Genomic DNA, 55851 nt, shown 5'->3' with positions numbered 1-55851 from the left:
TGATCGGGCGGGCAGCTGGACATGCCAAAGTAAGGCAGTGGTCGGGCTGGGCTTGCGAATGATCTGCCTAGATAGCGCTGCGGTGCTGGCGACGTATCTGCGTGGCGGGCAACAGCGCGGACTGCTTTATGCTGGCTTTATGACATGGGGAGCTGGCTTCGCTTGCGATCTGGCTGGGACCCGAAGGTGCCTTGCTGGATGGCTTGCTGCTGGCGGCCTGTTCATCTGGCTTGCTGCAGTTGAGACCTTTTTATCCTTTGATCCGAAAGGCGTCAACGAGAAAATTCAACAAAATCAAATACTTGACTATTGTTATCGGGATTAAGTTCCTGACTTTTGGAGTCAGATTTGAGTTGCAAGGAAAAATCCTTGCAACTCAATAGCGTGAGGTCAGTTTCAAAAACGGATTGCCGTTAGTCGAGGTGGGCCCGAACGACGCGGAGCATATTGCCGCCCGCGATCTTGCGAATTTGTGTCTCGCTCAGGCCCTCATCGAGCATCGCCTGAGTAAGCGCGGCAAGCTCTGAGGTGTCGAAAGCCGTCTTAACCGATCCATCAAAGTCAGAACCAAGCGCGACATGATTCTCGCCGACCACCTCAATTGCACTGCGTATCGCCTTCGCAACGCCTGCGGGGGAGGTGTCACAAACCGCGTTCGCCCAGTAGCCGATTCCAATCACACCACCGGTCGCGGCGATGTCGCGCATCAGATCATCAGGCAGGTTGCGTTTGACCGGACAAGCCTTGTGGATACCGGTATGCGACAGCACCAAGGGGACGTCGGTCATGGCAATCACATCACGCACCACCTGCGGACTTGAATGCGCAACATCAAGGATCAGCCCTTGCTCAACGGTGGCGGTGACAACGGCACGACCAAAGTCAGTGAGGCCATGATCCCCTGTCCCATGCAAAGAACCCCCAAGCGCATTGTCAAAGAAATGCTGCAGCGCGATCAGCCTGTATCCCGCATCCACCAGCCCCTGCAGCTTATCGAGATCGCCCTCGAGCGGGTGAGCCCCTTCGATGCCAAGCAGACCGCCGACCACGTCCTCACCTGCGCGTTTCAGGTCCAGCAGGGCATCCAGATCGGCTTCGGTGCGGATAATCCTCAGGCGCCCGTCGGACCGTTCCTGAAATCGATGCAGCTTCTTTGCTTGATGTAGTGCTCGTTCATAAAGGGAGGTCCATGTGGGGACGGGCCAAAGCTGCCCAATCGCAAGCAGGGTGATGTTGTCCCGCGCGTCGGCCTCATTTTGGTGAATATTCTGTCCTGCCGGCGATTTGGTCACGGCGGTGAAGACCTGCAGCGTGACGTTGCCCTCAATGAGGCGGGGAATATCCATCTGCCCGCGCGTATTGCGCTTGGTGAGGTCGCGTTTCCACAGCAGCGGATCTGCGCGCAGATCACCAATCACCAGACTGTCGTGCAGGGTGCGTGCGGCGTCGCTGACGGCGTAGGGGGCATGCTCAATAACCGGATTGCGCTGCTTGTCGAGGTAGGCAGGCGCGAACACAAAAAACGCAACGATGCCCAAAGCGCTGATAATCAACAGCCGTCTGAACCATCTCGCAAGAGTTGCCATTGATAAGATCCTCATGAGGGTTTTAAGGACAGGCTACGACAAGAAATCGCAAGTTCAACCCTATGCGTCATTACAGATGTATTGCGCGATGTTTGCTGAGGCGCGGTTATATGGCTACTGTGAGCGCAAACACTGTAAGGTTGGGATCGTGGGAGGCCTAAAATGACGAAACCTGTGCGCTGGGGCATTCTGGGTGCGGCAAAGTTCGCACGTGAACATATGGGCCCGGCTATTCATGCCGCCAATGGGGCGGAGCTTGCGGCGCTTGCGACCTCCAGTGCGGAGAAGGCGGCTCCGTTTCAGGCCTTTGCGCCGGGAATTGCAGTCCACCAGAGTTATGAGGCGCTCCTGGCGGATCCCTCAATCGATGCGGTTTACATCCCGCTCCCCAATCACCTGCATGTGGAATGGGCGCTCAAGGCCATGCAGGCGGGAAAACATGTTCTGGTGGAAAAGCCAGCCGCGCTGCGCGAAGCGGAGTTCGATCAGCTGATTGCAGCGCGAGATGAGGCGGGCGTGCTGGCGGCAGAGGCCTATATGATTGTGCACCACCCACAGTGGCAACGCGCGCGAGAACTGGTGCAATCCGGGGCGCTTGGGCAGGTCAAACATGTCTCAGGTAAATTCTCTTTCGATAACCGGGCCGATGTCGACAACATTCGCAACCGACCAGAAACCGGGGGCGGTGCGCTGCGAGACATTGGCGTTTATGTCTTTGGATCAACGCGATTTGTGACAGGTGAAGAGCCGCAAGAGATCAGCGCGCAGATTGAATGGGAAAACGGTGTTGATGTGCTGTCAAACGTGCAGGCAAAGTTCCCGAGCTTCCTTTACACCGCCTATGTGAGCACCCGTCTTCAGCCTTATCAAGAGATGGCGTTTCACGGAGACAAAGGGGTGTTGCGCCTGACCGCACCGTTTAATCCCCGCGTCTTTGGCGAGGCACGACTGGAGTTACATCAGTCGTCCCATGCGGGAGGTTCTGGACGGATGAGCGAGGAGCGTTTCCCGGTGGCAGACCATTACAAGCTGCAGGTGGAAGCCTTCGGGCACAGTTTGCGCGAAGGTGTGGCCTACCCATGCCCGCTGGAGTTCTCGCGCGGAACCCAGGCGATGATCGACGGTGTGTTCAAGGTTGCAACGGATCTTTGATCGGCGGGCGAATCGCACCAGTTTATCTCTGTAACCGGTCTCCTGCGGGAGGCCGGTGCTAACATCTTACTCCGAGATACGTGAGGGTGGCTTAAATGGCGGGTGGCTGGGCAAAAGATGGCGCAGTGAGTGAGCAGATTGAGGCATCAATTTCGGATGAGCTTGCACGGCTTAAGTCCCGCCCGGCATTGCAAGGCGAGAGCCTCACACATTGTGCAGATTGCGAAGAAGAAATTCCTGTGGCCCGGCAACGTGCGATACCGGGTGTGAAACTCTGTATCGAGTGCCAGCAGGAACGCGATGGCACGTTGAAAGCCCGTGGTGGGCTCAACAGGCGCGGCAGCAAAGACAGCCAGTTGAAATAAGGATAAGAGGTGGTTTCAGGCCCTTGCCAGTGGCAGGCGCATCACGTGTTGCGGGCCCGCTAACCCACCTTCATAGAGCTCGCCCGTGTCGACAAAACCGGCCCCAAGGTAGCTTCGGACTGCGATTGGATTGCGCAGATTTACGGTCATAACCAAGGCTTGTGCTGCGGGGTACAATTTGCGCAATGCAGCCGGTAACGCTTGCAAGGTGGCTTTACCCAGACCGAGTCCTTGTTGGCGATGGTCAATCATGAAGGCCCTCAGCCCCAGATCCCCCTCGCGCGCGAAGCTGTAGGTGCGCGGAAACTTCAGATCTATTTTGAAGAACCCAACGGCTTTGTTCGCTGCGAGTATCGCATAGAGGTCGAGGTCTTCCTCAGCCGCAGCGAAAGCCATATCGACTGTGCCGCAATAGACGATCTGTTCAGGGGCGACCTCGATATGGCGGACCAGATCATGGTCGGACTGGCTCAGCCGCAAGAAGTTTATGTTCGATTCTACTGCCATACTGACGCAAAGATGCATAAAAAACGCCCGCCGTCACGACGCGGCGGGCGTTTCCAGGCGCGAGAAGCGGATTGTCGCGCTCCTCTCGAAGTGGGGGAGGTGTTAGTCCTCCATCGCTTCCAGCTCGTCAATGAGGCCGGAGATCATCGACAGACCCTTGTCCCAGAATTTGGGATCGGAGGCGTCCAGACCAAAGGGCGCTAGCAGCTCTTTGTGGTGCTTGGAGCCACCCGCTTTCAGCAGGTCGAAATACTTGTCCTCAAACCCCTCGGCGCCTTCGGCGTAGACCGAGTAGAGTGCATTCACCAAGCCGTCGCCAAAGGCATAGGCATAGACGTAGAAAGGCGAATGCACAAAATGCGGGATATAGGCCCAGAAGGTCTCGTAGCCCTCCATGAAGTCAAAGCCTTCGCCCAGAGATTCCGCCTGAACGCTCATCCACAGGGCGTTGATGTCCTCGGGTGTGAGTTCGCCCTCGGCACGGGCGGCGTGCAGTTTGCACTCGAAGTCATAAAAGGCGATCTGCCGCACAACCGTGTTGATCATGTCCTCGACCTTGCCGGCGAGCAGCACCTTGCGCTCTTCCTTGGTCTTGGCCTTCTCCAGCATCTTGCGGAAAGTCAGCATCTCGCCAAAGACAGACGCGGTTTCCGCCAGCGTCAGCGGCGTGGAGGACAGCATCTCGCCCTGATCCGCGGCCAGCACCTGATGCACGCCGTGGCCCAGCTCATGCGCCAATGTCATCACGTCGCGCGGCTTGCCGAGGTAGTTCAGCATCACATAGGGGTGCACATTGGTGACGGTCGGATGGGCAAAGGCACCGGGGGCCTTGCCGGGTTTCACGCCCGCGTCGATCCAGCCCTTGTCAAAGAAGGGCTGTGCCAGCTCGCCCATGCGCGGGTCAAAGGCCTCGTAGGCCTCCATCACCGTGGCGCGGGCCTCGTCCCAGTCGACAATGCGGGTGGTTTCCATCGGCAAGGGCGCGTTGCGGTCCCAGACCTGCATGCGGTCCAGACCAAGCCATTTGCGCTTCAGCTCGTAATAGCGGTGGCTGAGTTTTGGGTAGGCGGCCACGACAGCCTCGCGCAGGGCCTCGACCACCTCGGGTTCGACGTCGTTCGAGAGATGGCGGCCCATCTGCGGGCTGGGCATGCCGCGCCAGCGGTCGATGATCTCTTTTTCCTTGGCTTGCGTGTTGTGCACGCGGGCAAAGATCTTGATGTTGTCGGCAAAGACGCGGGCGAGTTCGCGCGCCGCTGCCTCACGCTTGCTGCGGTCCTGTTCGGTCAGGAAGTTGAGCGTCGCCTCGATGCCCAGCTCCTCACCGTCGATTTCAAACGTGAGGCCGGCGATGGTCTCGTCAAAGAGTTTTTCCCAGGCGTCGCCGACGATGCCGAGGTCATGCATGAAGCGTTCCAGCTCGTCCGAGAGCTGATAGGGCTTCATCGCGCGGATGCGGTCGAACACCGGCTTGTAGCGGGCGAGATCGGCATTGGCAGCAAACAGCGCGTCCAGGGTCGCATCCTCGATCCGGTTGATCTCCAGCGTGAAGAACACCAGCGGGGTGGTGAAGACGGTGACCTTTTCCTGAACGTCGGACAGGAATTTAGCACGATCGGCATCGGTGGTCAGTTGGTAGTAGCGCAGGCCCGCATAGGACATGATGCGACCGGCGATATTGTTGATTTCCTCATTGCGATGCACGCAGGTTAACAAGCCATCGGCGTCGAGATCGGCGAGCTTTCCCTCATAATCCGCGGCAAAACCTGCACACTCTTTTTGAAGCCAATCGAGATCGCGGGACAATTCCGGCGCATCTTCGCCTGCGTAAAGATCGCTCAGGTCCCATTCCGGCAATTTGCCAAGATCTCCAGATCCGGAAGAGGCATTGGCGTCGCGTACGGGGAAGGGGAGTTGGAACATAGGACCTCCGTCTGGTGGCTGAATGGGCGTGCAAGCGGCCTAAGAGAACGCCGCGGTAGCCCGTGTATCGGTTCCTCAAACACTTAGGTCCCAGAACCCGGAGGCACAAGCGCAGAGCGGGTGGGTTGCGTAGAAACCTCTGAGAGGTGTTTCGCTTCGGGCTTTGCCCGAAACGACCAGCGCCGCGCACCCTGTGGGTGCGCGGCGCTGGTCGTCTGTTCAGATCTTTCACCCGCTTACAGCGGATTTATGTCATTGAGTTAATTTATGTTCCTTAAAGTGGGTGGCAATGGCATCGCAGACACGGGTTCGGATGTGAAGTTGTTCCATCAGAATTTCATGCTGTGCCTCAGGGACCAGATCCAATGTCCCCGATGGCCAGCGCGTCATTCGATCATGCACGGCTTCGGTGGAGACGATTTGCTCGTTTTCGCCCAAGAACGTAACACAGGGCACATTGGGAGAGGGTTTTTCGCGCAAGGCGGCGCATTCAATCATCGCCTGTGCCAACCACTGGACTGTGGGGCCTCCCAAAACGAGATCCGGTTTTTTCGCCATCTGTAGCTGTAAAAACGCGTACATATCCGCGTCTGTGGTCAGCGTGTTGCCTTCAAACGGGGTGACTTGAACGTATTGTTCGATGGTGGTTGTGGGGACCAGCTTTTCACTGAGCCCAAACGCCGCCCCAAATCGCGCCAGCAAACGGGCTGCAGGACGCAACGCGAAGGGAATGCGAATGCCCCACATGGGCGCAGTAAAGGCGCAGGCTGCGACCGGCAGCCCCTCGTATAGCGCGCGCAGACCAATGGCGCCGCCCATGGAATGGCCAATCAGATACCAAGGCTGTGGCAGATCAAGCGTTCTGGCATGATCCATCAGCGCGGCGACATCTTGCTGGAAATCATCAAAATGATCGACATGGCCAAGCCGTCGATCTGCCAGCGCGCGGTCAGCCAGCCCCTGTCCGCGCCAGTCCACTGCCAGCACGGCAAAGCCACGCTCGGTCATCTCTGATGCAAAGGGGCCGTATTTTTCAATATATTCGGTGCGGCCGGGAAACATCAAGATTGTGCCGAGTGCCTCACCTGTTGGTCGCCAATGGCCTGCACGAATACGCTGGCCATCGCGGGTGGCCAGCCAATGGGCCTCGCCACCATCCGGGCCGCGCGCGATCTCAGTGAAAAACGGCGCGGGGGAGGTCTCTGCCATTGGCTGATCCTTCATTGTCGTCAGGCCAGCGCTTGTGCCAACTGCATTGCGACGCCCATGTCACCGTCAATGGTCAACTTGCCGCCCATAAAGGCCGCAGTCGGGTTGAGTTCGCCGGAGAGGATCTCCTGAAAGGTCTCTGCATCTGCAGTCATGGTGACCTCTGCCTCTTCGTCCCCGACGCGCGCGCCATTGGCGTCAAGAATGATGGAACCCATCCCGGTGATTTCGAACTTGGCAGAGCTTTCAAAGCCGCCGTCCATCTTCTCGTTCAGCGTTGCGGCTGCCTGTTCCAGAGTGTCGCTCATAACTGTCTTTCCTGTGTAGGGGTCCGTGCCTGCGCACAAAACCGTGAATCCTGTGGTCCGGGCACTGGTAATTCGGCCCTGTGCCGTTACCCTTTGCACTATGGGCAGAACTTGCACGAATCTCAAAGCTATCGTGGCGGCAATCTCTTTGGTCGTCATCCCCTGTTTGCCTTCAATTTTGGCGGCGCAGTCAGGGGCGAACCTCTCTGCGTTGAGCGAGGCGCAGCTTTTGGAACGTCTCGAGGACGCCGACCCGACAGACGCAGCAGCTGTGGAGCGGGAATTACAGGCCCTTTGGAGCAAGAGCGGTTCTGCTGCCATGGATCTTTTGTTGCGCCGGGGGCGCGATGCGATGGAACGGCAGGATTGGCCGGCGGCGATTGAGCATCTGACTGCGCTTACGGATCATGCGCCCGATTTTGCAGAGGGCTGGTCCGAGCGGGCACGTGCTTTTTTCCACGCAGAGCTGTTTGGCCCCGCCGTTGCCGATCTGGAGCGTGCCTTGGCCTTGAACCCAAACGACTACAACGCCATCTTCGGTCTTGGGCAGGTGTTTGAGTTCTTTGGAGATCCAGAGCGCGCTTATGCTGCTTACGAGCGGGCCAAGGCTATACATCCGTATCATGAGGAAGTAACCAAGGCTCTGGATCGTCTGTCCACAGTGGTGGGCGGGCAGGCACTTTAACGAGGTCTGCAAACGGGTGATCCCTGATTTTATTCCCTGATGTCAGGCCGTTGAGTCGCATCCAGGCGCGTGGAGATTGATGCAATGACTTCTGCATCCCGGGTTGTGGCCGTCCTTGGCCCGACCAATACAGGCAAGACCCACTACGCCATTGACCGTATGCTTGGATATCGGACCGGGATCATGGGTTTCCCGCTGCGTCTGCTTGCGCGTGAAGTTTACGATAAAATCGTAAAGCTACGTGGCCCTTCGGTCGTGGCATTGGTGACCGGCGAGGAACGTATCGTGCCGCCACGCGCGCAGTATTGGATCTGCACGGTGGAAGCGATGCCAGAGGGTATGGGCTGTGATTTCCTCGCGATTGACGAAATCCAGCTTTGTGCTGACCCTGAGCGTGGTCATGTCTTTACCGACCGTCTGCTACGGTCCCGCGGTTTGAAAGAGACGCTGTTTCTGGGCGCGGATACCATGCGCGGGCCGATTTCAGCGCTGGTGCCGGGTGTCGAGTTCGTGCGCCGCGAACGGATGTCGGAGCTGGTCTATGCAGGATCAAAAAAGATCTCCCGCATGCCACCGAGAACGGCCATTGTGGGTTTCAGCGTCGATAGTGTTTATGCCATCGCCGAGTTGATCCGCCGTCAGAAAGGCGGCGCTGCGGTGGTGATGGGCGCACTGTCGCCCCGCACACGAAACGCGCAGGTGGCGCTCTATCAAAACGGCGAGGTGGATTACCTCGTGGCGACGGATGCAATCGGCATGGGGTTGAACCTCGATGTGGATCACGTTGCATTTTCGTCGACCTCAAAGTTTGATGGCCGCAGGATGCGCCCGCTTGCGCCTAACGAGCTGGCACAGATTGCAGGTCGTGCGGGCCGAGGAATGAGCCATGGCAGCTTTGGCGTCACGGGTGATGCACGTCCGCTTGACGAGGGCGTTGCGCAGGCGATCATGGATCATCGCTTTACGCCACTGCAAAAACTGAATTGGCGCTCTGCGGATCTGCGGTTTGGCACGATTGAGGCACTGATTGCCTCGCTCGAATCAAGTCCCAATCATGAAGTACTGATCAAGGCGCGTGAGGCCGACGATCTGATGGCGCTCAAATCGCTGGCGCAGGATGCGGCAATTCGCGACAGGGCCAGTGATGCGGCAACGGTACGTCTTTTGTGGGATGTCTGCCGCATACCCGACTTCCGCGGCATCAGCCATGCAGAGCATTCCTCACTGCTCAGCGGGATATTTGGTTATCTGCAGGACGGTGGAGTGGTGCCGGATGAGTGGTTCTCTCGCCAAATTCGGCGACTTGACCGTACGGAAGGTGATATTGACACATTGTCGAAACGCTTGGCGTTTATCCGCACATGGACCTATGTCGCGCAGCGAAACGGTTGGTTGCGTGACGAAAGTCATTGGCGGGAGGAGACCCGCACTGTAGAAGACAGGTTGTCTGACGCCTTGCATGAGCGTCTTACGCAACGATTTGTGGACCGGCGCACATCAGTTTTGTTGCGGCGGCTCAAACAGAAGGAGGCCCTTTTGGCCGAAGTAAATGACCAGGGTGAAGTCACCGTCGAAGGCGAATTCGTCGGTAAGCTTGAAGGCTTCCGGTTCTCGCCGGACAAAACCGCGCAGGGCGCAGAAGCCAAGGCGCTGAAATCGGCGTCCTTGCAAGCGCTCGCTCCGCAGTATCATCTGCGCGCGGACCGGTTCTACAACGCACCCGATACTGAAATTGATTACACCGATCAGGGCGGCCTGATGTGGGGTGAGCATGCGGTCGGCAAACTTGTTGCTGGTGCGGATGCGCTTTCTCCGCAGATCGAGGTTTTTGTCGATGAGACTGCAGGGCCAGATGTGGCCCAAAAGGTCGAACGCCGTCTGCAACATTTCATCTCTCGCAAGATTCAGGCGCTGTTTGAGCCTCTGATCAACCTGCAAAAAGATGAGGCACTGACCGGGCTTGCTCGTGGCTTTGCCTTCCGCATGGTTGAAGGGCTGGGCATTCTGCCCCGTGCCGGCGTTGCGCAGGAAGTGAAAGATCTGGACCAGGACGCCCGTGGCGCGCTGCGCAAACACGGCATTCGATTCGGTCAGTTCACCATCTTCATGCCGCTGTTGCTGAAACCTGCACCGACTCGCCTGCGTTTGCTGTTGTGGTCGCTTGCAAATGGTCTGCAGGAATTCCCAGAGGCACCGCCTCCGGGGCTGGTCACCGTGCCCTCCATGCCGGATGCGCCCGAAGGCTATGACACGATGGCAGGCTATCGTTCGGCAGGCCAACGCATGATCCGTATCGACATGCTGGAGCGTCTGGCTGATCTGCTGCGCAACGAAGACAGCCGTGGGGGCTTTGAGGCCAAACCCGATATGCTGTCGATCACCGGTATGACGCTGGAGCAGTTCTCTGATCTGATGCAGGGCCTTGGCTACCGCGCCGAAAAGGGCGAACGGGTTAAGGTCAAAGCTGTTGATGAGGTCGTGAAGGATGGCGGCACCCCTGCAGCGGACCAACCGGTTATGGATGCAGCTGCTGAGGCTGAAAACACCCCAGCGGCAGCGCCTGTCGAGGGTGCTGCGGCAGATGCACCGGCTGATGTTCCCGCAGGCACTGCAGAGATCGCCGATGAAGGTGTTGCACCCGTTGCAGCAGAACCTTCTGACGCCGATGTCGCTGAGCCGATTGCCGAGACCGCTGAGACGGAAACCCCTGTGGGTGAGGCCGCAGACGCTGCTGTGGAGGAACCTGAGATTGAGGTGTTCTACACCTTCACTTGGGGGCGCAATAACCGTCAGGGCAACAACGCACGCGGTCAACGCCGTGGTGAGGGCCGTGGCGCTAAAGCGGATGGCGCTGGGCGGGGTAAGCCGCGTAGCGGGGGCAAACCGCAAGGCAAACCCGGCGGCAAAAAAGGCGGTCGCCCGGATCGCGGTGGCGACAAGGGCGGCAAAACCTATTCTGCGCGCCCGCCCAAGAAGGAAAAGCAGATCGATCCCGATAATCCCTTTGCGGCAGCTCTTATGGGGCTGAAGCAGGGCGATTGATCTCGCGATGAGCGATCACGCGGACAAGATGCGGGTCGACAAATGGCTGTGGCATGCGCGGTTTTTCAAAACCCGCTCGCTGGCAGCCAAACAAGTCGGCGCCGGTCATGTCCGCGTAAATGGCTCCAAGGCCTCAAAGCCCTCTCAGAACGTCGCTGTTGGTGACGTTCTGACCTTCTCTCAGGGGCATCAGGTGCGCGTCGTACGCGTCCTTGCGCTCTCTGAACGGCGCGGACCTGCGCCCGAAGCCCAGACATTGTACTTCGATATGACAGAGAAGCAGGACAAACCGCCTGCCAATCCGAAATACGAAGGAAAAGGTCGCCCGGATAAGAAAGAGCGCAGGGCGCTTGGTCTTACTCGTGTCTGGGAGGGGCATTGACGGCTTGAAGCCGTTGCTCTTGTGGATTAGCTAATCGCCCAGACACTTGAAACGGGATCCAAGCCAAGATGACCTACGTCGTTACGGACAATTGTATTGCTTGCAAGTACACCGATTGCGTCGAGGTATGCCCGGTTGACTGTTTCTACGAGGGTGAGAACACACTGGTGATCCACCCCGATGAATGCATCGACTGTGGCGTATGCGAGCCGGAATGCCCCGCCGACGCGATTCGTCCGGATACTGAGCCGGATATGGATCAATGGGTGGAGTTTAACCGCAAGTATGCCGAACTCTGGCCGGTCATCGTATCCAAAAAGGATCCGATGCCGGGATATGAGGAGCGTGACGGCGAAGAGGGCAAACTGGAGAAGTATTTCTCCGAAGCCCCGGGTGAGGGCGGCTAAGCTCTGCCATGTCGCGCGATATAATTGCGCGAATTCGACGTGAAACGCCGCGCTAGGCCTCACAATGACGTGCTCTCCGCCTTTCGGAGGGCGCGTTTTTATGCTATATTCTATCGATGAAATGAAACACGTAGAATACCGCCTGCCGTGATGACCCACGCTAAGATGGGTCTCTTGGTGGGTTTTCTGCGCCGAACCGACACCCGGCGGGCATAGTTTATGTTCCGCGAGGGTCCTCTTTGGCGTAGCCAAAACGGCATGATTGCCGTGTCATCGCGAGGAAAGACCTGTATGACCAAATCGAAGAAGCTCGAGTTCCGCCCCAACGATTTCATTGTCTATCCGGCCCATGGGGTTGGACAGATCATCTCGATTGAGGAGCAGGAAGTGGCCGGCTACAAGCTGGAGCTATTCGTGATCACCTTTGAAAAAGACAAGATGACCCTGCGGGTTCCGACTCACAAGGCTGTCGACATTGGCATGCGCTCGTTGTCGTCCCCTGATGTTATCAATCAGGCGATGAAGACGCTGAAGGGCAAGGCCAAGGTCAAGCGTGCCATGTGGTCCCGCCGGGCGCAGGAATACGAACAGAAGATCAACTCTGGCGATCTGATCTCCATCGCAGAAGTGGTGCGTGACCTGCACCGCACCGATGATCAGCGCGAGCAGAGCTACTCTGAGCGTCAGCTTTATGAAGCAGCGCTCGAGCGTCTGACCCGTGAGGTTGCAGCCGTATCTGGTGGTGATGAGATCGCTGCCGCAAAGCAGGTGGACGAGGTTCTGACGTCCCGCGCGGCCTGATCTCTGAGGGCTGAAATTTCGAAAGGCCGCCTGATAAGGGCGGCCTTTTTCATTGCGTCAGATCAATGCGAGGAACATCAGCCCCAGTGCGATTTCGCTCAGTTGTTGTGTGGTGCCCAAGACATCTCCGGTCTGGCCTCCAATCTTGGCCATGGCGAGCCTGCGCAGGCCAATCAGCAGGGGAACCAAAATCAGTGCCGCTCCCAAAATCGCCCAGCCCATGCAAAGCACACCCAACAGCAGAGCAATGAGAATGCCAAAGGTCGTTGCGGTTAGGCTGGGGCGACCGACCGTATGTGCCAACCCGCTGCCGCGCGCATTGGGCATACGCGCCATCATCACCGGCATTGCAGCACGGCTAAGCGCCGCAAGCGCAACTGGGGCCCAGATTGCTCCAGCGCTAAACAATGCTGCAAGAATGCTCCAGCGCAGCCCAAGCCCGAGGATCAGTGCCAACACGCCATAGGTGCCGATCTGGCTATCCTTCATGATCTCCAGCCGTCGTGCAGGCTCGAAACCTCCCCAAAACCCATCAGCGGTATCTGCTAGCCCATCTTCGTGCATGGCTCCGGTCAGCGTCACTTGCGCCGCAAGGGTTAAACCCGCCGCAATCACCGGGGGCCACCACATCAATGCCAATGCTGCGGTGATCACTGCCAACAGGCCCACAACCGCGCCGGCCAATGGAAAGGCCCAGACCGCGCGCGACTGCCGTGCAAAAGAGGCTTTGGGCAGATGTGGTAAGGGCAGACGGGTCAACAGAACCAAGGCCAGCAGTAAATCGATTGCTTTGAAGTCGTTTTTTCGCATGTCGATGCCTCTGGCAGGGCTTCTCGGCACGGGGCGAGAGCGGTAAACAGGTCTGACACCGCTTTACCTGTGCGGTGCGGTGCGACGCAACGAGGCTTTTGATGCTGCCAGACCTGAATACACTTTCCGATTTTCGCAATGCCCTCGCGCAGGCGCCTGCCGCGGATGCTGCAGCTCGTTCTGCCTGCGAGGCCCGCAACGGTCAACTAACGAAGCCGCCCGGCGCGTTGGGGCAATTGGAAGAGATCGCGATTTGGTACGGAAGTTGGCGCAAGACGGATCGCCCAGAAATCAAAACCCCGCAAGTAATTGTATTTGCAGGGAATCACGGCGTGACAGCGCGTGGGGTTTCAGCTTTTCCGCCCGAGGTCACCGTGCAGATGGTTGCCAATTTCAAGGCAGGTGGTGCGGCGATCAACCAGCTGGCGCGGCTTGCCGGCGCACGGATGGATGTGCATGCGTTGGACTTGGAACGTCCGACTGCTGATTTCACGCGTGAGCCCGCGATGAGCGAGGAAGAACTTCTTCAAGCGTTGCAAACAGGGTGGTCAGCTGTGCATTCCGACACTGACCTGCTGGTTGTCGGCGAAATGGGCATCGGTAACACCACATCTGCTGCGGCAATCTGCAATGCTCTGTACGGCGGTGTGGCTAGCGACTGGACGGGACGAGGCACCGGAGTAGGGGATGAAGCACTCTCGTTGAAAACACAGGTGGTCGCTGAGGCTGTGGCGCTTCATGACAGTCGCGACGGTCTGGACGTTTTGTGCTGCCTTGGCGGTCGGGAGGTCGCAGCAATGGCCGGAGCGATTGCCGCCGCGCGCATCCGGCGCATCCCGGTGATCCTTGATGGCTTCATTTGCTGTGCTGCGGCCGCGTGTCTTGCTGAGATCTCGGATCACGCATTAGATCATGCAATTGCAGGCCATCAGAGCGCGGAGGGCGGTCATCAGGCGTTGCTTTCACGGCTGGGAAAATCGCCGCTCTTGTCGCTGGGGTTGCGCCTTGGAGAAGGGTCGGGGGCCGCTTTGGCCATTCAGGTCCTGAAGGGGGCGCTGGCGTGCCACAGCGGCATGGCGACCTTCGCCGAAGCTGGCGTTTCAGACGGCTGACCCGCCGGGACGGGGCAGCCAATGCGCAGTAGGTTTACGCGGACCGTTTGACGTGCTCTTCGGCCAGAGACAACAGCGCTGTTTCCAGATCCTTTTCCAATTCCTTGGCGCGTTTGATATAGGCCGGGTTTTCGCTTGCGGGCGTGCCCGGTATCCAATGCGCCGCCAACTCGCGCACCGTGTGGCGGTCGTGCGCATAAAATGTCTGCTCGGCTTGGGCCGCCTCATACTCGCTGAGGCCAATGTTCTCTAACACGTAGCGGCCAGCCCGCAGGGAGCTGTCGAACATCTCACGCACGATGTCATTGGCACCAGCCTTATAAAGCGCGAACACATGATTCCGATCGTAGGCGCGCGCGACAATGTGGATGTTGGGGTAGTTGCGGCGTGCATATGCCACCAGTTTCGTTGCGTTTTCCTGATCGTCCAAAGCAACAACCAGTACCTTTGCTTTGCTGATCCCCGCAGCTTTTAGCAGTTCAGGGCGCGTGGGGTCGCCGAGGAAACTCTTGACCCCAAACCGGCGCATCAATTGGACGGCTTTCATATCACTGTCGAGAAGAACGGTCTTGAACCCGCTTGCGTTCACAAGGCGATGCACGATCTGCCCAAAGCGCCCGATCCCCGCGATGATGACAGTGCCTTCCTCATCAATCTCGTCGGGTGTGTGTTCGACCTGGGCCTCTTTCATCCGCTTGGACAGTACTTCATATAGGATGAACAGCAGCGGCGTGATCAGCATTGTGAGAGCGATCACCAAGAGCAGTTTCTCCGACAGATCGGGAGTCACAACATTGAGTTGCAACGAGAAAGCCAGCAACACAAAGCCAAATTCTCCGGCCTGCGCAAGGCCAAGAGTAAAGAGCCAATGGTTGCGCCGTTTCAGGCCAAAGGCTTTGCCCACAAAGTAGAGCACCGTCCCTTTTGCGAGTATAACCAAAAGGGCGAGACCAATTACATCGCCCGGCTCTGCGAGGAACAGCTTGTAGTTGATGCCGGCACCCACGGTGATGAAAAAGAGCCCTAAGAGCAGCCCTTTAAAGGGTTCAAGGTCACTTTCCAGTTCGTGGCGGAATTCGCTGTTGGCCAAAACCACGCCTGCAAGAAACGCGCCAAGAGCGGGAGACAGGCCAACCAACGTCATCAAGAACGAAATCCCAACAACGATCAGCAACGCCAGTGCAGTGTACATTTCGCGCAGGTTTGACGCGTGGATGAAGCGAAAGACGGGGCGTGTCAGATATACGCCTGCGAGGATCACAAAGGCGACCGCACCGATTGTCATCAGCGTTACGGCCCAGCCGGGCAGCCCTTCGACAAGGGACAAGGAGTGATGCGCTGCGTCTTGCGCGTCATCCGTTCTCACGATTGAGCCATCTTCCGACAAAGACATCGCATGCGGTGCTGCCAAAAGGGGCAGGAGGGCAAGGATCGGAATCACCGCGATGTCTTGTGTGAGCAGAACAGAGAATGTCGCTCTGCCGCCGCCGGTACGGGTCAGCCCCTTCTCAGAAAGAGTTTGCAAGACGATTGCAGTGGAGGACAGCGACAACGCGAGCCCTACCGCCAGGCCCACCTGCCAACTATGGCCGAAGAATATTGCCGCTGCCGCGAGTAAGGCGGTCGAAGCGGTAATTTGAAGGCCACCCAAGCCAATCAAATGGTGTCGCATCGCCCAAAGCGCGCGTGGTTCAAGCTCCAGACCGATGAGAAATAGCATCATCACCACGCCGAATTCGGCAAAATGCTGCAGTTCCTCGGCTTCGGACCCTACGAGCCCCAAGATCGGTCCAATGATTATGCCAGCAGCGAGGTAGCCGAGGACGGATCCCAGCCCTAGGCGAGCGGCGATGGGGACGGCGATGACCGCTGCGGCGAGATAAATCGATGCCTGTGAGAGAAAACTATCCATGGGAGAATATTGCCAGCTTTTGAAGGGTTGGCAACGAGATAGGTCGTCTTGAGGCTCTGTGCTTGGATGATGCGTTAATTTTCGCCAGCGTGACAGAACTGCCTCAGTGTGCGCGGGCTGTCTGCCTGTCCAGGTGGGCATGTCGTCATGACACGCCCACCTGACTGAGGCTTTTATTCGCCTTCGAGAGAGCGGATTTCTTCACCGAGCTTTGCGATATGCTCCAGCCGTTCGGAAATGCGTTCCTGAAATGCACCAAGTTGATCAATGATGTCAGACAGGGTCTCTCCGGAGGAGGGCAGGCGGGCGCTTTCGATTTTACATAGGACGCGCGTCGAACTGAGACCAAGGAAATGTCGATGCATCACCTGACAGGCGTTAATGATCCGCACCGCCTCAATATCAACCTCAGCCATGCCTTTTTGCGCAAAGCTGGCCTGTTGTTTGACCAGTTCCGCGAGCCGACGGCGCTCGTCTTCCATATCCACATCACCGAGATCGCGGCGTTCAGTTTGCAATTGTGAGTCGCATTCCATGAGGATGCGGGTCATGCCTGCGATAAAGAGGCTGGAGTTCACCGAGTGCTTAACCGTGGCGAAGTTGGTGTTCTCCCCCATCACATTGCGCTCGAACCAATCCGACATTTCCCGCGACATGGCGCCGTAGTTTTGCGAAAGAACAGTGACGGGGCCGCCCGACGGTTCAATACGCGATGCAATGACACGCAGGTTGTGCGGAATCGTGTGCATGGCTTCAAAATCTTTGACGAGGCCATGGGTTTCATCCAGGAGTTTTTCCGCATTGCGCAGCATGTCTCGCAGTTCGGAAATCTGAGGATCTACCTTGCGACCGAGACCTTCGTCCCGTGCAATGAGTTCTTCGGCCAAGGCATGGGAGGCAAAATGCTGATAGTCGTCAAAGCCTTTCTCGTGAACCCAGTCGATCATGATCTGACTGCTTTCTTCCGGTGAAAGTCCGCCTTCTTTTTCAGCTTTTACAATTTTGGCATAGAGCGCCTGAATTTCCGTAAAGAGCTTGCTGCTTGGTTTGATGCGAGCGGAAAGATAACCACCTTCGCAGGGTACAACCGTCGCAAAAACCCAGTAATATAGCCCATCTTTGGATCTGTTTTTGACGTAGGCACCGATCGTCCGACCGGATTTCAGCGTCTCCCAAAACAGGTGGAATAGCCCTTTTGGCGTATCACCGTGGCGCACAAGTTTGTGCGGTGCGCCAAGGATTTCGTCCCATTCATAGTGGGCCACCCTCTGAAACACATAGTTACATGCCAGAATAATCCCACGCTCATCGGTGCGGGAGAAGAAAACCTCGTTCAACTCGAAAGGGGCGGCTCCGCTGCTGGGGCGGGCTTCAATGCGGCGGTCGACAAAAGACACGAGGGCGATTCCATCTGATGATTTGTTTGCACTCAAGATAGTGTTGCAGTGGTTCACACATCCTTAAACTGGAAGAGGACTATCGCCTTTTAACTGTGCCATCACGATTTGACTGTGGACGCGTCCAACCGCTGGATGGGGTAAAATGATTTCGTGCAATAGCGTATTTAACTCCTGCAAATCATGGCAGTAGACCCGTAAAAGATAATCCGCTTCGCCTGTCATGGTCCAAGCAGAGGTGATTTCTGCACGGCTTGCCACCAGCCGCGCAAAGCTCGCGGCATTATCGGGGCCATGGCTGTGCAGATGCACTTGCACAAAACACTGTACCGCGAGACCCAGTTTGCCGGGGTCAAGGCGGGCGACGTAGCTTTGAATATAGCCTTCTGTCTCTAGTCGTTGTCGCCGCCGACCTGCCTGACTGGGCGAGAGGTTCAGTGCCTCGCCCAACTCCTGAGCGGTCGCTTGAGCGCTTTTCTGCAAGAGCGCGAGTAATTTAATATCAGTTCCGTCCAGCATGCGCGGTTCCCCCATACAACCAGAAAACTATGCGTGAAATACGCGCAATATGAAAGTTGGCGTGGTGATTTTGCGCAAATTATGCGTCCCAGATGCGTTAGACTTGGAGAAACGCAGCAAGCAACTCAGGAGTTACGCATGGGACCTTTCCCTCACGACGCCCCTAAATCGGTCATCAGCGACGAAAACCCCGCAGGCACCGATGGTTTTGAATTTGTAGAGTTTGCCAGTCCGAACCCGGAAGAGCTGCGCGAACTGTTTGCAAAAATGGGCTACGAGTTGGTGGGACGCCACAAGACGAAGCCGGGGATCGAGCTGTGGCAGCAAGGTGATATTACCTACATCCTGAACGCGGAGAAGGGCTCCTTTGCGGAGAAATTTGTCGAGCTTCATGGCCCTTGCGCACCTTCAATGGGCTGGCGCGTTGTGGATGCAAAAAAGGCTTTTGATCACGCGGTGGCCAAAGGCGCAGAACCTTATGACGGTGATGACAAGACCATGGATGTGCCTGCGATTAAAGGCATCGGTGGCTCGCTTATCTACTTCATCGACCAGTATTACGAGACCTCGCCCTATAACGAAGAATTCGAATGGCTAAAGCAGTCCAAGCCGCGCGGTGTGGGTTTTTATTACCTCGATCACCTGACCCACAACGTATTTAAGGGGAATATGGACAAGTGGTTCCATTTCTATGGTGAGTTGTTCAACTTCAAAGAAATTCGTTTCTTTGACATTCAGGGCAAGTTCACTGGTCTGTTCAGCCGTGCGTTGACCTCACCCTGTGGTCGTATCCGCATTCCGATCAACGAGGATCGCGGCGAGACTGGCCAGATCGTGGCCTATCTGAAGAAATACAATGGTGAGGGTATCCAGCATATCGCGGTGGGTGCACGCGACATCTATGATGCAACCGACGATATTTCCGAACGCGGCATTCAATTCATGCCAGCGCCGCCCGAAACCTATTACGACATGAGCCATGATCGCGTGACAGGTCACGAAGAGCCGCTGGATCGCATGAAGAAACACGGCATCCTTATCGATGGTGAGGGCGTCTTGGACGGTGGCGAGACACGCATTCTGTTGCAGATTTTCTCCAAGACCGTGATCGGGCCAATCTTCTTTGAGTTTATTCAACGCAAAGGTGACGATGGCTTTGGTGAGGGCAACTTCAAAGCGCTGTTTGAATCGATCGAGCAGGAGCAGATCAACAATGGTGAGATCGCTGCGGCTGAATGACCATAACATGACATCTGCCGTCGGTCCCCGTAGTGACTAACCAACAGATGCAATGAGAAAGCCGGGCGAATTGCCCGGCTTTCTTATATTCTGGTTGCTGTTACCTACCGAGGCGGTGGTTGCGTTGCACCCCTTACCCGTTTGGCAGGTTGAGAACCGTGTTTCGGCTCCCTTTTTGGTACTGCAACTGGCCATCGCCAATGGCGACAATGCGGCCACCGTCGAGGCGGTCACCCACTTTGACTTTGACGTAACGGCCTGAAGGCAGGCGCACCAGAGCGCGTCGGTCAGAAGGTTTGCCATACACCCCAATGAGGTTCAGTCGTCTGAGGTTCAGGGCTCTCTGTGTGGTTGCTTGCCGTGCGACGGACGCAGAGGATGGAATCGCTGGCGTGACAGCAGCCGGGGCGGCGGCAACGGCGGCCGTTTGCGTCTGCTCCTGACGACGCTGGGCACGGTCGACCAGATTGGCAAAATTTGCAGGGCGCGCACGCGGTTGCGGCGCTGCGGCAACCGCCAGAGCGGTTGCCGGTTGGCTCTCCTGCTCTTCGGTCTTCAGGCTTTCAGGGCGCAGCTTTGGGCGTTTGGACAAGAGTTCCGCACGCACCACCCCGCCGAGTTGAGCCCGTTCTGTCTGTTCCACCAGGTCATTTGGGCGTGTGCGTGGGCGCACCTGCTGAAGGCGTGCAATCCGTGCAGCCTCATCTGCGGCTTCTAGTTCACGTGCTGTTGGGCGGTCTGGGGTTGCTGGTGGGATTTTCACGGGCCGACCTGCGTACACCATGATCCCATCAGGGTTCAACGTGCCATCTGGCGTCGCCGTTACCAAGCCGCGTTCATCAAGGTCAAACTGTCGACCCGCTTCTGTGGGGCTGGAAACAGCGCCAAAAGGAGTGTCTGTGTCGATCTCGGTTTGCGCGGGCAGGGCAATGGCGTCCTGAGACAGATCGGTGTTGTCGATTGAGGCAACATAGACGTTGTCGAGGCTGATGACCGACGGCACATCTGAAATTTCAGGCACTTTTTGCCAAATACCGGTTGCGGCGTACTGCGCGGCTTGTTCGAGGTCCGTGCCTGCATCAACGGCAAAATCCGCAGTCTCATCTTCCGGCACCATGCCATCGGCAAGCGCCTCTGGGTCTATCTCGTCGCTGTCCTCAAAGATCGCGTCATCATCATTGGTTGCGGTTTGCGCCTGTCCGGCAGCGCCGGTGGAAATGTCGCGCGGCGAGGGCAGGGAGGCAATGATCAGATCTTGGCCATCTATTGGTGCAACCTCGTCCACGACTGGTGTACCAAGGGCTTCTAGGACGGCGGCATCAGTGACGGTCAGTTCTTCTGACGAGACTGTTTGTGCCCCATCGGCTGCGGGCGGTGCCGCGCCGTCAGTGCTGATGGTGGTCGTCAGCTCTTTGTTGAGGTCTGTGTTCGACGCAGAGGTGGCAAGAACGGGGGGCGCCACAGGATCTTCGGTTTCAATAAGGTCCGCGCGTTTGAGGTCGGACCACAAATCGGGCAATTGCTGAACCACGGCCCAAGCGCCAATCGCAGAAACGGCTGCCAGTCCCGCTGCCATAAGGCCAATTCGACCAGATCGAGACCGCAGGGGGCGGGCCTGCGGAGTGGTGAGGTCGCCGCTGGGCGAAGCGATAGGCTGCGCTTTGGCTGGCGCTTCAGGTTTTGGTGGTGCGGATGTGGTATGTGCGAGAACCGGCGTCGGCAAAGCGAGGTTCGGCGCTGCAGGTACGGGTGATATTGCGGCAACAGAAGTTGCAGCTTTGGGACCGGTTAGCACGGGCGCTTTGGAGTGCGGCGTATCCACCGCTTTTGTCGTTTCCGGCAGGATCACTGTCGGCGCAGGTTTCTGAGAGACCTCCGCAGGTGTTGCGCTGAGTTCGGGGGCCTGATCGCGACTGCGGCGCGTTGTAAAGCCAATCGCGGGGCCAGCCTCATCGGTGTCCACATCAAGGGTGTCGGTGTCCTCTGTGATTGAGGTGTCGTCCGACGATGCGTGAGAAGTGATCAGCTCTGCGGTCTCCGCGCCGGTGGTCTTTGGGGGCTCTGCGGGGGGCGGGGCCGCAGGCAAGATGATGGGAATGCCGCTGCGCGGAGTGAGTTCGTCATCCGCCGCGTCTTCAGGATATAGGTTCGGCTCTTCAGTCTCTGCGGTGTTGGTCGCAGATGTCTCTTCAGGGATGGGGGCAGGAACTTCGACAACTGCAATACCATCCGGTTCGACCTTCAGCTTGCGCGCAGCTTTGGCAGTTCCGAAGAATGGTTCGCCCAAAAATGGCATGTCACCGGGCGCAGCGACAAAGCTCACTGGGCCAAATCCATGCTCGGATGCAAAGCTCTCAGCTTCTTGGAGTGTTTCAAGCGCGACAGCAGCCACATGAGTGGTCGCACCATCTGCGCTGATGTCAAAGGCCAGTTCAGAGACCGGATAGGGCGTTGCCCCTTCCAGCGCGTCACGAGCTGCGGAAATCCGCGCATCATGAGGCAGATCGCCTGTCTCGATACTTAGATAGCGGATCTGAGTGTCGGGCAGCACCAATTTGGAATGCAGGGGCTTGTCGGACAGGTCAATGGCTTGACTGCGCAATTCCGCGAGCTGCGCGGCCATATCTTCTGCGTCCGGTGATACCGAACCCAAACGATACCAGCCACCCGCGCCACGGGTCAGCACTGTAATGCCATCAAACGAAAGAGAGAGCGCGAACTCCGGTTTCATCAGGTCATCAGGATCTTCTGTCTGCGCGCCTCACCCGTAGGAGCCACGTTGCCCCCGGTGTGATACAACCCAAGAGGGCCGCGATCTCGTACCGGGACACCCCGTGCCGGGACGCCGTTATCGTTGCGCAAACCATAGAGCAGGAACCCGCCGAGTGGAAGTAAAAGCGCAATAGCTCCCCTTGCGCGCGGGGTTTTGCCACTCCCATTTAGAGAACAGACCTACACAAGTTGAGGAAACCAGATGTTGAACACAAAAACCGCAGCCCTGATGTTGGCTGGCGCCGTTGCCCTTGCCCCTTTCTCCCTAAGCGCGGAAGAGCTGCGGCAGATCCATGTCACGGGTGAGGCGACCACAGATGTTGCGCCGGATCAGGCTTACATCACACTTGGTGTGCGGGCTCAGGCCAAAGAGGCCGGAGCGGCTATGGAACAGGTTTCGACACGTATGAACGAGGTGATGACCAGCCTCGGAGAAAGTGGCATCGATGCAAAAGATATGCAAACGCAGCAGATCTCCATGCACCCGGTCTGGAGCCAAGTGAAACATGACGGTGTGGATGGCCGCGAGGTGACGGGTTTTGAAGCCTCCAACCTGCTGCGTGTGACCTTGCACGATCTCGACGCGATGGGCGGTGTTCTGGACGATGTGCTGGATGCCGGGGCAAATGAATTCCGTGGGCTGACCTTCTCTTACAGCGAACGGGATGCGGCAGAAGATTTGCTGCGCACTCAGGCGGTTGAAAACGCCTTCAAGAAAGCCCGTCAACTGGCCGAGGCGTCCGGTATGGCGCTTGGATCCGTGCGTGAAATCCGCGATGGCGGGCCTGCGGGCGGTGCACCGATGATGGCGATGGAAATGGCGCGCTCCTCAGATATGCCAATTTCCCCCGGTTCGTTGAGCCTGAGCCATAGCGTGTCTGTGACCTTTGACATCAAGGAACCTTCGGGACCGAATTGATTGACGCTACATGACTGTTATTAAATAGAAAAAGGCCGGGTCTTCCCGGCCTTTTGCAGTCTTGAAAAGGGTGTTTCGCCGACGTGTTACCCTAGCCGCAGGCCTTGGCGAGAGCCTGATCCAAATCGCGGATCAGATCATCTGCGTCCTCAATGCCGATCGAGATGCGCACGACATTCGGGCCTGCTCCGGCCGCCTGTTGCTGCTCGGGCGTCAGTTGGCGGTGCGTGGTGGAGGCGGAGTGGATCACCAGAGAGCGGGTGTCGCCCAGATTTGCCACATGCGAGAATATCTCAAGGCTGTCGACGAATTTGACGCAGGCGTCGTAGCCCCCTTTGAGCGCAACAGTGAACAGGCCACCGGTGCCTTTGGGATAACAACGTTTGGCACGGTCAGCATAGGGCGAGGATGGTAGACCGGCGTAGGTCACATAGTCCACGCGCGGATCGTCTTCGAGCCATGTTGCGACCTTCACTGCGTTTTCAACGTGACGCTGCATGCGCAATGACAGGGTTTCTATTCCCATCAAAGTGTAATGCGCCGCTTGCGGATTCATGGTCATGCCAAGATCACGCAAGCCGATGGCGATACCGTGGAAGGTGAAGGCCAGATTTCCGAACGTCTCATGGAATTTCAGCCCGTGATATGCGGGTTCCGGTGCGGACAGGGAGGGGAATTTATCTGAGGCGGACCAGTCGAATTTACCCGAATCCACGATGCAGCCACCGGTCACAGTGCCGTTGCCAGTGAGGTATTTTGTTGTGGAATGCACCACCAAGGTCGCCCCCTGCGAAATCGGTTGGCACAGATAGGGTGTCGCAGACGTGTTGTCGACAATCAGCGGCAAACCAGCTGCATCGGCAACATCCGCGACCGCACGCACATCAGTGACATAACCGCCAGGGTTGGCGACAGATTCGCAGAACACGGCACGGGTATCATCGTCGATTGCGTCGCGCAGGGCGTCGAGATCGTCGAAGTCGACGAATTTCGCGGACCAGCCAAAGCGTTTGATGGTTTGGCTGAATTGGGTGACGGTGCCGCCATAAAGGCGCGTTGAAGCGACCACATTCTTGCCCGGCCCCATCAAGGGAAAGAGCGCCATAATCTGTGCCGCGTGGCCAGAAGAACAGCATACCGCGCCAACGCCACCTTCGAGTGTTGCCAGACGTTCCTGCAGGACCGCAACCGTTGGGTTGGTCAGGCGAGAGTAGATGTATCCTACTTCCTGCAGGTTAAAGAGAGCCGCGGCATGATCTGCGTCACGAAACACATAAGCGGTGGATTGGTAGATGGGTGTCTGCCTTGCGCCGGTGGCCGGATCAGGGCGTGCGCCTGCGTGAATTTGCAGCGTGTCAAAGCCATAGGTTGGGCCGTCGGACATTTAAACTCTCCCTTGTGTCGCAATCGGTGTTGATATTTCGACAGCACACACCGGGTGCGGCGTCAGTGCAAGCAAAAGCCGTGGGGCAGTTCTCTGAATTTAAGCGTTGCTATGGAACGAGTGTTCGGGGAGGTGCGGCAATGCCCGGCTTCAGCGCATCCAAAGGCCTTCGGATTTAATTTTGTTGCGAATGGCTTGCTCCCGTCGGGGGAGGTTGTCGCGATCAAAGAGCGCCCGTACGCGCTGACCTTTGCCCTGATAGACCAAGCGCTTGATCGGCTCATAGGATTTGAGGACCTTTTTGATCCAGTTCGGGGCGCAGACCTCTTCTAGGGTGGCCACGACATGGTCGCTCTCACGGGCGTAGAGCAGCGGAAAGGTCCGGTAGTGACAGCTGGTAGAGCCATCGAGATAGCCGTCTGGCAGGCTGTCACGCGCACCACCCATGGAATGGATCACCAAAGGCAGGGCGATCTGATCGAGCCACGGATCAAGCGACTGGCACACCAGTGCCTGCGGCAGATCATCCCGGATTGAAACGGCATACTCCAAGAAGCGTGAGCCAAAGGCATGCGGGCAGGGGCCGTAAAAATAACCTGCATTGAAATAGAGGTATCGTTTCCAATACTCATCCGGCTGAGAGCGGTCGAGGCTGCTTTCAAAATCCAGCCCGAACCGGTCATAGAGCGTGCGCCAGATTTCGCTATATCCGGGGCCATACAAGGTCGGCTTTGGCCACGTGCCCTCGCGGCGCAAACTGGCTGAGGGGCGAGAGAAATCGAAAGGTACAGCGCCAATGTCACCGGTGATCAATGTGTCGGTGTCAAAGAACACGAAGGGTTCATCTTTTGGCAACACAGAGAGCGCTTCGATCTTGTTGCCATAGGCATAGGCCTGCCCGAAGTGATGGTTTTCAAAGGGGATGACTTCGACATCCAGACGCGAGAGCGTTTCGAGCACCGGTTCGTTTCGGATGGATGGATCTTGTGACCACAGATGGCCCGGCTGCGGCACCGCAACGATCAAGCGACCCTGAAAGTTCGGGCTCATGTGACGCAGTGATGCTGCAAACAGGACGGCTTCATACATCAATCGGCCAGATTGGCCGACGATTAGGATGTTGAAGACCTGCCCGGACATGACACTCTCTTTGTGATCTGGGAAATTCACCAGACCTTCCTATCGCCCTGCACCTTGAGCGTAAACACCTTTGGCACCAGCGAAAGAGGCCGTCACAGACTAGGGTGTCAGCAAGGTGACGCCGGGAATTTTTTGCAGCTGGGCGACATCTGCGTCATAGGCTTGCTCGATCTCCTCGACGAATTCCGGCGTCCAGTCGGCGATGTCCAACTCTTCTTCGAGTTCTTCTTCCAGCGCGAATTTATCAAGAAACGCGGCAAAGACCTTGCGTTTGAAGATCTCGGTCATTTCAGGGCGTTCATGCAAATATTGCCGCAGGCGGCGCATACCTTCGCGTGTCATGATCGACGCCAAGAGATCCATGCCGCCTCTGATCTTGCTATCGGGTTTCATGTCGCCCATTTCGCGCAAGATCTGTGCCCAAAGGAATGGAGAATCCTCGTAACACCAGAGCGTGATCGGGACATCTGGCACCGCGGTTCGGATGCGGGCCGCCATTGCGGACCAGCGCAGATCCAGCGGATTGGTGTTGTTCAGAACCGTTTGCCTGCGTCCGTTGCCTGCTTTTTCCAGGAGTTTGGACAAAAAGCTCACAGGGCTTCGGATGGCCATAAAGAGGTGCAGATCGTCTTCGGGGAACAGCGCTTTCATCGCCATAAGGCGCTGTTCTGCTTCGGGATATAGCCTTTGACCTTCGAGCGCGTCGCGCTGGGAGCCGAAGAAATGTGGATTGGACAGGATGACGCGCTCGGCGGTTTCCTCTTCGAGGATAGCATCCCAGAGAAAATCGCGTGAATCAGGGGAGGGCTCCCCCATTTGTGCTGCCGACATACAATCCTTGAGCAGGGTGCGATATTTTGCGGGGCCGGGAACGGATGTGCCGCGCTCAAGGAAATCCTCCTTGTTGCGCAGCAAGGTCTTCATCAGCCGATCTTCTTCTGTGCCATGCGCCCCGGCATGTATAATGATCTGCATCTTCCCGACCTGTCTGCCCTTTTATCGCGAGGATAAAAGTAAAGTGCGTCAAAGTTGCGGTCAAATCGCAACTTAAAGGTGACGGTGCAGCAGCGAAGTATCGCGAAGTATCACGCTGACAGGTGGCTTTGGGATTTCTGTAAGCGTCTCTGTCGCAAAGATATTCTTTTGCGTCGTTAGGCAGTATTTCGCAGGATCAGTCGAACTTTCGGGACGGGGCCATAACCATGGCTTCACCGGTCAATACCTTCTTGCCGTCTACAATGCAGCGGCAGTCCAGCTTCACGCGGCGCTTGTCGATTTGGATGTCGGTCACTTCTACTTCTGCCAAAACCATGTCGCCCGGCCGTACCGGAGCGAGGAATTTCAGGTTCTGGCTCATATAGATCGTGCCATGCCCGGGGAGTTGCTCGCCAATCACCGCAGAAATCAGGCCAGCGGTCAGCATGCCATGGGCGATGCGGCCGTGAAACATGGTGTCTTGGGCGTATTCTTCGTCCAGATGCACTGGGTTGCGGTCGGTGGACACTTCGGCAAACAGTTCGATGTCGCGATCGGTCACTTGCTTGCGCAGGTAACGGATCATACCCATCTCGATATCCTCGATACAGATGGTTCCGCGGGGGAAATTATCCAACATCTTACCTCTCCGAGATGGCCGTCTAGCAATAATGAGTTTCATTGGCGGTTTGATTGGTAATTTTATTACCTCGCAACTGCAGAAAGTCAACCCGGCAGATGTCGTCAACCGGACGCCCGTTGGGCGACAGCAAAAGGCCCGCCTTCTCCTGTCGGAGATGACGGGCCCGTTTGGGTCTGTTTCGCTAGGTTAACGCAGAAAGCCGATGCTATAAGTCGGAGCGATCTGTTCCTGAGTGAGATAAGACTCCAGCGATGCGGCATCAGGTTGTGTGTCGGTCTTGGTGTCTTTTGCGGCCAAGCCGCCAGTGATGAAAAGCGTGTCTACGCCTTCCCCCATGCCGCCGGAGATGTCCGTATGCGGGCCATCGCCAATTGCGAGGATGTCACGGTCTGAAATATCGTGACCGATTTCCGTCAGCCGACGCCGGGCGAGATCATAAATTGGTGGATGCGGTTTGCCGAAATAAAGGCTCTCACCGCCCATCTCGGTATAGAGTTTCGCAAGTGCGCCCGCGCACCATTCGCGCACCTCCCCTCGGTCAACGATGATATCAGGGTTGGCGCAGAGGAGTTTCATACCCATCTGTTTTGCATAAAGAAAATCAGCGCGGTTCACTTCAGGATCGGCCATCGTGTCGAATGGGCCGCAGCACACGATACCCTCGGCTTCTTTTAGGGGAGTGCGGGTGATCTCAATAGGATTATCGATCACTTTCATCGGTTCAAAGAAGCCGGCATCGCGCTCCCATTCACCCATGAAATAAACCTTCGAGCCGACTGCACCGGTGAACATGGCGGCACGCGCGGAGTCGCCAGAGGTTGCAATGGTGTCATACGCGTCATCGGGAACGCCAAACTGGCTGAGCTGCTCGGCCACACCAGCACGCGGTTTTGGAGAGTTGGTAACAAGCACCACGACGCCACCGGCCTTACGGTAAGATTGCAGGACCGCCACTGCGTCGGGATAGGCAGTGATGCCGTTATGGACGCAGCCCCAGAGGTCCACAAACAGCGCCTTGTATCGGTCGGAGACCTCGGAAAGAGTGGAGATGATCTGGCTCATGGTGCGGCCTCATGCGCGGTTAGGATTGCCCATCCTATGGCAGAGGCAGCCGGATTTGGCTAGGGCAGGCGATGGATCGCCACAATGCAATACAGCGCCCCCGAGCGAGGGCGCTGTTTCATATCTGTACGCTGTCGCGGCTTTTACCCTTTTCGACCCGGAGGGGTGAAACGCTTTGATGTGTTGGACGCATCAGAGCGGCGGGCTTTGTTCTTTTTGCTGTTTGGTTTGCCTTTTGGGGGCGGCGGACCTTTGGGTTTTTCGAACTTCGGCTTGTCCCCACCACGAGGTTTATCTGCACGGGGCTTGTCGAATTTAGGTTTGTCGCCGCGCGGCTTGTCCCCGCGTGGCTTGTCAAATTTGCCCTTTTCGGAACGCTCGCCACGTGGCTTGTCATAGGCCGGTTTGTCACCAGCGGGACGGGGCTTGGCCGGGCGGGGTTTCACGGGCCGGTCAGCAGCGTCATCGCGGTCGCGCCCGCGATGGGGTTTGCGGTCGCTGGAGTAGTCGCCCCCACCTTTGCGTTCGCCCTTATATCCGGGCTTGCCACCGCCAAAGCCGCCGCGCCCACCGCCCTTGCGGAACGGAGGTTTGCTCCGCTCAGGCAGGTTCGGAGCCTCGTTCAGGCGCTCAAGTGCGGAGCCATCATCCAGCGCCATGTCACCACCGAGGGTTGCCATGAAACCTTCGACCTTGTCTTCGGCAATCTCGGCATAGCTTTTGTCGCCGACGATGCGAATTGCACCAATAGCAGTTTTATCAATGCCACCGGCCTTGCACAACATCGGCAACAGGCGGCGCGGATCTGCGCCGGCGTCCCGACCGCCCTCAATGGCGAACCAGACAGACGGCCCAAAGGGTGCGCGGTCTTCTTTTTTCTTGCGGGTGTCCATCGCGGTCACATCGGTCAGCTCTTCCGGTGCCGAGCGTGCTGCCGACCACAGCCGCAGATACCCTGCCGCCAGTTGCTCGGGCGAGAAGCTCTCGACCAGCTTTGCCAATGTTTCCTGTTGGCTTTCTGGGGCTTCTTCGGTCCAGACGGTATCCGAAAGCATCCGTTCCAGATCGCGGCCACGGACCTCGTCTGCGGAGGGCGCATCAACCCATTCTGCAGAAAGTTTGGCATCTCGCAGCAGGCGCTCTGCTTTGCGCACGGAACGCGGCGTCACCATCAGGGCACTTGCGCCCTTGCGGCCCGCGCGGCCAGTGCGGCCAGACCGGTGCAGCAGGGTTTCATGGCTCGACGGCAGGTCAGCATGCACCACCAGATCGAGGTTCGGCAGGTCGATGCCGCGTGCTGCCACGTCGGTTGCGACGCAGATCCGGGCGCGCCCGTCACGCATAGCCTGCAAAGCGCCTGCGCGTTCGGATTGCGACAACTCGCCCGACAATGCCACAACTTGAAAACCGCGGTTCGACAGACGGGTCAGCAAGCGGTTCACTGCGGCACGGGTATTGGCAAAAACGATGGCGTTGGGAGCCTCGTGAAACCGCAGGACGTTGATGATCGCATTCTCGATATCATGCGGGGCAACCACATGAGAGAAATAGGAAATATCGCTGTGCTGCTCGGATTTGTTGATTGTGGAAATCCGTTGCGCGTCATTTTGATAGGTCTGCGCCAGCGCGGCGATCGGCTTTGACACGGTGGCCGAAAACAGCAGGGTCTGGCGATCTTCCGGGGTCTCTTCGAGAATGAACTCCAGATCCTCGCGGAACCCGAGATCGAGCATCTCGTCCGCCTCATCCAGAACCACGGCGGCCACGCCACTCAGGTCGATGGAGCCACGGGTGATGTGATCGCGCAAGCGGCCCGGTGTGGCGACAACGATATGCGCCCCACGTTCAAGCGCACGGCGCTCGTCGCGCATATCCATCCCACCCACGCAAGAGGCCAGAACTGCGCCTGCATCGCCATAAAGCCAGCTCAGCTCGCGCTTTACTTGCAGCGCCAGCTCGCGGGTGGGGGCGATAACCAGAGCCAACGGACTGGCGGCACGTTCGAACTGACCGTCCTCATTCAGAATGGTAGGCGCAATGGCGAGGCCGAAGCCAACTGTTTTACCGGAACCGGTTTGGGCGGACACCAAAAGATCCGCACCTGCCAGTTCAGGGTCCGAGACCGCCTCCTGAACAGGGGTGAGAGACGTGTAACCACGGCGCTCCAGCGCCTGCTGCAAGGTGGGTATCAAGAGGGGGATCCGTTCGTATCACAAAGAGGGCACTGTTCTGCGCCCGTTGGGTCAAGATCGCGCGTATAACGCAAGGCTGAAGCTTTGTATAGCACATCTCATGCGCCATAGCTGCATGGCTGCGTTGCATTTGTGCGAAGTGGCCATTCGCCGGGCTGAGGGGGATGAGGGTCTATGTGATGTGTTATTAGAGCTTGATTTTAGTAAGTCACCTAATCATAAGGTGCCATATGGAATCGCTGGAACAAAAACATATCTCAATGATCGCAGAGGCACAGAGGCGGGGCCGGGGGGATGCCGGTGGCATTCGTCTCTGTTTTGAAGTGCTGGCTCTGGCAAGCGCAATAGACCGCTCATGCGCCCTCCGGCTTGCACCACACCGATTGTCCGAAGGGAAATTTGTGTTGCTCTGCCTGCTGCACGATCGATCCGAAGGGCTCGCCCCGCATGAGCTTGCGACGTGGGCGGGGGTGACGCGCGCCACGGTAACGGGCCTTCTCGACGGGTTGGAGCGCGACGGATATGTGTCCCGGCAGGCCCATCGCGAGGATCGGCGCAAGATCTTGGTGATGCTGACCCCATCTGGGCAAGTCTTGGCAGACGCGCTTTTTGACGAACACAGCCAGTGGATTGCATCGTTGTTCAATGGGTTCGAACCACAGGATCGCAAGACGCTCTCAAACCTGTTGGCGCGGGTCAGGCACAATCTGGCGGAGGGTGAACACACCGATACGCCGAGCGCCGAGGGTGCCTAGATGCGCGTTGCAGACATCCCGTCAGAGCGCCTTAACCTGTTAAACACGGGTCAGGCCGAGTCTACGACACTTACGGAATGTCTTGCCGTGGATTTTGCAGCTCTGATGCGCGCTACCTTTCCCGACATCGGGCAAGAGCGGCTATCGGCAATGCAAGCCGCTTCCGGGGCGGGGATCACGCGCCGCATGGCCTTGGCGGCGAAGTTGATCCACGATGCCCACCCGCAGGGCATGGTCTCAGCGCTTTATGAGCACAAATCGGACACTCTGCGCGGCTGGGCTTGCTATCTCATCGCCACACAAGAGGAGATGCCCCTGCGCACGCGGCTTATGTCCATGCGATGTCTGGCAGATGATGCACATTTCGGGGTTCGCGAATGGGCGTGGCTTGCGGTGCGCCCTTATATTGCAGCAGACCTTGATGATGCGATTTCAGAATTGAGCGCCTGGGCACTTGATCCCTCCGAGCGCATTCGACGCTTCGCATCAGAGGCCATTCGCCCGCGCGGCGTGTGGTGCGCGCATATTGCCCCGTTACGTCAACGCCCCGAGCAGGCTCTGCCGGTTTTAGAGCCCCTGCGAGCGGACCCTGCGGCCTACGTACAGGATTCGGTGGGAAATTGGCTCAACGATGCCAGCAAGGATCAGCCGGGATGGGTGCAATCTCTGTGTGATCGCTGGCAACAAGAGAGCAGTACTCCAGCCACAGCCCGTATCTGCAAACGCGCTCTGCGCTCTATCGCAAAAAAGAAACAAACATGATTTCAAAGGACTACACTCATGTCGCATTATTTGGCTGAGCTTTACTCCCCTAAGTCCGCGTGGCTGAACCTCGATGCCGAGGCGCGGCGTCAGTTTTTTGATGGGATCGGTGCGGGCATGGGGCCTTTGATGGAGCTTGGTATCGAGCCGCTGGCGCTGGGCAAGGTGGATGCAGATATGCTGCATGCGCCAACGCAGCAGTTTTTTGCCATTTGGCGCGCACCCGATGCAGTGGCCATGAGGGCTTTGGTGGACGGGATCGCCGCCTCTGGTTGGCATGATTATTTCGACACGGTGAATGCGACCGGCGTCGGACATGATTTGAACGCCCATCTGGCACAGCTCGCCGCCGTTTGAGCGATTTGCAGGATGCACATCGCTGCCGGGGTTATGCCTTCGGCAAAGCGGTGGCTTCTTTCGCTTGTGGTGGCAGCGGGGGGTGGTAATCTCTTGGCGATCTAGTCTTGGCGTGCCGCCAGATGCAAAAGTAGAGAGATGATGTTAAACCGTTTTTCGCGCTTTCCCTTACCCGCGTTGATGGTGGCGGGACTTCTTACAGCGGTCTCCTGTGGGACAACCTACGAGTTGCCGGATACGGGAGGTGCATACTCTGACGAAGCCGCGCGGCTTTTTGCCGAGGCGCGCCAAAGCCCGCCCCCAAAGACCCTGTCGCGCAGCGCCGCTGAGGCGCGTTTTGCGCGTGTCGAGCCTCGTGTGATGCGTGCGGGACGTGAGACCTGTTTGCGGCTCAAGACCGGTGTGAATTGCAACGTCGATATCGCCATTGATCGCGAGATGGATGAACGCAACGCCTATTTCACCTATCAGAATGGGCAACCTATCATTCGGATCTCCTTGCCGCTTATTCAGGACACCGGAAGCGATGATGAGGTCGCTTTTGTGCTGGCGCATGAATATGGGCACCTGATCGGCAGGCATGTCGAAAAGCAGCAGCAACAAGTGCTCGCTGGCGCGCTCATTGGTGGGGCGCTGGCCGGTATCGTTGGCGACAGCAGTGATGCTGTGGGGATCGGTATGGGCGTTGGCGCCAGCGCGGGCGGAATTGTCTATTCGCAATCGTATGAGTTGGAAAGCGACACGCTTGGAACCCGGATCGCTTATGATGCGGGCTATGATCCGGTCGAGGGCGCAAAGTTTTTCGCGCGGTCAGAGGCTGCCCGCGGGTCGGGGGGCGGCTATTCGATTTGGGGCACTCATCCACCAGATCGCAGGCGCGTAGCAACAGTTCTGGCAACCAAAGCCCAAATCGATGGCCAGGTCGGTCTGCGCAACGCCAACTGAGTTCTCGTCTGGGATCGGCAAAGTTCGAAAGAGAAACCAAAAGGCCCGCTGAAAGCAGCGGGCCTTGCTCTTATCTGCAGGTGGTTGTGCAGCCTATCAGACCTTGAGGTTCGGGATGATCTGCTTTTTGCGTGACATCACGCCCGGCAGCACCACGAGGTCACCCTCAACTGTGGCACCAAAGCTCTTCTCTGCCACGGTTTTCACCAGATCATTTGGCACCAGCAGGGTGGCTTCTTCCTTCAGGATGTCGACCACGAACAGCAACACCTGATCAACGCCATCTTCGGCCTGCACGGTTTTGAACGTCTCCATCAGGCTGTCCTTGCGGCCCAGTGGGATTTCCGGTGCGGTGGTTTCCAGAACGGAGACACGGAATTTGGTGCCGTCGACCTCATATTCCTTGGAGTCCATACGGATCAGCTCGACGTCGGAAAACGCAGAGACATCGGATTTGGCGGCGAACATCTCCGCGGCGTAGTCAGCAATGTCGAGACCGAGGTCTTTGGCCAGCTTTTCCGCCACGGCGCGGTCATGCGGGGTTGTGGTGGGGGAGCGGAACTCCAGCGTGTCCGACAGAATGCAGGTCAGCGCGGCACCTTTGATGTCCTCGGGCATGCGGTCTGCATCGGTGCCCATCAGATCATGCATGATGGTGGCGGTGCAGGCCAGCGGGCGCACGGTGATGTCGATTGGGCCTTTGGTTTCCAGACCACCGACCAGTTTGTGGTGATCGATGATCGCACGGATATCGGCAGAGTTGATGGAGGCTGGAAGCTCTGCCGGGTTGTTGGTGTCAACGATCACAACCGGTGCGTCGGCATCAACGTCGGCGATGATGGCGGGCTTCTCAAAGCCCCAGCGCTTCAGCATGAAGGCGGCTTCGGTGTTGGGTTCGCCCAAGAGGACGGGGGTTGCCGCTTCGCCTTTCACCTCGTTCAGATACCAAGCCCAGACGATGGCGGAGCCGGTGGAATCGGTGTCGGGAGATTTGTGGCCGAAAACTTGAATGGTCATGAATACGATCCTGTCTGACGGGGTCTGTTGCCGCGCCTTATAACAGGGACGCATGGTTTGTCACCCCGCGTCAGTCGCGCCCCCGGTTCCTGCGCAGCGCATGGCTGGGTTCGGTGTTGGAGCGCACGTGCTTGCTGGGAAATGCCTCATATGCCTATCCTCATATGTGGCACTTGCCGTATCCCTTAGTCGTGGAGATATTTTAAATGACGAGCACATTTCAAAACCGAATTGCCAGCGGGGTTATTCTTCTCTTGGGCGCGACCTCTGTATTGGCCGAGGACAACAACGACGCGGTAAAGGGCGATGCCTCGCCACAGCCATTTTACAGCGGCAGTTGGCGCAGCGTGGAGGTTGATAAACAGTGGATCATCAATGGGCTGACTGAGCGCCGCCTGATCAGGATCACATGCGAGGGGATTTCCAACGATCAGGAGTTTCCCAGCTTTTTGCTGGTGACAGAGGCCGGGGAGTACCGCTGGCCGATCAACGAAAGTGGTGCGGCGTTTGTAGAGGCGCGACAACTCGCGCTCCGTGAAGCGGGTGCTGGGAAGGTCGTGCAATGTGACTGGGTGGCAATGCGCGATTCTGGCACGCCTCTAGATACGGTCCATGTGGATGTACGTCCCGGCGATAACATCCTGCTGGGTGGCTTCGCCAAAGAACGCGAGTTTTCCATCGCGTTTTACAGCACTGGAGGGTGCAGCGATCTGTCGGCGCAGCTCTATATCGATAATGCGCCCTTGGTTACCGTTGATAATCAACCACAGCTTCTTACCCCCAATGCCAGTTATTTTGGCGCGGGGCAGGTCGTCGAAGCAAAAATTAACGGACTCTGCGCGCAAGACGCCATCCCGGTCCTTGCGTTCTCTCTGGCGGGGCGCTGACCGGGCATGATCACGGGCGTGATCAGTCTTGTGCAGGCGCCAGTTGATACCCGGCGCGACGCAACATGTTCAAAAGCCCGGTGTCCCCCGCCAAATGTGCAGCCCCCACCGCAACAACAAGACGCGGCTCCTGCCGTGCGGTGAGCCTTTTGACCCAAGCGCGATTACGCTTTTCCAGCACAACGCGGTCGAAACTTGCCAGGAGCCGATGCACCTCTCGGCGGGGCACGTCGAGATCGCGGTAGATCATCCAACTCAGCAGGATGCGACCTTCGGTGAGGCGACCATCGAAGAAGGATTCTGACAGGGTGATGTAAAGGTCTTCGTGGCGGGTTTCGCTGCGCAGATCAAAACGCAACATCTTGACCTGATCAGGCAGCGGCATTGACGCGAGCGCCGCCAGCCCAGCCTCTGGGGCTTCTAATCCCAATGTCGGGGTGCCGGCGGTTCGGGCGGTGCGCTCGATGCGGTCGTCCAGCCCCCGCCGGCTGCCAAAGCCGCGCTTGCGGCAGTCGGTGCCCGTGAGGAAATCCGAGAGATACCACGGCTGCATTCTCGCAGCTGCCTCGGGCGCGATCCCAAGCACCGCGAGGCGCGCGGTCAGAAGCGTCCAGTCGTCTGCGGGCATCATTCGATCAAGTCGCTGACCGGGAGGCAGCAGAAAATACCGGGCAAAAGCGCTTTGGTCACTATCGGCCGCGATCATTTGCGGCTCGGTCACTTCCAGAAAGACCGCGTCCGCCTGACGGATCAAAGGTCGTATGCGCCGCATCATGGATGACATGCGCGCATCGCCGCTGTGTTGGGTGCCGATCACATCGATACGTTGCGCGCCGCGCGTTGCAATCCAGTGATTCCCGAGGGCATAGGGCACTTTGGCCAAATCAGCGTCAAGTCGCGCCCGGGCGCTGTCGGTCAGGTGATCACGCAAATCCATGCCCCCGCATCGGGCGGCGGTGTCCGTTGCGCCAGCTCCAAGGGAGAAGGACGACAGGAGCAATATCACAGCCGCGCTGCGCAGCCCCTGTGTCAGCCGCTGAAGCAGATGTTGCTTTCTCAGTCGTGCAATCACAGCGGTGCCCTTTCGATCTGGTAGCCTTCGGCCTCCAGCAGGGCCAGCACGCCTTGGTCGCCGGGCAGATGGGCAGCCCCGATTGCAATGACCAATTGCGCCCCCTCCGTGGCTTCGATTACGGGAATCCAATCGCGGTTGCGCTGATAAAGGAGCGTTTCCAGCAACTCGTCGAGTTGAGCCTGACGCTCCGCTACAGGTATCTCGCCTTCGGCTGCAAGAAACTGTTTGAGCTGCAACAGGGTGTATTCCTGTACCTCGCCGTCAAAATAGCTCTCTACCATTGTGTAGAAATCATCCGGCCCAACCCCCATCATGGCGATGTAGCTGCGCAGTTCTTCGACTTGTTCCTCCAATGGCGCTGCATCCAACATTTGAAACAGCCGAAGCGGATCTTCGAGCGACAATGTTGGCACATCCGCCGCTTCGGCAACCTGCATCAACTTTGCATCAAGGCCGTCGGTCACATCTTTTATGGTGCGGGCGCATTGTGGAACCGACAGCGACAAAGACAGGAACCAGGGGCGCATCTTTGCGGCCATGAAGGGCGGAATGCCTGCGGCACTGGCTTGAGCCGCGATATGCTGCCAGTCTTCTTGTGGCAGCCGGTCAATCAACGTTGGCCCATCGGTGATGAATACCATCGAAGGAGTCTCAGCCAGCGCGTGGTTTAGCCGGGCTTTGTCCTCGCGGTTCACTTCCAAAAGCACGGCATCTGCGTGTCCAATGGCTGGGGCCATATGTGCGACTAGCGCGTCGTGACGGGGGTCATTCAGATGCATGGTGCCGATGATATGCAGCCGACGTTCGTCTTTGGTGGCAATCCAGCTCAACCCTTCTGCATAGGGCGTGCGAGCAAGCTCGTCGTGAACCTCGCGAAGCAGTTCGGGCGAAGCAGTCCGGCGCAGATCCGTGCCTGTGCACGCCGCCTGAAGCGGGTTCGCCAGGCTCAGGGGCAGCAGGCAGATTGACGCGCTGACCAACAGGCGGCGAACCCTTGGGGCAGTGCGCCACGGTTCCAAAGGTCGCGCCAACCAGCCCCCTACGGGACGGAGGCGAGAGAATAATCCAGTCATGACGCACCGCTCGAAATTTTCCTGTTGCGCTACATTGCCATTGCGACCGGGGCGGGGCAAGCATGGCCGTGATGGAACGTGAACAGGATCTATATGCCCCGGTCAAAGCGCTGCTTGAGGCGCAAGGCTATGAGGTGAAGGGCGAGGTCGGGGCTGCCGATGTGGTCGCGATCCGCGGTGGCGAGGCCCCGGTGGTTGTAGAGCTGAAACTGCGCTTTTCGCTCAGCTTGTTCCATCAGGCGATCACGCGACTGGCGCTATCAGATACGGTATACATCGCTGTACCGCGCCCCACCGGCAAAGTGGCGCGCAGAACTCTCAAAGACAATCTTGCACTCTGCCGCCGTCTGGGGCTGGGGTTGATCACTGTACGTGCGGATGGTCGTACTGAGGTTCATTGCGATCCCGGACCTTATGCGCCGCGCAAATCCAAGGTGAAAACTGCACGCTTGCTGCGCGAATTTGCGCGCATCCAGGGCGACCCTAATACCGGTGGGGCGAAACGCGGCGGGCTGATGACAGGGTATCGTCAGGATGCGCTGACCTGTGCATTGCATCTTTTGGAATACGGCCCCGCTCGCGGCGCAGACATTGCCAAAATCACTGGAATCGCGCGTGCAACGCAAGTGATGTATTCCAATCATTACGGCTGGTTTGAGCGGGTAGAGAAGGGAATTTATGCGCTGACCGATAAGGGGCGAACTGAGCATCAAAACTGGCTCAGATCTGCACCGGAACCCGCCCAGCCAAAGACGAAATGACCTGCGGGCCTTTTGTTTTTCTTCTAACGAGAAATATCCCGGGGAGTGTGAGGGGCAGCGCCCCTCGCATACGCCAGCGTAGGCTGTCACAAGGAACTGCAAATTTTCTGGTCGCCTCATGTTGACTCGCGATTTCGCTATGCCTAACTATCCCGCAGTTAGCACTCGACTGAGGTGAGTGCTAACGTCTCCGCGGCCCATTCTGGGCGTGGGGAAAGGAAAACACTTTGAGCCTTTTGAGGAGCTGCAAAGATGGCATTGAAACCGCTTCATGACCGTGTGCTGGTTCGCCGTACCGAAAGCGAAGAAAAAACCGCAGGTGGTCTGATCATTCCCGACAGCGCCAAGGAAAAACCGTCCGAGGGCGTTGTTGTCGCGTGTGGCGAAGGTGCACGCAAGGACAGCGGCGAGCTGATCGCGATGGCCGTGAAAGAGGGTGACAAAATCCTCTTCGGCAAATGGTCCGGCACCGAAGTCACCGTCGACGGCGAAGAGCTGCTGATGATGAAAGAAAGCGACATCATGGGTGTGATCGTCTGAGCTCCGCTCCGACACACCCCACATCGCGCAACACTACAGTATTCTCAAGGAGACTGAAAAATGGCTGCTAAGGACGTCAAATTCGACACCGATGCCCGCAACCGTATGCTGAAGGGTGTGAACACCCTCGCAGACGCTGTTAAAGTGACCCTCGGCCCCAAAGGCCGCAACGTGGTTCTGGAGAAATCCTTCGGCGCACCGCGCATCACCAAAGACGGTGTTTCCGTGGCAAAGGAAATCGAACTGGAAGACAAGTTCGAGAACATGGGCGCGCAGATGGTGAAGGAAGTTGCTTCCCGCACCAACGACGAAGCCGGTGACGGCACCACCACCGCGACCGTTCTGGCTCAGTCCATCGTTCGCGAAGGTCTGAAGCAGGTTGCAGCGGGCCTGAACCCGATGGACCTCAAGCGCGGCATCGATCTGGCAACGGACAAAGTTGTCGAAGCGATCAAAGCTATGGCGCGCGAAGTCAAAGACTCTGACGAAGTTGCTCAGGTCGGTACCATCTCTGCAAACGGCGAAGCCGAAATCGGTCGTCAGATCGCAGACGCGATGCAGAAAGTTGGCAACGACGGCGTGATCACCGTCGAAGAAAACAAAGGTCTGGAAACCGAGACCGATGTTGTCGAAGGCATGCAGTTTGATCGCGGCTACCTGTCGCCCTACTTCGTGACCAACGCCGACAAGATGACCGCAGAGCTCGAAGACTGCCTCATCCTGTTGCACGAGAAGAAACTCTCCTCCCTGCAGCCGATGGTTCCGCTCCTTGAGCAGGTGATCCAGTCCCAGAAGCCGCTCCTCATCATTGCTGAGGACGTTGAAGGCGAAGCGCTGGCAACTCTGGTTGTGAACAAACTGCGCGGCGGCCTGAAAATCGCAGCTGTTAAGGCACCGGGCTTCGGCGATCGCCGCAAGGCCATGCTGCAGGACATCGCGATCCTGACCGGTGGTCAGGTGATCTCCGAAGATCTCGGCATGAAGCTCGAGTCCGTGACCATGGACATGCTTGGCACCGCCAAGAAAATCCAGATCACCAAAGACGAGACCACCATCGTTGACGGTGCGGGCGAGAAAGCAGAGATCGAAGCACGCGTCGCTCAGATCCGCGCTCAGATCGAAGAAACCACCTCTGACTACGACCGTGAGAAGCTGCAAGAGCGCGTTGCCAAACTGGCAGGCGGTGTTGCCGTGATCCGCGTCGGCGGCATGACCGAAGTGGAAGTCAAAGAGCGCAAAGACCGTGTGGACGATGCTCTGAACGCAACCCGCGCAGCTGTGCAGGAAGGCGTGATCGTCGGCGGTGGTGTTGCTCTGGTTCAGGCTGGCAAGTCCCTCGAAGGTCTGACCGGTGTGAACGCAGATCAAAACGCAGGTATCGCAATCGTGCGCCGCGCGCTCGAAGCACCGCTGCGTCAGATCGCTGAAAACGCAGGCGTCGACGGCGCGGTGGTTGCAGGCAAGATCCGCGAATCCGAAGACAAGAACTTCGGCTTCAACGCGCAGACCGAAGAATATGGCGACATGTTCTCCTTCGGCGTGATCGATCCGGCCAAAGTGACCCGCACCGCACTGGAAGACGCAGCCTCCATCGCGGGTCTGCTGATCACGACTGAAGCCATGGTTGCAGACAAACCGGCCAAAGAAGGCGCGGCACCTGCAGGTGGCATGCCCGACATGGGCGGCATGGGCGGCATGATGTAAGTCACGCCATCCAGTTTTGGATGATGGCCCCTCGGGGCCGAAAGGGTCGCCCTTGGGCGGCCCTTTTTTGTGTTGCGAAGGCCTGAAGTCGCTGTCGCGTCAGCGCAGGAGGTGTAGCTGAGCCAGTGTCTGCCGCGTAGCATATGCAGGGCAGCCCACTCGGGGGCGTGACGTGCAAGTATCGCTGCCACGTGGTGGCGACCTGTCCCGGATGCATCTTGTGTTTTTGCCATCTGCGCTTTTTTCGTCGTGCGCCATCGGTAGAGTTGCCGAGCGGCCACAGTGATTGTGTCGGCACAATTTATCGCTACCTGAATTTTGTACCGTCATGTTACGAGACGCCTGTGTTCAACCCAAGGCAGAAGGAGGCACCTATGACCAATTTTGTGATCAAGATGCGCTCTTCCGCTGTTTGGGCCGATCAATTTGGTGCAGGCCTATACGTAGGCGGCGCATATATGGGGCGACCAGCAGGCACCTGCTGAACGATCTCATTCGATCGGCTCTGGATTGAGCTGAACACCACTTCCACTTGTTGATAGATCTTTGAAGTTCACTCGCTCATGGCGTGTGCTTGTGGTGTTTTTTGTCACAGGTTTGCTCGCACTGAGGGGATTTCAACACCTCCGCCCATTCATTGGGCATCAGTGTATCGATCCATCACTTTTTCAAACTCAACACGATAGGAGCCCCGGTGTGCCGGGGGAGAGTTTTCATGACGTCTAACCCTGTTTTGCCTGATATGGCACCCAACCCAATGCTTGCTCGCCTTGTTGTCGAGGAGCACTTCCGCAGCCTCAGCCTGATACGTCGGTTGGTGTTGGCGGTGCGCATGATCCTGATCACGCGGCCTCCGCGTGCTGGTGTGATCGATGCAAGCCTCAACGCGCATCTTCGCGCGGATATCGGCTTACCATCGACATATGATCGTGCAGATCCGCCGAAATGGTACCCTCCTCCCATTTTCTAAAGTGGCCGGGGCAGAGGTGATCTCTGCCCCGGTGCCGTGGATGATACCAACGGTGAGGCAAAGGGTGGGCTATTGATGCGCAACCAAGTGGAGTGTTCCACATATTTGTGTCTGACTGTTCCTTGACAAAGCGGCGCGTGGCGGGCTCGTTGCCCGAGGCCTATTGAAGGTCTGTGAAACTATTGCGTTGGACATATCCATGCGGCTGATCGCCCTCACAGCACTCGTTATGATCGCCTTTGCGGCGAATTCCATTCTGGGACGATGGGCGATTGGACCGGGGCATATGGACGCCACTGGTTTTGGGCTGTTGCGATTGGCGTCGGGGGCGGTGATGCTCTGGGCCTTGTGTCTCGTGCAGGGACAACGCCCGACCGACGGTTGGCGACGATCAATGGCCGGAGGTGCTTCGCTCACTCTTTATATGGTTGGTTTCTCAGTGGCTTATGTCGCGCTGGATGCGGGGCTTGGCGCTTTGGTGCTGTTTGGCGTTGTGCAGGTTTCGATGTTTGGCTGGAGCCTTGTTCAGCGTGAGCCTGTGTCTGCCGCGCAAATTCTTGGTGCCTGTGTCGCACTTGCGGGGCTTGCGTATGTGGTGTGGCCGGGTGGAGAAACCGCCGCACCGCTTTGGGCTGTCCTGTTGATGGGGGCAGGGGGACTTGGTTGGGGCATTTACAGTCTGGTTGGGCGAGGTACGACAACGCCGCTTGCCTCCAGTGCTGTGAATTTCCTTCTTGCGACTGGAATGATCCTGCCCGTGGTCTGGTTCATGAATGGCGGCGCTGTGGTCACGGCTTTTGGCTGTTTGCTCGCGGTGATCTCTGGTGCGGTGACGTCGGGGCTGGGGTACGCTCTGTGGTACCGGGTCTTGCCCCAGATACCCGCCCCTGTGGCTGCCACGGTCCAATTGAGTGTGCCTGTCATTGCCATTTTTGCAGGCGCGGTGATCCTTGGCGAACCCGTGGGCACCCGATTGCTGTTGGGCACGGCTGCAGTGCTAGGGGGGATTTCAATGGTGATCCTGTGTCCTGCACGCCCACGCAGGAGGGTTCCAGAAGAGCAGGGGCTTTCCTGATCATATGAGAGTGCCTATGTGCTGTGAATGATCAGACAATGCCTTGCTTTTTTGCTTCTCAGTCTTGCCTCGCCGCTTCGCGCACAAGAGGCACCACTGCAATCGCATATACCCGAAACCAGTGATGTGGAGGCGCAGAAAGGATGCGTCATCCTGCTGCATGGGCTGGCGCGCACTGAAACCTCTTTTCTGTTGATGGAAGAAGCTCTTGTGGCCCGAGGCTATGAGGTTGTGCGACCGGGTTACCCTTCGACGGAATACACGGTTGAACGCCTTGCGGATGCGGTGCTGCCGCGCGCCTTTGATGTCTGCACACAGGAACCGGTCCATCTGGTCACCCATTCGATGGGCGGTATTCTGGTGCGTTACTGGCTGTCTCATACCCGGCCTGTGACGCTTGGTCGTGTAGTGATGCTTGCGCCTCCCAATCAGGGTAGCGAACTGGTCGACGAGATGGGCGATTGGGCGGTCTTTGATCTGATACACGGGCCCGCAGGGCGAGAACTGGGAACTGGTCCAAACAGCCTGCCCAAACGTTTGCCGCCAGTGGATTATCCGGTTGGCGTAATCGCGGGCAATCAATCGTTGAACCCTGTTTTCTCTGCTCTGATCCCCGGACCGGACGATGGCAAAGTGTCGGTTGCAAGCACAGTGGTTGAAGGGATGAAAAGCCAGTTGGTCCTGCCGGTGACCCATACTTATCTGATGAACAACCCGCGTGTGATTGCACAGGTGGTGCAGTTTATCGAGACCGGGAGTTTTGAGCCTTCGCTTGGCTGGCTCGATGGGGTATTGGGTCGCGATTGGGATGGTGGCCTCAACGGGTTGGACTAGGACATGAGTGGACAAGGAACGGTTGCGCTGCGGTTGGTGGGCGCGGATGTGCTGCGCACAGACGGTTTGGAACTGGGCGGGGCAATAGGTCTTGCAGATGGTGTCCTGCAAGATGTCCGTGAGACCAGAGAAATTGATCTCAGCGGTTATCGCATCCTGCCGGGTATTATTGATCTACATGGTGACGGTTTTGAGCGCCACGTGGCTCCGCGTCGCGGCGCAATGAAGCAGATGGCTGAGGGCATCCGCGCGACTGAGGCCGAGCTTGCCGCCAATGGCATCACCACAGGTGTGCTTGCGCAGTTCTACTCTTGGGAAGGGGGCTTGCGCGGACCAGAGTTTGCCACCGAGGTTTTTGCCGGAATTGCCGAAGTGCGCGCGCATTTGGTCACTGATCTCATTCCGCAATTGCGGTTTGAGGTCCACCTGCTTGATGCCTATGCGGATCTACCGGAGCAGATTTCAAAATGGGGTGTGCCCTATGTGGTGTTCAATGATCACCTGCCGCATGATCGGCTTGCAGAGGGAAAGAAGCCCCCTCGCCTGACCGGTCAGGCGCTGAAGGCAGGGCGGAACCCGGAAAAGCACTTTGAAATGCTGCTGGACCTGCATGCCCGCAAAGATGACGTGCCTGCCGCTTTGGATGCGCTTTGTAAGGTACTTAACGACAAGGGCGTCCGGATTGGGAGCCATGATGATCACACCGCAAATGATCGGGCAAACTGGCGCGAGCGGGGCGCACGGATATCAGAGTTTCCCGAGACCGCTCAGGCCGCCGAAGCGGCACGGGCTGCGGGGGATCACATTATCCTCGGCTCACCCAATGTGGTGCGTGGAGGCAGTCACAAAGGCAATGCCTCCGCATTGGATCTGATCACCATGGGGCTGTGTGATGCACTCGCGTCAGACTACCACTATCCAAGCCCACGCCGTGCTGCGCTGATGTTGGAAAAGTCCGGACTTTTGCCTCTGGAGCGCGCTTGGGGGCTTGTGTCTTCTGGTCCGGCCCGGGTGCTCGGTCTCAGGGATCGCGGGACACTGGAAGCAAACAAGCGCGCCGATCTGGTGATCCTTGATGCGCAGGATCAGGTTGCGGCAACTCTCTCGGGCGGGTGTGTGAGCTACATGAGCGGAGCGATTGCAGCACGTTTCCTGGCCTGAGAGCGCATCCCAATAGGTTTTCATCTTTTCATAAATATCTCGGGGGTTTGGGGGCAGCGCCCCCAGATCCGACCTGCACCACATGCGCCTGCGGCGGGCAGGGGCGCGCCGCGCGTCAGGCCCTTACGGGCCCTCCGTGCGGCGCAGTCATTCGGCCATATGGCCAAATGACTAGGGCGCTCGTCAGTACCCGTCGCGACCTTCAGTGTGGATTACACGGTTGACATGTCCCATCTTGCGGCCGGGTTTGGCCTCGGCCTTACCATAGAGGTGGATCGCACAATCCGGGTCGCGTGCGAGTTCGGCAATGCGTTCGACGTCTTCACCGATCAGATTCTCCATCACGACATCGGCGTAACGCGCACCATTGCCGATGGTCCAGCCGGTGATTGCCCGAATATGCTGTTCAAACTGGTCGATGGTGCAGCCTTCTTGGGTCCAATGACCGGAGTTGTGGACCCGGGGGGCGATCTCATTGACCACCAGCCCATGGCCTGTAACGAAAATCTCGACTCCCAGAACGCCGACATAATCCAGTGCGTTCAGGATTTTACCTGCCATGAGAACCGCGTCCATACTCTGACCGGTTGTAAGGTTCGCAGGAACAGTCGTGGTGCTGAGGATCCCTTCGAGGTGAACATTCTCACCGGGATCATAGCAGGCCACTTTGCCGTTGAGGCTACGTGCGGCAATGACCGACACCTCATGGCTGAAGGGCACGAACCCCTCAAGTACCGCCGGAGCACCCTGCATCGCGGCCAGCGCCTCAGGGGCTTCTTCAGGGTGCATAATGCGCATCTGACCCTTGCCGTCATAGCCAAAGCGACGGGTTTTCAGGATCGAAGGCGTGCCAACCTGTTCGAGCGCGGCATCCAAGCTGGCAGCGTCATTGACCTCAGCAAAGGGAGCCGTCGCAAGGCCCAGATCTTGAAGAAACATTTTTTCTGTCAGGCGATCTTGCGACACCCGGAGCGCCTCGCGACCTGGGCGGATCGGCTTCAGATCCTCAAGGATATCGAGAGCCGAGGTGGGGATATTTTCAAACTCATAGGTGATCACATCTACCGTTTCGGCAAAGGCCCGCAGCGCAGCTTCGTCCTCGTAGTCTGCAGTGGTCACCTTGTCAGCCACATGGCCGGCAGGCGGATTGGCAGAAGGTTCAAAAATATGGGTGGTAAAGCCGAGCCGTGAGGCTGCAACAGACAGCATTCGACCAAGCTGGCCACCGCCAAGGATGCCAATAACGGCACCGGGTTCGAGGATTTGGTCGAGATCAGTCATCGGTTGGCTCCTCGGGGATGGATGCGGCAAGGGCATCGCGCCACGCATCAAGGCGGGCTGCTAGTTCTTGATCGCCTGTGGCGAGAATGCCAGCTGCCATCAGTCCAGCATTGGCGGCACCGGCGGCACCGATCGCCATGGTTGCAACCGGAAAACCCTTTGGCATCTGGACGATGGAGTAAAGGCTATCCACACCGGAGAGCGCGCGGGTCTGCACCGGTACCCCCACCACAGGTACGCGGGTCTTGGACGCCATCATGCCGGGTAAATGCGCCGCGCCGCCTGCGCCCGCGATAATAACATGCAAGCCGCGATCGGCCGCGGTCTTACCGTAGTCCCACAGCCGATCCGGCGTGCGGTGGGCCGAGACGATGCGCGTCTCATAGGCCACGCCCAACTCGTCAAGGATGTTGGCTGCTTCCTTCATCGTGGGCCAGTCGGACTGGCTCCCCATGATGATCCCTACTTTGATGTCGGCCATATCTCGCCTCTACAGTGGAAGGAGCGCGCACCTTAGCGAAAATGACCAAAATGGCAATGCGTTGCGGCGCGAGATTTGCTGCGGTTGCGAAGAACCCTCTGCCAAACGATGCCGGGTTTTATCAATTGCGCTTTGGTGCGGCCCGCCCGGCGGGTCGCGCATATCTCTTTGTTTGCGTGCCATCTCAATTGTATCGGCACAGCGCTACAGCTTGAGCTTTGCTGGCATGGGTGATTGCCTGTCGAAAATCACTATCTCGGGACGCAAAAGATGCCAGAATTTCAATTTGACTGGGTCGATGCCTTTACGGACCGCCCTTTTGGTGGCAACGGCTGTGCGGTGGTGCATGGCGGGGCTCACCTCCCCGAGGAGGTTGCCTGCGCTTATGTGCGGGAAACCTCGCTGGTCGAATGCACGTTCACCGGCCCCTCGGACATCGCAGATGTCAAAGTGCGGTATTTCCTCGCGAGCCGGGAGATCCCTTTTGCGGGACATCCTACCATTGCCACGGTTGCAGCGATGCGGGATCGCGGGCTGATCTCGGGGCAGAGGATCACGCTGGAGACAACTGCAGGAATTGTGCCTGTTGAACTGGACGGTGATCAAATTGTGATGCAGCAGGTTGCCCCGCACTTCGGCCCGTGTCCGGACCTTGAACTGGTGGCGGCAGCTATCAATTTACCTGAGACAGCAATCCTCGGTCAGCCGCAACTGGTGTCAACCGGTCTCCCGTTCTGCATTACGGTACTGAAGGATCAAGATAGCCTGAGAGCGGCGCGTCTGAATGCAGCAGCGATGGCGCCATTGGGCGAGGTTCTGGGCGCGGATGGCCAAGATGTGATGGAGCCGTTTTTGGTGACGCTCGAGGGGTTTACGGGCATTGGCGACACTTTCTCGCGCTTGCTGATGCTGCCGCCAAGCCCACCTGAGGACCCCTTCACGGGCTCAGCCACTGGCGCGATGGCCGCGTATCTTTGGCGTCACGGTTTGATGAAAAAGCCAAGCTTCATTGCCGAGCAGGGGCATCTGATGGGGCGACCCGGTCAGGCGCAGGTATCACTTGTAGGGCGTCCCGATGCGCCAGATGGCATCCGCGTCGGAGGAAAAGGGTTTGTCTTGATGCGCGGCTCAGTAGACCTGCCGGAAGCGCTGCTGGATTAGGGATATGGCATAGCCGTCTGGTTGATCTGCTCCTATGCGATCCTGCCTCTCAGTTGGGTTGAGCACGGCACGCGCCCGCAGGGCGCGTGCCGTGCTGGTCGCTTCGGTCTCAGACCGAAGCGAAATATCTTAAACACGCCATTACGAAACTTGGCAGGCTCTAAATGTTCATGTTATGTTCCTGTCATCTGGTCACGTATTGGCCAGCGACAGGGAGATGCCATATGATCGAAGGAAGTTGTTGTTGTGGAGTGGTAAAGTTCACTCTGAATGCGCCGCCATCCGTGATGGGGACGTGCCATTGCACGCGTTGTCGAAAGCTGGGTGCAAACGTAATGGTCTTTATTCGCCGTGATAGTCTGACATGGCGACAAGGGCGGGATAATATCGCGCAGTACCAACCGGAAGCGCCGTATAAATATGCGCGGTGTTTTTGCAAAACCTGCGGAACATCGCTTGGAGAGATCCTATCAAACGAAGACAGCTTTCCAATCTCGGCTCAAACACTCGATACCGATCTCGATATCCGTAACCGGTTCCATGAATTCGTTTCAGAGAAACCTTCATGGTACGAAATTTGTGACACTGCCGAACAGTTTGAAGGGCACCCGGAGATGTCCTAATCTGGCTGGCTAGGGTGGTCTATCTTACATCGTGCTACATCCTCAGATATCCAGACCATCCGATCCAGCATCCAGAGTTTGCCGAGCATCGCCGCTGCAAGCCCTGTAAATGTCAGGCCGGGTGAGAGCAGGATCAGACCCAGAAGATAGATCAGCCCCCCGGCGCCGCTGATAAACGTAAGCATTCGCACAACGGGGCGATGGTGCTGCAATTCGGGTGCATCCTTCTGGCGCAGCCAGATCTGTTCACCGAGCACTCCACGCGACATCCAATTGTCGGTGCGCTTGGGCGTGGCAAAGATGCGCGGGTTGAGCCATGTCCAGACAAGAACCAACACGATGGGACCAAGTGCCCCCCAGCCCAGCCAGACGCGGCTCCAGACCGCTAAGGCAAAAAGCGGCAGCACGGTCAGACGGCTCCACCCGCTCCATGGGTTGCTATGGCGGGCCCAAACTTGTGGCGTCATGCCCATTGCAGCTTCGGTGCGGTGAAAAACATCCTGTTTGGGCATGTTCACGTGCTCCTTCTCGTCCCTAGAATACTAGCGGGCATCGCGTAATAACAAAACGACCCGCCGGTTGGGCGGGTCGTTTGAAAATTTCAGCAAGTGCTGGCCGCGCCTAGCCGACCATGCGGTTGATCAGGATGAACAACACACCAGACAGTGTCGCGGCAGCGGGAACTGTGATCACCCAAGCCGCGATGATGGTCATGAAATGCGAACGGCGCACCAGTTTGCGGCGGCGGCGCTCATCCGCGCCGATCCGGGGCGCATCAGGTGTGATGGTCTTGGTTTTCCGCATGCGGCGCTCAGTGTCCCATTCGCGGAAGAAGCCCACACCAAAGACGCCTCCAATCGCGATATGCGTGGAGCTGACCGGAAGACCGAGCCAGCTTGCCACAATCACCGTGATTGCTGCCGAAAGGGCAACGCAATAGGCACGCATGGGGTTCAGCTTGGTGATCTGACTGCCAACCATTCGGATCAACTTGGGCCCGAACAGGAACAATCCAAAGGAAATCCCAAAAGCCCCGATAATCATGACCCAGAAGGGAATCGAAACGGCATGAGTGAAGTCACCCGAAGTCGATGCTTGCACGATAGCTGCCAAGGGGCCGACCGCATTGGCCACGTCGTTTGCACCATGCGCAAAGCTCAACAGGGCGGCAGAGACGATCAGCGGGATCGAGAACAGAATCTTCAGAGATTTATTCCGGTTCTCAAGACCTTGAGACTGTTTGCGGATGATAGGGATCATAACCAGCCAAATTAAGATGGCGACTGCCACGCCAATCATAAGCGCCTGCGACAGATCGATTTTGATCAGCTTCTTGAGACCTTTCACCGCGAGATAGGACGCAAACGCGCCGCCCATGATGCCCACCAGAACGGGAACCCAAGTCCGGGCGGCTGCGATCTTATCCTCACGGTAGATGATGCGCGACTTGATGAACCACAGGAATGCGGCTGCGATCAGACCGCCCAGCAGCGGAGAGATGACCCAGCTGGCCGCAATCGCACCCATCTTGGCCCAGTTCACAGCAGCAAACCCCGCAGCTGCGATGCCTGCACCCATCACTCCGCCCACAACCGCGTGAGTGGTCGACACTGGCGCGCCGATCCATGTGGCCAAATTCACCCAAAGTGCCGAAGCCAGAAGAGCCGCAAGCATGGCGGCAATGAACATGGAGGAGGTGGCCATGGTCTCGGGCGAGATGATACCTTTGGCGATGGTTGAAACCACATCACCACCTGCAATCAATGCGCCCGCGCTTTCAAAAATGGCGGCGACAACGATGGCAAAGCCCATGGACATCGCATTGGCGCCCACCGCAGGCCCCATGTTGTTGGCAACATCATTCGCCCCGATATTGAGCGCCATATAGGCCCCAAAAGCGGCGGCGATCACGACGATCACCGTGTTGTTGGCATCGCCCAGCATCAGCCCGGTCGCGGCGGCGACGATCAGGATAAACACAAAGGCGATCCCGAGCCCGACGTTGGATCGCCCCACATAGGCCGTTGCCTGTTCCAGCGAGGACAGACGAGCAAGGTCGCGGTCCAGGGTTTCAAGGTGACGCGGCTCTAGGTCGTTTTGGGACACCCGTCCTCTCCATTCGTTTTTGCGCGCCGTGTCTGTAACGGTTTTGTAACAGCCGGGCAACGCATATGCCGGGTCGAAGTTTGGTGTGACCGGTGTTTTTCACATTGAGAACCGCCACACCAACGGCTGGGGGTGGTAGCATGTAGCCCGCGTGCATGACGGAACCCATTGGTGCAGCGCAAAATAAACCCCCGCAGCCTCAGGGAGGTGCGGGGGCGTGGCAACGCCGTGGCGCTGCGAAGTTTATAAACCGGATGTCAGTGAACAGCGACCGGCGCGTAGTCGTGTTGACGGGCCAGTACAAAGGCCATCTTGCGATCTGCAACGAGCGCGAGTTGTTCGCCCGCCTCATCATGTACCGCATATAGCTGCGTACGACCCGGCACAGAGGCCTGAACATCTTTGGGCAGATCGGCAACTGCGACAGTCTTGACGTAGACGGTGCGCCCGCCAACCTGAGCCATTTCTACAGGTGTCTGCATGATTTACCCCTTTTTGATATTGATGGTTTGCACAACGGTTTCGGGACGCGAGCGGGTCAGATCCACATGGAGCAGACCGTTTTCCATCACGGCTTCGCCAACTTCGACGCCATCAGCCAATACGAACATGCGCTGGAACTGACGCGCGGCGATGCCGCGATGCAAGAAGATGCGTCCGTCCGAGTCGTCGCGCTGACGGCCACGAATCACGAGTTGCCGGTCCTCGACCGTAATCGCCAGATCCTCTTCCGCAAAACCCGCCACTGCGAGCGTGATGCGATACGAATGATCGGAGGTCTGTTCGATATTATAGGGAGGGTAGCCTTCATTGCCGGATTTGGCAGAACGCTCCAGCAGGCGTTCCAGTTGCTCGAAGCCCAGCATATGCGGGTATGAGCCCAAGGTAAGTTTCGACACTGTTTTCTCGTCCTTAATTCGAAAGCGACGGTTTCTTGCGGTCCCAATCTGGCAACCGCTGTGTTATAGGATATGGGATGTATCTGCCGTTTCACAAGTCCCGGGTTCACCTTTCCCTCCACAGTCGCCCCTAGCGCTGCGATCTGAGGGAGCCTAATATGCGTACTGTTTCACTGTCCTTAACAAGAGTCGCAAATGAACAAGCGGTCTGATCTGGCAATGGCCAACGAAGATGTCCTCCGGGTAGAGCTGGAGGTGTTCCGTAGGGAACATCGCGATCTCGACGAGGCCATTCAGGCGCTCGAAGAGAAGGGCACGGCGGATGCGCTGACGATTCGGCGCCTGAAAAAGCAAAAGCTGGTGCTGAAGGACAAAATCTCACTGATCGAAGACCGGCTGCTGCCTGATATTATTGCCTGACTGCGACCTCGCTGTTTCAACGCAGATGCAAACATGCGCGGGCAACAAAAAAACGGCCCGCACAAAGGCGGGCCGTCGGTCATAAAGGGTGAGTGATCAGTTTCCGTTGATCAGACCCATGCTTTCGAGCTTCAGAAGTACCTGATGGGCGCAGTTGTCGACCTCGACATTCTCGGTCTCGACGCTCAACTCGGGGTTTTGAGGCACGTCATAGGGGTCAGAGATCCCGGTGAATTCCTTGATCTTGCCTTCGCGCGCGAGCTTGTAGAGGCCCTTGCGGTCGCGGCGCTCACATTCCTCGATCGAGGTGGCGACATGGACCTCGACGAAGGCACCGAATTGCTCGATTTCTTCCCGCACATGGCGACGGGTGGCCGCATAGGGGGCGATTGGCGCACAGATGGCGATACCGCCGTTTTTGGTGATCTCAGACGCCACATAGCCGATACGCTTGATGTTGAGATCGCGGTGCTCTTTGGAGAAGCCCAGCTCGGAGCTGAGGTTTTTCCGCACGATATCACCATCCAGAAGCGTCACCGGGCGGCCACCCATCTCCATCAGCTTGACCATCAAAGCGTTTGCGATGGTGGACTTGCCGGACCCTGAGAAGCCGGTGAAGAAAACGGTGAAACCTTGCTGCGCGCGTGGTGGCTTGGTTTTGCGCAGCTCTGCCACAACCTCGGGGAAGGAGAACCATTCAGGGATTTCCAGACCCTCAGACAGGCGGCGACGCAGCTCGGTGCCGGAGATGTTGAGGATCGTGACGTTGTCCTTGTCCTCGATCTCGTCGTTGGGCTCGTACTGGGCGCGTTCCTGCACATAGACCATGTGTTTGAAGTCGACCATTTCGATGCCGATTTCTTCCTGATGGGCACGGAACAGATCCTGAGCGTCATAAGGGCCATAGAAATCTTCACCGGCGGAGTTTTTGCCGGGGCCTGCATGGTCGCGACCCACGATGAAATGGGTGCAGCCGTGGTTTTTGCGGATGATCCCATGCCACACGGCCTCGCGCGGGCCGGCCATACGCATTGCCAGGTTCAGCAGGCTCATGGAAGTGGTGGCCGCCGGATATTTGTCCAGCACGGCCTCATAGCAGCGCACGCGGGTGAAGTGATCCACATCGCCCGGTTTGGTCATGCCGACCACCGGATGGATCAGCAGGTTGGCCTGCGCTTCACGCGCGGCGCGGAAGGTCAGTTCCTGGTGGGCGCGGTGCAGCGGGTTGCGGGTCTGGAAGGCCACGACCTTGCGCCAGCCCAGTTTGCGAAAATAGGCGCGCAGCTCGTTGGGGGTGTCGCGGCGGGCGCGGAAATCATAGTGCACCGGCTGCTGGATGCCGGTTACGGGGCCACCGAGGTAAATTTTACCTGCGGTGTTGTGCAGGTAATTCACAGCCGGATGCGCGTCATCATCCGCGCCAAAAACCATCTCGGCCTCGCGGGATTTGTTAGGCTCCCAACGGTCGGTAACGGTCATGGTGCCGAGGATTACGCCTTCCTGATCACGAAGGGCGATATCCTGACCGATCTCGATGGAGGCTGCAAAATCTTCGGATACGTCCAAGGTGATTGGCATCGGCCACAATTGGCCATCAGCAAGGCGCATGTTTTCTACAACGCCATTGTAATCCTCTTCGGAGAGGAAACCCTTGAGCGGGTTGAAGCCGCCATTCATCAAGAGTTCTAGGTCGCAAATCTGGCGCGGGGTGAGGTCGTGGCTGGTCAGTTCCGCCGCTTCGACTTTTAGCTTTTGTGCGGAATCATAAGATACATAAAGCTCCGGGATTGGAGCCAGATTACTCGACATGGGCATAAGAAATCTCTCTCGTCTTGCGTCGCTCTCGCAATGGCAGCGCTGGGTTTGGGCAATACTCGTTGAGCGTGACGAATGTCTAGCGGTGCGGGGGAAAAAGGAAAATATGGGCCTATTCTGTCGCGTTTGGGCCAGTGGTCATGGAAATGGTTCGGGATTTAGAACAGCATTCGCGGGGCACTGCAATACGCCGATCAAAGCTACTCATTCAGCTGTGTGAATTTGAACCTGAAATGATTTTCTGAAGGTGAGATGCGCGTTCGAGCGGCAGTGCTTTTACGGCTTTCTCAACCCCTCTCAGTTGAAACTGCTGATACTCCGCTTCTGACTGCGACAAACTGGCGGCCTCAAACACATCCCGCGAGACCAGAAGTTCGACCCCAAGCTCCTTGGTTTTTGCCTCAAGACGGCTGGCGGCATTTACTGTTGCACCGATCAATGTGCGGGGGGCATGCCCTGCTGCGCCGATCTCCCCCAAAACAACGGTTCCCGTGTGCAGTCCCATACCGATGCGAATGGGGGTTTCGCCCTCAGAGGCCAACAGCCGGTTAAACCGAGCCAATGACGCGCCGATATTTGCGGTTGCGGTCAAAGCGGCCTGTGCCGAGCTCGCGGTGTCATCTGTTTCGAACAAGGCCAATAACCCATCGCCCATATATTTATCGACCGCGCCCCCGGCTTTGGTGACCTCTGGGACGATTGCGTCAAAGAACCGGTTCAAAAGGAAAACAACATCATACGGCAACAAATCCGCAGATCGCGCGGTAAAGCCGCGAATGTCGAGGAACAAGACCGCGATGGTTTTCTCCTCGCCCTGTGTGGCATGTATCTGGCGGCGCCCCTTGGGGGTGTAGAGACGCTTTACCGTCATCGCCGCGTTCGGTTTGATCTGGCAGGCAAGTCGCATATTGTCGGGCGCTTTGATCGCAGCCAGACTGCGCGCCTCTGCCGCATTTGGAGGCGGAAGCTCATCGCCGCCTGCGAGCACCATCACCCGACATGTCGTGCAACGCCCCTTGCCGCCGCAAAGGGAAGGGTGGGGGATGCCCTTCATTTGGGACATTTCCAAGAGCGTCAGCCCTCTATCCGCGACAATTTCTGGACCGTTCTCATAGGTGATACGCACGGAACGTGTGCGGCGGATGAGGCGTCTCAGGCCAAAGGCTGCCAATGCCACAAACAGCAGAGAGAAAAAGATGCAAACGCCGATATTGGTGACCGTTGCCAGATGTGCAAACCCAGCCGTATCAGGCCAGTTGTAATCTTCTATGATCTGTTGGGCGAAGCCCTGTTCTGCAAAAAATCCCCACATTCGCCGCCCTTCGGTCACCAGTCCGGCAAGCGCAAGGGTGGGCATAAGAACCGCAACACCGATCATGTAGGGAACCAGCGCCCCCCACCAACGGGTCAGGCGCAGCCACATATGAATGCCAATGCAGCCATGTATCCACACCGCCAGCAGCAGCAGATACTGATGTAAGGCTTCGGGGCCGGACCACAGCATCAACACAACAGAGGACATTTCGTCCTCATACCCCTGCACGCGCGCCGCGTAATTGGTATGTACGATATGCTGGATCAGTTGCAGTGGGATCAGCACACCGAGGAGCAATTGCAGCCACTGTGTGAAGGTCATCCGCAAAGTGCGCCGCATCGCAACCTGCCAAAGCGCTAGACCCGCATGGACCAAGAGAGACCCGTAAAGGAGCACTTGACCGGGGGGGCTTTTGCTAATGGGTTCGCGAACCTCTTGCACTGCTTCCATCAAATCGGGCGAAACGAGGCCCGCCGCGATATTCAAGAAGTGAAAGAACGCAAAGGTGAACAGCACAAGGCCGGAGATAAGCCGGCTGCGGTGAATCCAGTTTCCCTGCCAAAGTGCTTGTGTCACGCTTGATTTGCCTCACGTCCGCGGTTCAGTGCCGTTATCTGCCATCTAAAGGCAAAACCCTCCATGTGGCCCTCGCTATTCTTCTAGACGAGGTTCGGTGGCTTTGGGCCAAGGTTGGCAGGTGTTAATGCGACCCGAAAAGATGTCCGCGCTGAAAAATACAGCATGTGTCAAATCGGGGCGGGAGCGAGAGGAATATAGAATTCCATCTGCATTATGTGCGCGGGCTTGATCGCTAAAAACCCAAGTTGGCGATGGCTGCCCGCTCTCGTGAACATCTTGCCACACCATCGAGGCCTCGTTGTTGTGCGTGACATCCAGTAAGCTGGCATTGCGCACATCTAGCGCGAGGATCACTCGAGCGGGATCACGAGCGGTGACATATCGTTTGATCGCGACGCCACAGCCTTCTGCGGTGAGGGACGTGTATATCGCAAACTGACCAGAGTGGTGGAACCGCCCGGCAGGCGCGCGGGCGGCTTCAAATGGAGCGTTGGACTGGTCCGCGAACAAGATCCTCCAGACGGTGCCGGAGAATCTTACCAGTTCACTCCTGCTCGGCAAGGAAGCGTTCTGCATCAAGCGCGGCCATGCAGCCCATACCGGCAGAGGTGACAGCCTGACGGTATTTGTGGTCAGTCAGATCGCCTGCTGCAAAGATACCGGGGACTGAGGTCTCAGTCGTGCCGGGTTTCACCTTCACATAGCCGCCGTTATGGGTCTCAAGCACATCTTTGACCAACTCGGTCGCAGGGGCGTGGCCGATGGCGACGAACACACCCTTCGCCGGGATCTCGGTGATCTCGCCGGTCTTG

Annotated in this window: 55 protein-coding genes (1 of these 55 only partly in view); 26 read left to right on the top strand and 29 right to left on the bottom strand. The window is 57.7% G+C overall.

What is annotated here, in order from left to right; translation table 11 throughout:
- Positions 1–58 precede the first annotated feature (58 nt).
- On the top strand, positions 59–325 hold the full coding sequence (locus tag QNI81_RS10155) for a hypothetical protein (RefSeq protein ID WP_283966424.1): 267 nt from the start codon (positions 59–61) through the stop codon (positions 323–325).
- A gap of 88 nt (positions 326–413) precedes the next feature.
- Here QNI81_RS10155 and QNI81_RS10150 read toward each other — a convergent pair whose 3' ends face one another.
- Positions 414–1586 carry a dipeptidase gene (locus tag QNI81_RS10150; RefSeq protein WP_283966423.1) on the bottom strand — a complete coding sequence of 391 codons (1173 nt, stop codon included), beginning with the start codon at positions 1584–1586 and terminating at the stop codon, positions 414–416.
- A 162-nt stretch (positions 1587–1748) separates the two neighbouring features.
- On the opposite strand from QNI81_RS10150, the gene QNI81_RS10145 reads away from it, so the two are divergent.
- Positions 1749–2738 (top strand): Gfo/Idh/MocA family protein, encoded by a 990-nt coding sequence (locus QNI81_RS10145; protein WP_283966422.1) that lies wholly within the window; start codon positions 1749–1751, stop codon positions 2736–2738.
- A gap of 95 nt (positions 2739–2833) precedes the next feature.
- Complete coding sequence (locus QNI81_RS10140) at positions 2834–3103, top strand: DksA/TraR family C4-type zinc finger protein (RefSeq protein WP_283966421.1); 270 nt, start codon at positions 2834–2836, stop codon at positions 3101–3103.
- 15 nt (positions 3104–3118) lie between these two features.
- Here QNI81_RS10140 and QNI81_RS10135 read toward each other — a convergent pair whose 3' ends face one another.
- The 4 genes from QNI81_RS10135 to QNI81_RS10120 form a co-directional block, all read right to left on the bottom strand.
- The gene (locus tag QNI81_RS10135) at positions 3119–3628 is read right to left on the bottom strand and encodes a GNAT family N-acetyltransferase (protein WP_283966420.1); all 510 of its coding nucleotides are present in this window, start codon (positions 3626–3628) and stop codon (positions 3119–3121) included.
- Between the two features lie 84 nt (positions 3629–3712).
- Positions 3713–5533 (bottom strand): M3 family oligoendopeptidase, encoded by a 1821-nt coding sequence (locus tag QNI81_RS10130; protein ID WP_283966419.1) that lies wholly within the window; start codon positions 5531–5533, stop codon positions 3713–3715.
- A gap of 252 nt (positions 5534–5785) precedes the next feature.
- Positions 5786–6742, bottom strand: coding sequence for an alpha/beta hydrolase (locus QNI81_RS10125; protein WP_283966418.1), 957 nt, complete (start codon positions 6740–6742; stop codon positions 5786–5788).
- A gap of 20 nt (positions 6743–6762) precedes the next feature.
- Complete coding sequence (locus tag QNI81_RS10120) at positions 6763–7050, bottom strand: SCP2 sterol-binding domain-containing protein (protein ID WP_005606065.1); 288 nt, start codon at positions 7048–7050, stop codon at positions 6763–6765.
- 100 nt (positions 7051–7150) lie between these two features.
- Between QNI81_RS10120 and QNI81_RS10115 the strand changes: the two genes are divergently transcribed.
- The 5 genes from QNI81_RS10115 to QNI81_RS10095 all read left to right on the top strand — a co-directional run bounded on the left by QNI81_RS10115 (position 7151) and on the right by QNI81_RS10095 (position 12367).
- On the top strand, positions 7151–7735 hold the full coding sequence (locus QNI81_RS10115; RefSeq protein ID WP_283966417.1) for a tetratricopeptide repeat protein: 585 nt from the start codon (positions 7151–7153) through the stop codon (positions 7733–7735).
- Between the two features lie 84 nt (positions 7736–7819).
- Complete coding sequence (locus tag QNI81_RS10110; RefSeq protein WP_283966416.1) at positions 7820–10777, top strand: helicase-related protein; 2958 nt, start codon at positions 7820–7822, stop codon at positions 10775–10777.
- A 7-nt stretch (positions 10778–10784) separates the two neighbouring features.
- Positions 10785–11159 carry an RNA-binding S4 domain-containing protein gene (locus QNI81_RS10105; RefSeq protein WP_283966415.1) on the top strand — a complete coding sequence of 125 codons (375 nt, stop codon included), beginning with the start codon at positions 10785–10787 and terminating at the stop codon, positions 11157–11159.
- Positions 11160–11227: 68 nt separating this feature from the next.
- Complete coding sequence (fdxA, locus tag QNI81_RS10100) at positions 11228–11566, top strand: ferredoxin FdxA (protein WP_005606051.1); 339 nt, start codon at positions 11228–11230, stop codon at positions 11564–11566.
- A 291-nt stretch (positions 11567–11857) separates the two neighbouring features.
- Positions 11858–12367 (top strand): CarD family transcriptional regulator, encoded by a 510-nt coding sequence (locus QNI81_RS10095; protein ID WP_005606047.1) that lies wholly within the window; start codon positions 11858–11860, stop codon positions 12365–12367.
- Between the two features lie 57 nt (positions 12368–12424).
- On the opposite strand, the gene cobS is transcribed toward QNI81_RS10095, so the two are convergent.
- Entirely contained in the window at positions 12425–13177 is a 753-nt protein-coding gene (cobS, locus tag QNI81_RS10090; RefSeq protein WP_283966414.1) for an adenosylcobinamide-GDP ribazoletransferase, read from the bottom strand.
- A 101-nt stretch (positions 13178–13278) separates the two neighbouring features.
- On the opposite strand from cobS, the gene cobT reads away from it, so the two are divergent.
- Positions 13279–14289 carry a nicotinate-nucleotide--dimethylbenzimidazole phosphoribosyltransferase gene (gene cobT, locus QNI81_RS10085; protein ID WP_283966413.1) on the top strand — a complete coding sequence of 337 codons (1011 nt, stop codon included), beginning with the start codon at positions 13279–13281 and terminating at the stop codon, positions 14287–14289.
- Positions 14290–14323: 34 nt separating this feature from the next.
- On the opposite strand, the gene QNI81_RS10080 is transcribed toward cobT, so the two are convergent.
- The 3 genes from QNI81_RS10080 to QNI81_RS10070 all read right to left on the bottom strand — a co-directional run bounded on the left by QNI81_RS10080 (position 14324) and on the right by QNI81_RS10070 (position 18117).
- On the bottom strand, positions 14324–16201 hold the full coding sequence (locus QNI81_RS10080) for a monovalent cation:proton antiporter-2 (CPA2) family protein (RefSeq protein WP_009178631.1): 1878 nt from the start codon (positions 16199–16201) through the stop codon (positions 14324–14326).
- A 173-nt stretch (positions 16202–16374) separates the two neighbouring features.
- Positions 16375–17598 (bottom strand): PAS domain-containing protein, encoded by a 1224-nt coding sequence (locus QNI81_RS10075; protein ID WP_283966412.1) that lies wholly within the window; start codon positions 17596–17598, stop codon positions 16375–16377.
- Positions 17599–17661: 63 nt separating this feature from the next.
- Positions 17662–18117: an Lrp/AsnC family transcriptional regulator gene (locus tag QNI81_RS10070; protein ID WP_126137450.1), complete on the bottom strand. Its 456-nt coding sequence runs from the start codon at positions 18115–18117 to the stop codon at positions 17662–17664.
- Positions 18118–18255: 138 nt separating this feature from the next.
- Between QNI81_RS10070 and hppD the strand changes: the two genes are divergently transcribed.
- Positions 18256–19356 (top strand): 4-hydroxyphenylpyruvate dioxygenase, encoded by a 1101-nt coding sequence (gene hppD / locus QNI81_RS10065; RefSeq protein WP_219174157.1) that lies wholly within the window; start codon positions 18256–18258, stop codon positions 19354–19356.
- A gap of 133 nt (positions 19357–19489) precedes the next feature.
- Here the strand turns inward: hppD and QNI81_RS10060 are convergent, their stop codons facing one another.
- Positions 19490–22087, bottom strand: coding sequence for a hypothetical protein (locus QNI81_RS10060; RefSeq protein ID WP_283966411.1), 2598 nt, complete (start codon positions 22085–22087; stop codon positions 19490–19492).
- Between the two features lie 243 nt (positions 22088–22330).
- Here QNI81_RS10060 and QNI81_RS10055 point away from each other — a divergent pair, with 243 nt between their 5' ends.
- Positions 22331–23047, top strand: coding sequence for an SIMPL domain-containing protein (locus QNI81_RS10055; protein WP_005606031.1), 717 nt, complete (start codon positions 22331–22333; stop codon positions 23045–23047).
- Positions 23048–23138: 91 nt separating this feature from the next.
- On the opposite strand, the gene QNI81_RS10050 is transcribed toward QNI81_RS10055, so the two are convergent.
- From QNI81_RS10050 to QNI81_RS10025, 6 genes are all read right to left on the bottom strand, one after another.
- On the bottom strand, positions 23139–24431 hold the full coding sequence (locus tag QNI81_RS10050; protein WP_065330958.1) for an O-acetylhomoserine aminocarboxypropyltransferase/cysteine synthase family protein: 1293 nt from the start codon (positions 24429–24431) through the stop codon (positions 23139–23141).
- A gap of 150 nt (positions 24432–24581) precedes the next feature.
- Positions 24582–25571, bottom strand: a complete 990-nt coding sequence (locus QNI81_RS10045) for a GT-B fold glycosyltransferase domain-containing protein (RefSeq protein ID WP_283966410.1) — start codon at positions 25569–25571, stop codon at positions 24582–24584.
- Positions 25572–25670: 99 nt separating this feature from the next.
- Positions 25671–26546 carry a hypothetical protein gene (locus QNI81_RS10040; RefSeq protein ID WP_283966409.1) on the bottom strand — a complete coding sequence of 292 codons (876 nt, stop codon included), beginning with the start codon at positions 26544–26546 and terminating at the stop codon, positions 25671–25673.
- A gap of 196 nt (positions 26547–26742) precedes the next feature.
- Positions 26743–27186, bottom strand: a complete 444-nt coding sequence (locus QNI81_RS10035; RefSeq protein ID WP_168577103.1) for a MaoC family dehydratase — start codon at positions 27184–27186, stop codon at positions 26743–26745.
- 189 nt (positions 27187–27375) lie between these two features.
- Positions 27376–28251, bottom strand: coding sequence for a TIGR01459 family HAD-type hydrolase (locus QNI81_RS10030; RefSeq protein WP_283966408.1), 876 nt, complete (start codon positions 28249–28251; stop codon positions 27376–27378).
- Between the two features lie 143 nt (positions 28252–28394).
- Positions 28395–30443: a DEAD/DEAH box helicase gene (locus QNI81_RS10025; RefSeq protein ID WP_283966407.1), complete on the bottom strand. Its 2049-nt coding sequence runs from the start codon at positions 30441–30443 to the stop codon at positions 28395–28397.
- 230 nt (positions 30444–30673) lie between these two features.
- Between QNI81_RS10025 and QNI81_RS10020 the strand changes: the two genes are divergently transcribed.
- The 4 genes from QNI81_RS10020 (at position 30674) to QNI81_RS10005 (ending at position 33262) form a co-directional block, all read left to right on the top strand.
- Positions 30674–31198 carry a MarR family winged helix-turn-helix transcriptional regulator gene (locus QNI81_RS10020; protein WP_283966406.1) on the top strand — a complete coding sequence of 175 codons (525 nt, stop codon included), beginning with the start codon at positions 30674–30676 and terminating at the stop codon, positions 31196–31198.
- Positions 31199–31960 (top strand): DNA alkylation repair protein, encoded by a 762-nt coding sequence (locus QNI81_RS10015; RefSeq protein ID WP_283966405.1) that lies wholly within the window; start codon positions 31199–31201, stop codon positions 31958–31960. It begins immediately after the preceding gene.
- An 18-nt stretch (positions 31961–31978) separates the two neighbouring features.
- Positions 31979–32317 (top strand): DUF6616 family protein, encoded by a 339-nt coding sequence (locus QNI81_RS10010; protein ID WP_126137439.1) that lies wholly within the window; start codon positions 31979–31981, stop codon positions 32315–32317.
- 138 nt (positions 32318–32455) lie between these two features.
- The gene (locus QNI81_RS10005; RefSeq protein WP_039983616.1) at positions 32456–33262 is read left to right on the top strand and encodes a M48 family metalloprotease; all 807 of its coding nucleotides are present in this window, start codon (positions 32456–32458) and stop codon (positions 33260–33262) included.
- A gap of 96 nt (positions 33263–33358) precedes the next feature.
- Here the strand turns inward: QNI81_RS10005 and QNI81_RS10000 are convergent, their stop codons facing one another.
- On the bottom strand, positions 33359–34279 hold the full coding sequence (locus QNI81_RS10000; RefSeq protein ID WP_283966404.1) for a manganese-dependent inorganic pyrophosphatase: 921 nt from the start codon (positions 34277–34279) through the stop codon (positions 33359–33361).
- 206 nt (positions 34280–34485) lie between these two features.
- On the opposite strand from QNI81_RS10000, the gene QNI81_RS09995 reads away from it, so the two are divergent.
- Complete coding sequence (locus tag QNI81_RS09995) at positions 34486–35166, top strand: hypothetical protein (protein ID WP_283966403.1); 681 nt, start codon at positions 34486–34488, stop codon at positions 35164–35166.
- Between the two features lie 22 nt (positions 35167–35188).
- Here the strand turns inward: QNI81_RS09995 and QNI81_RS09990 are convergent, their stop codons facing one another.
- Positions 35189–36103 carry a TraB/GumN family protein gene (locus QNI81_RS09990; RefSeq protein WP_283966402.1) on the bottom strand — a complete coding sequence of 305 codons (915 nt, stop codon included), beginning with the start codon at positions 36101–36103 and terminating at the stop codon, positions 35189–35191.
- A gap of 131 nt (positions 36104–36234) precedes the next feature.
- A complete protein-coding gene (locus QNI81_RS09985) occupies positions 36235–37314 on the bottom strand; it encodes a TraB/GumN family protein (RefSeq protein ID WP_283966401.1) in 1080 nt (359 codons plus the stop codon).
- Positions 37315–37376: 62 nt separating this feature from the next.
- Between QNI81_RS09985 and QNI81_RS09980 the strand changes: the two genes are divergently transcribed.
- From QNI81_RS09980 to QNI81_RS09950, 7 genes are all read left to right on the top strand, one after another.
- A complete protein-coding gene (locus tag QNI81_RS09980; RefSeq protein ID WP_502999219.1) occupies positions 37377–38075 on the top strand; it encodes a DUF2161 domain-containing phosphodiesterase in 699 nt (232 codons plus the stop codon).
- A 252-nt stretch (positions 38076–38327) separates the two neighbouring features.
- The gene (locus tag QNI81_RS09975) at positions 38328–38615 is read left to right on the top strand and encodes a co-chaperone GroES (RefSeq protein ID WP_009178812.1); all 288 of its coding nucleotides are present in this window, start codon (positions 38328–38330) and stop codon (positions 38613–38615) included.
- Between the two features lie 60 nt (positions 38616–38675).
- On the top strand, positions 38676–40319 hold the full coding sequence (gene groL, locus QNI81_RS09970; protein ID WP_005616555.1) for a chaperonin GroEL: 1644 nt from the start codon (positions 38676–38678) through the stop codon (positions 40317–40319).
- 715 nt (positions 40320–41034) lie between these two features.
- Entirely contained in the window at positions 41035–41289 is a 255-nt protein-coding gene (locus QNI81_RS09965; RefSeq protein WP_283966399.1) for a hypothetical protein, read from the top strand.
- A gap of 199 nt (positions 41290–41488) precedes the next feature.
- A complete protein-coding gene (locus tag QNI81_RS09960; RefSeq protein ID WP_283966398.1) occupies positions 41489–42364 on the top strand; it encodes a DMT family transporter in 876 nt (291 codons plus the stop codon).
- Positions 42365–42415: 51 nt separating this feature from the next.
- The gene (locus tag QNI81_RS09955) at positions 42416–43198 is read left to right on the top strand and encodes an alpha/beta hydrolase (protein WP_502999218.1); all 783 of its coding nucleotides are present in this window, start codon (positions 42416–42418) and stop codon (positions 43196–43198) included.
- Between the two features lie 3 nt (positions 43199–43201).
- On the top strand, positions 43202–44359 hold the full coding sequence (locus QNI81_RS09950; RefSeq protein ID WP_283966396.1) for an alpha-D-ribose 1-methylphosphonate 5-triphosphate diphosphatase: 1158 nt from the start codon (positions 43202–43204) through the stop codon (positions 44357–44359).
- Between the two features lie 183 nt (positions 44360–44542).
- Here the strand turns inward: QNI81_RS09950 and QNI81_RS09945 are convergent, their stop codons facing one another.
- Complete coding sequence (locus tag QNI81_RS09945) at positions 44543–45640, bottom strand: 5-(carboxyamino)imidazole ribonucleotide synthase (RefSeq protein WP_283966395.1); 1098 nt, start codon at positions 45638–45640, stop codon at positions 44543–44545.
- Positions 45633–46121 carry a 5-(carboxyamino)imidazole ribonucleotide mutase gene (purE, locus tag QNI81_RS09940; RefSeq protein WP_283966394.1) on the bottom strand — a complete coding sequence of 163 codons (489 nt, stop codon included), beginning with the start codon at positions 46119–46121 and terminating at the stop codon, positions 45633–45635. The genes QNI81_RS09945 and purE overlap by 8 nt, the downstream gene beginning before the upstream one ends.
- Positions 46122–46391: 270 nt before the next feature.
- On the opposite strand from purE, the gene QNI81_RS09935 reads away from it, so the two are divergent.
- Positions 46392–47282 (top strand): PhzF family phenazine biosynthesis protein, encoded by an 891-nt coding sequence (locus tag QNI81_RS09935; protein WP_283966393.1) that lies wholly within the window; start codon positions 46392–46394, stop codon positions 47280–47282.
- 164 nt (positions 47283–47446) lie between these two features.
- Entirely contained in the window at positions 47447–47905 is a 459-nt protein-coding gene (locus QNI81_RS14745; protein ID WP_349636770.1) for a GFA family protein, read from the top strand.
- Here the strand turns inward: QNI81_RS14745 and QNI81_RS09925 are convergent.
- From QNI81_RS09925 to QNI81_RS09910, 4 genes are all read right to left on the bottom strand, one after another.
- A complete protein-coding gene (locus QNI81_RS09925; RefSeq protein ID WP_283966392.1) occupies positions 47902–48417 on the bottom strand; it encodes a DUF6653 family protein in 516 nt (171 codons plus the stop codon). The two genes, QNI81_RS14745 and QNI81_RS09925, sit on opposite strands and share 4 nt — an antisense overlap.
- 109 nt (positions 48418–48526) lie before the next feature.
- Entirely contained in the window at positions 48527–50011 is a 1485-nt protein-coding gene (locus QNI81_RS09920) for an inorganic phosphate transporter (protein WP_009179049.1), read from the bottom strand.
- A 257-nt stretch (positions 50012–50268) separates the two neighbouring features.
- A complete protein-coding gene (locus tag QNI81_RS09915; protein WP_005616529.1) occupies positions 50269–50493 on the bottom strand; it encodes a DUF1150 family protein in 225 nt (74 codons plus the stop codon).
- A 3-nt stretch (positions 50494–50496) separates the two neighbouring features.
- Positions 50497–50910: an Hsp20 family protein gene (locus tag QNI81_RS09910; RefSeq protein WP_005616528.1), complete on the bottom strand. Its 414-nt coding sequence runs from the start codon at positions 50908–50910 to the stop codon at positions 50497–50499.
- A gap of 195 nt (positions 50911–51105) precedes the next feature.
- On the opposite strand from QNI81_RS09910, the gene QNI81_RS09905 reads away from it, so the two are divergent.
- Complete coding sequence (locus tag QNI81_RS09905; protein ID WP_009178884.1) at positions 51106–51330, top strand: YdcH family protein; 225 nt, start codon at positions 51106–51108, stop codon at positions 51328–51330.
- Between the two features lie 96 nt (positions 51331–51426).
- Here QNI81_RS09905 and QNI81_RS09900 read toward each other — a convergent pair whose 3' ends face one another.
- The 4 genes from QNI81_RS09900 to trxB form a co-directional block, all read right to left on the bottom strand.
- The gene (locus QNI81_RS09900) at positions 51427–53145 is read right to left on the bottom strand and encodes a bifunctional sulfate adenylyltransferase/adenylylsulfate kinase (protein WP_065320814.1); all 1719 of its coding nucleotides are present in this window, start codon (positions 53143–53145) and stop codon (positions 51427–51429) included.
- Between the two features lie 208 nt (positions 53146–53353).
- The gene (locus QNI81_RS09895; protein ID WP_283966391.1) at positions 53354–55036 is read right to left on the bottom strand and encodes an adenylate/guanylate cyclase domain-containing protein; all 1683 of its coding nucleotides are present in this window, start codon (positions 55034–55036) and stop codon (positions 53354–53356) included.
- A 75-nt stretch (positions 55037–55111) separates the two neighbouring features.
- Positions 55112–55615 (bottom strand): RES family NAD+ phosphorylase, encoded by a 504-nt coding sequence (locus QNI81_RS09890; RefSeq protein WP_283966390.1) that lies wholly within the window; start codon positions 55613–55615, stop codon positions 55112–55114.
- A protein-coding gene (trxB, locus tag QNI81_RS09885) for a thioredoxin-disulfide reductase (RefSeq protein WP_283966389.1) crosses the window boundary here: on the bottom strand, positions 55584–55851 show its end. The gene runs 674 nt beyond the window's last position; 268 of the gene's 942 nt are visible here — the last part of the coding sequence; its start codon lies off the right edge, out of view — the gene reads right to left on this strand; the stop codon is at positions 55584–55586. The genes QNI81_RS09890 and trxB overlap by 32 nt, the downstream gene beginning before the upstream one ends.

It is taken from the genome of Tritonibacter sp. AK171 (assembly GCF_030127025.1).
GTDB classification, from domain to species: Bacteria; Pseudomonadota; Alphaproteobacteria; order Rhodobacterales; family Rhodobacteraceae; genus Epibacterium; species Epibacterium mobile.
This window is presented reverse-complemented; position numbering and strand designations above follow the sequence as displayed.

What these genes read in the sequence shown, in the direction of transcription:
- QNI81_RS10140 (WP_283966421.1), top strand. Translation starts at nt 2,834, where the DNA reads ATGGCGGGTGGCTGGGCAAAAGATGGCGCAGTGAGTGAGCAGATTGAG.
- cobT (WP_283966413.1), top strand. Translation starts at nt 13,279, where the DNA reads ATGCTGCCAGACCTGAATACACTTTCCGATTTTCGCAATGCCCTCGCG.
- groL (WP_005616555.1), top strand. Translation starts at nt 38,676, where the DNA reads ATGGCTGCTAAGGACGTCAAATTCGACACCGATGCCCGCAACCGTATG.
- QNI81_RS10105 (WP_283966415.1), top strand. Translation starts at nt 10,785, where the DNA reads ATGAGCGATCACGCGGACAAGATGCGGGTCGACAAATGGCTGTGGCAT.
- QNI81_RS10040 (WP_283966409.1), bottom strand. Translation starts at nt 26,546, where the DNA reads ATGCAGATCATTATACATGCCGGGGCGCATGGCACAGAAGAAGATCGG.
- QNI81_RS10035 (WP_168577103.1), bottom strand. Translation starts at nt 27,186, where the DNA reads ATGTTGGATAATTTCCCCCGCGGAACCATCTGTATCGAGGATATCGAG.
- QNI81_RS10125 (WP_283966418.1), bottom strand. Translation starts at nt 6,742, where the DNA reads ATGGCAGAGACCTCCCCCGCGCCGTTTTTCACTGAGATCGCGCGCGGC.
- QNI81_RS09985 (WP_283966401.1), bottom strand. Translation starts at nt 37,314, where the DNA reads ATGACTGGATTATTCTCTCGCCTCCGTCCCGTAGGGGGCTGGTTGGCG.
- QNI81_RS10145 (WP_283966422.1), top strand. Translation starts at nt 1,749, where the DNA reads ATGACGAAACCTGTGCGCTGGGGCATTCTGGGTGCGGCAAAGTTCGCA.
- QNI81_RS10050 (WP_065330958.1), bottom strand. Translation starts at nt 24,431, where the DNA reads ATGTCCGACGGCCCAACCTATGGCTTTGACACGCTGCAAATTCACGCA.
- QNI81_RS09890 (WP_283966390.1), bottom strand. Translation starts at nt 55,615, where the DNA reads ATGCAGAACGCTTCCTTGCCGAGCAGGAGTGAACTGGTAAGATTCTCC.
- QNI81_RS10115 (WP_283966417.1), top strand. Translation starts at nt 7,151, where the DNA reads ATGGGCAGAACTTGCACGAATCTCAAAGCTATCGTGGCGGCAATCTCT.
- QNI81_RS10150 (WP_283966423.1), bottom strand. Translation starts at nt 1,586, where the DNA reads ATGGCAACTCTTGCGAGATGGTTCAGACGGCTGTTGATTATCAGCGCT.
- QNI81_RS09950 (WP_283966396.1), top strand. Translation starts at nt 43,202, where the DNA reads ATGAGTGGACAAGGAACGGTTGCGCTGCGGTTGGTGGGCGCGGATGTG.
- QNI81_RS09900 (WP_065320814.1), bottom strand. Translation starts at nt 53,145, where the DNA reads ATGCCCATGTCGAGTAATCTGGCTCCAATCCCGGAGCTTTATGTATCT.
- QNI81_RS10055 (WP_005606031.1), top strand. Translation starts at nt 22,331, where the DNA reads ATGTTGAACACAAAAACCGCAGCCCTGATGTTGGCTGGCGCCGTTGCC.
- QNI81_RS09980 (WP_502999219.1), top strand. Translation starts at nt 37,377, where the DNA reads ATGGCCGTGATGGAACGTGAACAGGATCTATATGCCCCGGTCAAAGCG.
- QNI81_RS10135 (WP_283966420.1), bottom strand. Translation starts at nt 3,628, where the DNA reads ATGCATCTTTGCGTCAGTATGGCAGTAGAATCGAACATAAACTTCTTG.
- hppD (WP_219174157.1), top strand. Translation starts at nt 18,256, where the DNA reads ATGGGACCTTTCCCTCACGACGCCCCTAAATCGGTCATCAGCGACGAA.
- QNI81_RS10120 (WP_005606065.1), bottom strand. Translation starts at nt 7,050, where the DNA reads ATGAGCGACACTCTGGAACAGGCAGCCGCAACGCTGAACGAGAAGATG.
- QNI81_RS10005 (WP_039983616.1), top strand. Translation starts at nt 32,456, where the DNA reads ATGATGTTAAACCGTTTTTCGCGCTTTCCCTTACCCGCGTTGATGGTG.
- QNI81_RS10000 (WP_283966404.1), bottom strand. Translation starts at nt 34,279, where the DNA reads ATGACCATTCAAGTTTTCGGCCACAAATCTCCCGACACCGATTCCACC.
- QNI81_RS10045 (WP_283966410.1), bottom strand. Translation starts at nt 25,571, where the DNA reads ATGTCCGGGCAGGTCTTCAACATCCTAATCGTCGGCCAATCTGGCCGA.
- QNI81_RS09905 (WP_009178884.1), top strand. Translation starts at nt 51,106, where the DNA reads ATGAACAAGCGGTCTGATCTGGCAATGGCCAACGAAGATGTCCTCCGG.
- QNI81_RS09975 (WP_009178812.1), top strand. Translation starts at nt 38,328, where the DNA reads ATGGCATTGAAACCGCTTCATGACCGTGTGCTGGTTCGCCGTACCGAA.
- QNI81_RS10030 (WP_283966408.1), bottom strand. Translation starts at nt 28,251, where the DNA reads ATGAGCCAGATCATCTCCACTCTTTCCGAGGTCTCCGACCGATACAAG.
- QNI81_RS10010 (WP_126137439.1), top strand. Translation starts at nt 31,979, where the DNA reads ATGTCGCATTATTTGGCTGAGCTTTACTCCCCTAAGTCCGCGTGGCTG.
- QNI81_RS14745 (WP_349636770.1), top strand. Translation starts at nt 47,447, where the DNA reads ATGTTCATGTTATGTTCCTGTCATCTGGTCACGTATTGGCCAGCGACA.
- cobS (WP_283966414.1), bottom strand. Translation starts at nt 13,177, where the DNA reads ATGCGAAAAAACGACTTCAAAGCAATCGATTTACTGCTGGCCTTGGTT.
- QNI81_RS10095 (WP_005606047.1), top strand. Translation starts at nt 11,858, where the DNA reads ATGACCAAATCGAAGAAGCTCGAGTTCCGCCCCAACGATTTCATTGTC.
- QNI81_RS09915 (WP_005616529.1), bottom strand. Translation starts at nt 50,493, where the DNA reads ATGCAGACACCTGTAGAAATGGCTCAGGTTGGCGGGCGCACCGTCTAC.
- QNI81_RS09995 (WP_283966403.1), top strand. Translation starts at nt 34,486, where the DNA reads ATGACGAGCACATTTCAAAACCGAATTGCCAGCGGGGTTATTCTTCTC.
- QNI81_RS10020 (WP_283966406.1), top strand. Translation starts at nt 30,674, where the DNA reads ATGGAATCGCTGGAACAAAAACATATCTCAATGATCGCAGAGGCACAG.
- purE (WP_283966394.1), bottom strand. Translation starts at nt 46,121, where the DNA reads ATGGCCGACATCAAAGTAGGGATCATCATGGGGAGCCAGTCCGACTGG.
- QNI81_RS09925 (WP_283966392.1), bottom strand. Translation starts at nt 48,417, where the DNA reads ATGCCCAAACAGGATGTTTTTCACCGCACCGAAGCTGCAATGGGCATG.
- QNI81_RS09965 (WP_283966399.1), top strand. Translation starts at nt 41,035, where the DNA reads ATGACGTCTAACCCTGTTTTGCCTGATATGGCACCCAACCCAATGCTT.
- QNI81_RS09960 (WP_283966398.1), top strand. Translation starts at nt 41,489, where the DNA reads ATGCGGCTGATCGCCCTCACAGCACTCGTTATGATCGCCTTTGCGGCG.
- QNI81_RS10080 (WP_009178631.1), bottom strand. Translation starts at nt 16,201, where the DNA reads ATGGATAGTTTTCTCTCACAGGCATCGATTTATCTCGCCGCAGCGGTC.
- QNI81_RS10130 (WP_283966419.1), bottom strand. Translation starts at nt 5,533, where the DNA reads ATGTTCCAACTCCCCTTCCCCGTACGCGACGCCAATGCCTCTTCCGGA.
- QNI81_RS10070 (WP_126137450.1), bottom strand. Translation starts at nt 18,117, where the DNA reads ATGCTGGACGGAACTGATATTAAATTACTCGCGCTCTTGCAGAAAAGC.
- QNI81_RS09990 (WP_283966402.1), bottom strand. Translation starts at nt 36,103, where the DNA reads ATGGATTTGCGTGATCACCTGACCGACAGCGCCCGGGCGCGACTTGAC.
- QNI81_RS09945 (WP_283966395.1), bottom strand. Translation starts at nt 45,640, where the DNA reads ATGACTGATCTCGACCAAATCCTCGAACCCGGTGCCGTTATTGGCATC.
- QNI81_RS10060 (WP_283966411.1), bottom strand. Translation starts at nt 22,087, where the DNA reads ATGAAACCGGAGTTCGCGCTCTCTCTTTCGTTTGATGGCATTACAGTG.
- QNI81_RS10155 (WP_283966424.1), top strand. Translation starts at nt 59, where the DNA reads ATGATCTGCCTAGATAGCGCTGCGGTGCTGGCGACGTATCTGCGTGGC.
- QNI81_RS10015 (WP_283966405.1), top strand. Translation starts at nt 31,199, where the DNA reads ATGCGCGTTGCAGACATCCCGTCAGAGCGCCTTAACCTGTTAAACACG.
- fdxA (WP_005606051.1), top strand. Translation starts at nt 11,228, where the DNA reads ATGACCTACGTCGTTACGGACAATTGTATTGCTTGCAAGTACACCGAT.
- QNI81_RS09935 (WP_283966393.1), top strand. Translation starts at nt 46,392, where the DNA reads ATGCCAGAATTTCAATTTGACTGGGTCGATGCCTTTACGGACCGCCCT.
- QNI81_RS10110 (WP_283966416.1), top strand. Translation starts at nt 7,820, where the DNA reads ATGACTTCTGCATCCCGGGTTGTGGCCGTCCTTGGCCCGACCAATACA.